49 protein-coding genes and 2 pseudogenes (1 of these 51 running past the window's edge) are annotated in these 57671 nt (G+C 55.3%); 16 read left to right on the forward strand and 35 right to left on the reverse strand.

Annotation, left to right across the window (positions count from 1 at the left end; all coding sequences use genetic code 11):
* The 9 genes and pseudogenes from BMX68_RS05270 to BMX68_RS05310 all read right to left on the reverse strand — a co-directional run.
* Positions 1-593, reverse strand: a pseudogene (locus BMX68_RS05270) (type IV secretion protein Rhs); the annotation flags it as partial.
* 212 nt (positions 594-805) lie between these two features.
* Positions 806-1249: a DUF6386 family protein gene (locus BMX68_RS05275; protein WP_017132262.1), complete on the reverse strand. Its 444-nt coding sequence runs from the start codon at positions 1247-1249 to the stop codon at positions 806-808.
* An 89-nt stretch (positions 1250-1338) separates the two neighbouring features.
* Positions 1339-1938 carry a hypothetical protein gene (locus BMX68_RS05280; RefSeq protein WP_074861923.1) on the reverse strand — a complete coding sequence of 200 codons (600 nt, stop codon included), beginning with the start codon at positions 1936-1938 and terminating at the stop codon, positions 1339-1341.
* A gap of 2 nt (positions 1939-1940) precedes the next feature.
* Positions 1941-6140, reverse strand: a complete 4200-nt coding sequence (locus BMX68_RS05285) for an RHS repeat-associated core domain-containing protein (RefSeq protein ID WP_074861926.1) — start codon at positions 6138-6140, stop codon at positions 1941-1943.
* A 5-nt stretch (positions 6141-6145) separates the two neighbouring features.
* A complete protein-coding gene (locus tag BMX68_RS05290; RefSeq protein ID WP_017132259.1) occupies positions 6146-6613 on the reverse strand; it encodes a DcrB-related protein in 468 nt (155 codons plus the stop codon).
* Positions 6614-6651: 38 nt separating this feature from the next.
* A complete protein-coding gene (locus BMX68_RS05295) occupies positions 6652-7230 on the reverse strand; it encodes a hypothetical protein (RefSeq protein WP_017132258.1) in 579 nt (192 codons plus the stop codon).
* Positions 7231-7242: 12 nt separating this feature from the next.
* Complete coding sequence (locus BMX68_RS05300) at positions 7243-9099, reverse strand: type VI secretion system Vgr family protein (protein ID WP_017132257.1); 1857 nt, start codon at positions 9097-9099, stop codon at positions 7243-7245.
* A 34-nt stretch (positions 9100-9133) separates the two neighbouring features.
* The gene (locus BMX68_RS05305) at positions 9134-9838 is read right to left on the reverse strand and encodes a hypothetical protein (protein ID WP_017132256.1); all 705 of its coding nucleotides are present in this window, start codon (positions 9836-9838) and stop codon (positions 9134-9136) included.
* 2 nt (positions 9839-9840) lie between these two features.
* On the reverse strand, positions 9841-10860 hold the full coding sequence (locus tag BMX68_RS05310; protein ID WP_248672835.1) for a hypothetical protein: 1020 nt from the start codon (positions 10858-10860) through the stop codon (positions 9841-9843).
* A gap of 553 nt (positions 10861-11413) precedes the next feature.
* Here BMX68_RS05310 and BMX68_RS05315 point away from each other — a divergent pair.
* On the forward strand, positions 11414-12910 hold the full coding sequence (locus BMX68_RS05315; protein ID WP_017132254.1) for a Fic family protein: 1497 nt from the start codon (positions 11414-11416) through the stop codon (positions 12908-12910).
* A 284-nt stretch (positions 12911-13194) separates the two neighbouring features.
* Here the strand turns inward: BMX68_RS05315 and glmS are convergent, their stop codons facing one another.
* The 22 genes from glmS to rpmH all read right to left on the reverse strand — a co-directional run bounded on the left by glmS (position 13195) and on the right by rpmH (position 33891).
* The gene (gene glmS, locus BMX68_RS05320) at positions 13195-15030 is read right to left on the reverse strand and encodes a glutamine--fructose-6-phosphate transaminase (isomerizing) (protein ID WP_017132253.1); all 1836 of its coding nucleotides are present in this window, start codon (positions 15028-15030) and stop codon (positions 13195-13197) included.
* A gap of 10 nt (positions 15031-15040) precedes the next feature.
* Positions 15041-15808, reverse strand: a complete 768-nt coding sequence (locus BMX68_RS05325; RefSeq protein WP_017132252.1) for a DeoR/GlpR family DNA-binding transcription regulator — start codon at positions 15806-15808, stop codon at positions 15041-15043.
* 97 nt (positions 15809-15905) lie between these two features.
* A complete protein-coding gene (gene glmU, locus BMX68_RS05330; RefSeq protein WP_026013206.1) occupies positions 15906-17273 on the reverse strand; it encodes a bifunctional UDP-N-acetylglucosamine diphosphorylase/glucosamine-1-phosphate N-acetyltransferase GlmU in 1368 nt (455 codons plus the stop codon).
* A 114-nt stretch (positions 17274-17387) separates the two neighbouring features.
* Positions 17388-17813 carry a F0F1 ATP synthase subunit epsilon gene (locus BMX68_RS05335; protein ID WP_017132250.1) on the reverse strand — a complete coding sequence of 142 codons (426 nt, stop codon included), beginning with the start codon at positions 17811-17813 and terminating at the stop codon, positions 17388-17390.
* Positions 17814-17858: 45 nt separating this feature from the next.
* Entirely contained in the window at positions 17859-19235 is a 1377-nt protein-coding gene (atpD, locus tag BMX68_RS05340; RefSeq protein WP_017132249.1) for a F0F1 ATP synthase subunit beta, read from the reverse strand.
* A gap of 27 nt (positions 19236-19262) precedes the next feature.
* Positions 19263-20123, reverse strand: coding sequence for a F0F1 ATP synthase subunit gamma (gene atpG, locus BMX68_RS05345; RefSeq protein ID WP_017132248.1), 861 nt, complete (start codon positions 20121-20123; stop codon positions 19263-19265).
* Positions 20124-20173: 50 nt separating this feature from the next.
* Complete coding sequence (gene atpA / locus BMX68_RS05350) at positions 20174-21718, reverse strand: F0F1 ATP synthase subunit alpha (protein WP_017132247.1); 1545 nt, start codon at positions 21716-21718, stop codon at positions 20174-20176.
* Between the two features lie 21 nt (positions 21719-21739).
* Entirely contained in the window at positions 21740-22276 is a 537-nt protein-coding gene (locus BMX68_RS05355; RefSeq protein ID WP_017132246.1) for a F0F1 ATP synthase subunit delta, read from the reverse strand.
* Positions 22277-22288: 12 nt separating this feature from the next.
* Complete coding sequence (locus tag BMX68_RS05360) at positions 22289-22759, reverse strand: F0F1 ATP synthase subunit B (protein WP_017132245.1); 471 nt, start codon at positions 22757-22759, stop codon at positions 22289-22291.
* Positions 22760-22816: 57 nt separating this feature from the next.
* A complete protein-coding gene (gene atpE / locus BMX68_RS05365; RefSeq protein WP_002555987.1) occupies positions 22817-23074 on the reverse strand; it encodes a F0F1 ATP synthase subunit C in 258 nt (85 codons plus the stop codon).
* A 133-nt stretch (positions 23075-23207) separates the two neighbouring features.
* The gene (gene atpB, locus BMX68_RS05370) at positions 23208-24077 is read right to left on the reverse strand and encodes a F0F1 ATP synthase subunit A (protein WP_017132244.1); all 870 of its coding nucleotides are present in this window, start codon (positions 24075-24077) and stop codon (positions 23208-23210) included.
* A 16-nt stretch (positions 24078-24093) separates the two neighbouring features.
* Positions 24094-24501: a F0F1 ATP synthase subunit I gene (locus tag BMX68_RS05375; RefSeq protein WP_017132243.1), complete on the reverse strand. Its 408-nt coding sequence runs from the start codon at positions 24499-24501 to the stop codon at positions 24094-24096.
* Positions 24502-24649: 148 nt separating this feature from the next.
* Positions 24650-25522 carry a ParB/RepB/Spo0J family partition protein gene (locus BMX68_RS05380; protein WP_017132242.1) on the reverse strand — a complete coding sequence of 291 codons (873 nt, stop codon included), beginning with the start codon at positions 25520-25522 and terminating at the stop codon, positions 24650-24652.
* Positions 25523-25531: 9 nt separating this feature from the next.
* Positions 25532-26326 carry a ParA family protein gene (locus tag BMX68_RS05385; RefSeq protein ID WP_017132241.1) on the reverse strand — a complete coding sequence of 265 codons (795 nt, stop codon included), beginning with the start codon at positions 26324-26326 and terminating at the stop codon, positions 25532-25534.
* Between the two features lie 18 nt (positions 26327-26344).
* On the reverse strand, positions 26345-26989 hold the full coding sequence (gene rsmG, locus BMX68_RS05390) for a 16S rRNA (guanine(527)-N(7))-methyltransferase RsmG (protein ID WP_017132240.1): 645 nt from the start codon (positions 26987-26989) through the stop codon (positions 26345-26347).
* On the reverse strand, positions 26986-28878 hold the full coding sequence (mnmG, locus tag BMX68_RS05395; RefSeq protein WP_017132239.1) for a tRNA uridine-5-carboxymethylaminomethyl(34) synthesis enzyme MnmG: 1893 nt from the start codon (positions 28876-28878) through the stop codon (positions 26986-26988). The genes rsmG and mnmG overlap by 4 nt, the downstream gene beginning before the upstream one ends.
* A 539-nt stretch (positions 28879-29417) precedes the next feature.
* Positions 29418-29864, reverse strand: coding sequence for an MEKHLA domain-containing protein (locus BMX68_RS05400; RefSeq protein WP_017132238.1), 447 nt, complete (start codon positions 29862-29864; stop codon positions 29418-29420).
* A gap of 107 nt (positions 29865-29971) precedes the next feature.
* Complete coding sequence (gene mnmE / locus BMX68_RS05405) at positions 29972-31342, reverse strand: tRNA uridine-5-carboxymethylaminomethyl(34) synthesis GTPase MnmE (protein ID WP_017132237.1); 1371 nt, start codon at positions 31340-31342, stop codon at positions 29972-29974.
* Positions 31343-31418: 76 nt separating this feature from the next.
* Entirely contained in the window at positions 31419-33098 is a 1680-nt protein-coding gene (gene yidC / locus BMX68_RS05410) for a membrane protein insertase YidC (RefSeq protein ID WP_017132236.1), read from the reverse strand.
* 2 nt (positions 33099-33100) lie between these two features.
* Positions 33101-33346, reverse strand: coding sequence for a membrane protein insertion efficiency factor YidD (gene yidD / locus BMX68_RS05415; RefSeq protein ID WP_039792602.1), 246 nt, complete (start codon positions 33344-33346; stop codon positions 33101-33103).
* Positions 33339-33740, reverse strand: a complete 402-nt coding sequence (gene rnpA / locus BMX68_RS05420; protein WP_017132235.1) for a ribonuclease P protein component — start codon at positions 33738-33740, stop codon at positions 33339-33341. The genes yidD and rnpA overlap by 8 nt, the downstream gene beginning before the upstream one ends.
* 16 nt (positions 33741-33756) lie before the next feature.
* On the reverse strand, positions 33757-33891 hold the full coding sequence (gene rpmH / locus BMX68_RS26120; RefSeq protein WP_003213577.1) for a 50S ribosomal protein L34: 135 nt from the start codon (positions 33889-33891) through the stop codon (positions 33757-33759).
* A gap of 564 nt (positions 33892-34455) precedes the next feature.
* Here rpmH and dnaA point away from each other — a divergent pair.
* From dnaA to BMX68_RS05460, 9 genes and pseudogenes are all read left to right on the forward strand, one after another.
* Positions 34456-35973, forward strand: coding sequence for a chromosomal replication initiator protein DnaA (gene dnaA, locus BMX68_RS05430; protein ID WP_026013205.1), 1518 nt, complete (start codon positions 34456-34458; stop codon positions 35971-35973).
* Between the two features lie 38 nt (positions 35974-36011).
* On the forward strand, positions 36012-37115 hold the full coding sequence (dnaN, locus tag BMX68_RS05435; protein ID WP_017132233.1) for a DNA polymerase III subunit beta: 1104 nt from the start codon (positions 36012-36014) through the stop codon (positions 37113-37115).
* Between the two features lie 38 nt (positions 37116-37153).
* Positions 37154-38257 (forward strand): DNA replication/repair protein RecF, encoded by a 1104-nt coding sequence (gene recF / locus BMX68_RS05440; protein WP_017132232.1) that lies wholly within the window; start codon positions 37154-37156, stop codon positions 38255-38257.
* Between the two features lie 4 nt (positions 38258-38261).
* A complete protein-coding gene (gene gyrB, locus BMX68_RS05445; RefSeq protein WP_017132231.1) occupies positions 38262-40679 on the forward strand; it encodes a DNA topoisomerase (ATP-hydrolyzing) subunit B in 2418 nt (805 codons plus the stop codon).
* Between the two features lie 206 nt (positions 40680-40885).
* Complete coding sequence (locus BMX68_RS26715) at positions 40886-42838, forward strand: restriction endonuclease (protein ID WP_428829772.1); 1953 nt, start codon at positions 40886-40888, stop codon at positions 42836-42838.
* The gene (locus BMX68_RS26720) at positions 42817-43752 is read left to right on the forward strand and encodes a hypothetical protein (RefSeq protein ID WP_428829771.1); all 936 of its coding nucleotides are present in this window, start codon (positions 42817-42819) and stop codon (positions 43750-43752) included. The genes BMX68_RS26715 and BMX68_RS26720 overlap by 22 nt, the downstream gene beginning before the upstream one ends.
* 6 nt (positions 43753-43758) lie before the next feature.
* On the forward strand, positions 43759-45822 hold the full coding sequence (locus tag BMX68_RS26725) for a type ISP restriction/modification enzyme (protein ID WP_428829770.1): 2064 nt from the start codon (positions 43759-43761) through the stop codon (positions 45820-45822).
* Between the two features lie 409 nt (positions 45823-46231).
* Positions 46232-46486 (forward strand): hypothetical protein, encoded by a 255-nt coding sequence (locus BMX68_RS05455; RefSeq protein WP_017132230.1) that lies wholly within the window; start codon positions 46232-46234, stop codon positions 46484-46486.
* Between the two features lie 75 nt (positions 46487-46561).
* Positions 46562-47614: pseudogene (locus tag BMX68_RS05460) on the forward strand (reverse transcriptase family protein).
* An 11-nt stretch (positions 47615-47625) separates the two neighbouring features.
* Here BMX68_RS05460 and BMX68_RS05465 read toward each other — a convergent pair.
* Positions 47626-47829 carry a hypothetical protein gene (locus BMX68_RS05465; RefSeq protein WP_086009306.1) on the reverse strand — a complete coding sequence of 68 codons (204 nt, stop codon included), beginning with the start codon at positions 47827-47829 and terminating at the stop codon, positions 47626-47628.
* A 255-nt stretch (positions 47830-48084) separates the two neighbouring features.
* On the opposite strand from BMX68_RS05465, the gene BMX68_RS05470 reads away from it, so the two are divergent.
* Positions 48085-48492, forward strand: a complete 408-nt coding sequence (locus BMX68_RS05470) for an antitoxin Xre-like helix-turn-helix domain-containing protein (RefSeq protein ID WP_017132226.1) — start codon at positions 48085-48087, stop codon at positions 48490-48492.
* Positions 48493-48652: 160 nt separating this feature from the next.
* On the opposite strand, the gene BMX68_RS05475 is transcribed toward BMX68_RS05470, so the two are convergent.
* Both BMX68_RS05475 and BMX68_RS05480 read right to left on the reverse strand, forming a co-directional pair.
* Positions 48653-51145, reverse strand: coding sequence for a S8 family peptidase (locus tag BMX68_RS05475; RefSeq protein ID WP_026013203.1), 2493 nt, complete (start codon positions 51143-51145; stop codon positions 48653-48655).
* A 19-nt stretch (positions 51146-51164) separates the two neighbouring features.
* The gene (locus BMX68_RS05480) at positions 51165-52160 is read right to left on the reverse strand and encodes an AAA family ATPase (RefSeq protein ID WP_017132224.1); all 996 of its coding nucleotides are present in this window, start codon (positions 52158-52160) and stop codon (positions 51165-51167) included.
* Between the two features lie 137 nt (positions 52161-52297).
* Here BMX68_RS05480 and BMX68_RS05485 point away from each other — a divergent pair, with 137 nt between their 5' ends.
* Positions 52298-52921 carry an HAD family hydrolase gene (locus BMX68_RS05485; RefSeq protein WP_026013202.1) on the forward strand — a complete coding sequence of 208 codons (624 nt, stop codon included), beginning with the start codon at positions 52298-52300 and terminating at the stop codon, positions 52919-52921.
* Positions 52922-52957: 36 nt separating this feature from the next.
* Here BMX68_RS05485 and BMX68_RS05490 read toward each other — a convergent pair whose 3' ends face one another.
* A complete protein-coding gene (locus BMX68_RS05490) occupies positions 52958-53866 on the reverse strand; it encodes a hypothetical protein (protein WP_017132222.1) in 909 nt (302 codons plus the stop codon).
* A 197-nt stretch (positions 53867-54063) separates the two neighbouring features.
* Here BMX68_RS05490 and BMX68_RS05495 point away from each other — a divergent pair, with 197 nt between their 5' ends.
* The 4 genes in view from BMX68_RS05495 to BMX68_RS05510 are tightly spaced (each overlapping or abutting the next) and all read left to right on the forward strand, a layout consistent with a single transcriptional unit that may run on beyond the window.
* On the forward strand, positions 54064-54690 hold the full coding sequence (locus tag BMX68_RS05495) for a hypothetical protein (protein WP_017132220.1): 627 nt from the start codon (positions 54064-54066) through the stop codon (positions 54688-54690).
* Positions 54683-56617: a TnsB C-terminal domain-containing protein gene (locus BMX68_RS05500; RefSeq protein ID WP_017132219.1), complete on the forward strand. Its 1935-nt coding sequence runs from the start codon at positions 54683-54685 to the stop codon at positions 56615-56617. The genes BMX68_RS05495 and BMX68_RS05500 overlap by 8 nt, the downstream gene beginning before the upstream one ends.
* Positions 56610-57521: a TniB family NTP-binding protein gene (locus BMX68_RS05505; RefSeq protein ID WP_017132218.1), complete on the forward strand. Its 912-nt coding sequence runs from the start codon at positions 56610-56612 to the stop codon at positions 57519-57521. The genes BMX68_RS05500 and BMX68_RS05505 overlap by 8 nt, the downstream gene beginning before the upstream one ends.
* Positions 57518-57671: the beginning of a TniQ family protein gene (locus BMX68_RS05510; protein ID WP_017132217.1), read on the forward strand. 1802 nt of this gene lie beyond the right edge of the window; only the first 154 of its 1956 coding nucleotides appear in the window; its start codon is at positions 57518-57520; its stop codon lies off the right edge, out of view. Before BMX68_RS05505 ends, BMX68_RS05510 begins: the two co-directional genes overlap by 4 nt.

Raw genomic sequence — 57671 nt, forward strand, 5'->3', positions numbered from 1 at the left:
TGATTCAGGGCATCGGTGACGGCCACCAGATGGTGGCGCTCGTCGTAGCGGTAATACGTGCTTTTGCCCGAGCAGTCCTGAAAGCGCTCGACCTGAGCCAGGGTGTTCCACCACAGGTACTTGGACTTGTAGTCGGCATCGATGATGGTGTGGGGCAGGCCGTCGTCGCTGTTGAGGTATTCGGTTTTTTGGCCGAGGGCATCGATTTCGGCGATGAGGTTGCCCTTGTCGTCGTACTGAACCTTCCAGACGCTGCCGTCGGGATAGGTCACCTGTGTCACCAGCGTGGTGAGGTGATGATGCTTGTAGCTGATCTTGCGCCCGAGTGGGTCAGTCTCTTCGATCAGGCGTGCGTATTCGTCGTATTTCAGCGTCAGCCTGTTGCCGTCCGGCAGCGTGATGCCGGTCATGTTGCCGTTGTCGTCGAGATCGATGACGTAATGCTCACCGCCAAAATCGCGGCTTGAGGTCACGCGATGATCTTCGTTGTAATGGACCTCCAGCTCGCGGCCCAGCACGTCCGTGGTCCAGGTGGTGCGGGCCTTCAGGTCGTAACGGAAATGGTAATGCTCGCCGTCGCTGGTCCAGTGCTCGTCGCCGAAGTAGAAGAAGATGTTGTCCAGTTCTATAGAAGGTAGTGCTAAGTCAGATTACCTTAACCTCCTGGAATGGCGACTAGGGAAACCTGCTCTAGATATAAAATGGCAGGTAGCTGAGACAAGGTTGGCAGCAACCTGCAAGCTTATTTTTAAAGAGCTACTTTTGTTAAACCTATTAGAGGGAAAAACTTGCTAGCACACCTAAATTATAACTTTATTGCCTCTGTTAGAGAATTCTTCCTAGTATCAGACCTCTCAAACGAGAACTCTACCGCATCGTTGGTTTTCTTGTACTTAACCTGATAAGTTCCTGGCTCAAAATCCAGCATTGCTCCTTGAATTGCATCTGAGCCATCAGGCTGTAAATCTCCTCCGGTCGTATCCTCACCGGCGCCGATAAAAACTTGGCCTGACGGAAAATAAATATTTAGCAGGCCATCTTCCCCATTCAAGCTGTCGGATATCCTGATATTAAACTTTCCATCCTCCCCCAACCCGAAGAAAGCAATATTCCCCTCATTCACTTCGTAAATTTCATCTTCTACAATACTCCACCAGTCTGAAGTGTCGGAAATCCTATGCTTGATTGCTTGCAGATCAAAAACTGCGATAGTCGCGGTATCAGTAACAACAGAAAACCCTGCAATCATCAGCACACCTCGACTTATAAAGCTACAATAAAACTCGCGCAGCTTAATTTGATACGACCATTAATATTAAAGTCAACCCGACAGCATCTTTAAGGGTATATATCGACGTCCTTCCCTTCCGCCGTAAAAAAAAGCCTATCTACTGCCCCATCGAAATCATACTCAGCCTTTATTATCACGCCTGCCAAGCTGTTACTTGCCAACGTAACAATTTCACGCACTTTATTGGTACTCCAACTGTATCTATACGCCCAATATTCCATATCAGCATCAACGCGACAACCCCGTAACACCTCACCCCCGACCAGCTCAATAGCTTTTAGCCAAGTTATTTCACCATATTTGTTTTTACGAAGCGAATAAACTCTGTCGTCAGAAAATCTAAACAGTTCAACCTCATGCAAAGTAGCATTCGCATTATAGACCTCAATTTTTAACACCCTACTATCTAACAGGTAATTCTTAGTGGCATTTTTTTTATTTTTCGGCTCATTACTTGAAGTCTTAGCGGGCTTAACCCCTGACATTTCAAGCTCAAGCGGCACAATAGTAAATGAAGGCCCGCTCGCCCATAATACTTGATCGGGCTGAAGTTCATCCATAAAACCAATTAGAAAATCTTCATCTTGAATTTTTTGTAGCAGTTCATTTTTCAGATCTTTTAGATCTTTTAGATCAGAACAAACCATAATCACAACACCTTAAAATTAATGCCTTCAGCCAAAGATTTCTTGATATCCCCCAAACTACTCAAGAAATCACTTCTTGTGTTTTGCTCCGACAACGTATCAAACACATGTTGCTTATACACATTACTATGAACGCCTGCTCCCTTATGGGGGGTGGCAGTCGTGCCAGGGACTCTCGCCGCTTCAGTATTAGGCAACCAGATCCCGTTACGCTTGTCATTAATATCGATGTCAAGCTCTTTCATCTTGTCACGAAGAGCTATCATTCTCGGATCTTTCGAGTTAGACATAATAATGTGATGAGCATCGTACTGCCCACCTCCGACAGGGCTTTGACCCAGATTCCCCCGCAGCACCTTAGCGTCAGAGCCACAAGAGAGTCCTAAGGGATCAATCCACCCAATGGAGCTTGGTGCATACCTATAAAGATTATCCCCACCCGCCAACCCAATCGGATCCTGCGTAATAAACCGCCCAACCTGCGGATCGTAATACCTGAACGTATTGTAGTGCAGCCCCGTTTCGTCGTCGAAATACTGCCCCTGGAACCGCAGGTTCTGCTCAACCTCGTTCACCGCCAGCGTTTCGATGGAACCCCACGCCTTGTACGTCGCTTGCCAGACGATCTGGCCCTCGACGTCGGTCATTTCCAACGGCGTACCAATCTGGTCAGTATGGAAGTAGTAAAGCTTCTGCTGTTCCCCTTCGCTTTGATCAACGCGGGCCAACGGTGCGTAGCTACCGGGCTCATAAATGTACAAGCTGCTCTGCCCCGGCGTCTGTTCGCGCAGCATCCGCAGGCCTTGCCAGAGGAAGTTTTTGTGCTGGGCCTGACCGTTAACGGTTGAGGTCTTACCAACCCGTCGGCCAAGGCTGTCGTAGCGATACGTGCCAGTGCTTTCTAGCCTGCTGTTAACCATCGTTTCAGCTTTGACGAGGCGGTTTTCGCAGTCGTAGCTGAAGGTCTGCAACGTGGTCAGGCCGATACGCTTTTCAACCAGATTGCCCCACGGGTCATAGCTGTATTCCTGATCGCGCCATTGCTTGATGCGATTGTCTTTGACGTGGTCGAACTGGCTGGTGCTGAAGTTCAGGCGGTTGGCCGCGGCGTCGTAGCGGAACTCTTCGCTGTCGACGAGTTGGCCGGTGTCGCGGCTGTGGAGCTGGCCGTTGGCTTCGTATTCGTATTTGATTTCGCCGCGCAGTTTGTCGAGGGTGCGGGTCAGTTCGCCGGCCGGGTCGTATTGATAACGGCGGTGGATCGGGTTGTAGGCGTGCTCGACCAACAGACTGGTGTTGATGCCGGTGTTGTGCACCTGTGAAAGCTTGTCGGCGGGCAGATTGGAGGCGAACTGCCACGCCTTACGGCCCATGGCGTCGTAGCCAAAACAACTGGTGAGCTTGCCCTGGGTGCGATAGACCTCGCGGTGCAGGTCGTCGCGTTCCATGTCACTGATCAACTGGCCGTCGAGGTTCAGTTGGTGCAGGTGGCCGCTCCCGTAATACAGGTGATTCAGGTGCTGGCCTGTAGGCAGCGTCAGTGTGGCCAGGTTGCTGAGCGGATCGTATTCGTAGGCCAGGGCGCCCTGGGCCGTCGTCTCTTTGATCAGGCGGCCCAGGAGGTCGTATTCGAAGTTGAGTGTTTCTTCGCTGATGCCAAGAGTCTTGCCGATTGAGCTCGGCAAACGCTCGATGCTGAGCAGCCGATCAGCCTCGTCATAAGCGTAATCCTGACGGGCGTCGCTGTTGACCTTGGCCAGCAGACGGCCGATGGTGTCGCGTTCAAATTCCGTCGTGCGCTGTGGCCGTTCGGCCCGTTCGCCGTAGCCGGTTTCCTCAACCTGAGTCAGATGCCCGCCGAGGTTGTAGGCGAAACGTCGGGTCAGGTTGTCGATGCGTTTTTCTTCGATCAATCGATCGGAAGCGTCGTAGCTGAATCGGTAGGCAGCGTTGTTTTCGTTGACCAGCGCGGTCAGGCGAATGGCCTTGTCGTATTCGTAGCTGATCCGCTGCCCTTTCGCATCCTGACGGCTGGCGGGCAAGCCTCTCGCGGTTCTCAACAGACGCGTGGTCTGGCCTTTGCCGTCGGTATGCGTCAGCACCTGGCCGAGAGCGTTGTAGGTAAAGCTCTCCGCCGTGCCGTCCGGATGGTCGATGCGCAGCACTTCGCCGTCGGGTTTGCGTTCAAGCCTCGTGGTTTGATTCAGGGCATCGGTGACGGCCACCAGATGGTGGCGCTCGTCGTAGCGGTAATACGTGCTTTTGCCCGAGCAGTCCTGAAAGCGCTCGACCTGGGCGAGGGTGTTCCACCATAGGTATTTCGACTTTTGCGTCGCGTCGATGATGGTGTGGGGCAGGCCGTCGTCGCTGTTGAGGTACTCGGTCTTGTGGCCGAGGGCATCGATTTCGGCGAGCAGATTGCCCTTGTCGTCGTACTGAACCTTCCAGACGCTGCCGTCGGGATAGGTTACCTGTGTCACCAGCGTGGTGAGGTGATGATGCTTGTAGCTGATCTTGCGGCCGAGCGGATCGGTCTCTTCGATCAGGCGTGCGTATTCATCGTATTTCAGCGTCAGCGTGTTGCCGTCCGGCAGCGTGATGCCGGTCATGTTGCCGTTGTCGTCGAGATCGATGACGTAATGCTCACTGCCGAAGTCTCGGCTTGAGGTCACGCGATGATCTTCGTTGTAGTGGATCTCCAGCTCGCGGCCCAGCACGTCCGTGGTCCAGGTGGTGCGGGCTTTCAGGTCATAGCGGAAATGGTAATGCTCGCCGTCGCTGGTCCAGTGTTCGACCACACGGGGCTGACCGTCGAGGGTTTCCCAGCGGTAATGACAGCTCAAGCCCAGCGCATTGCTGTGGCTGGCCATCATGCCTTCGGCGTAGCTGAAACGGCGCATAGAGTCGCCGTTGCGGTTAATCACTTCGATCAGTTGGCCGTTATCGTCGTAGCGGTACTGGACTAGGGTTTCAACGGCTTCGTTGTCCACTACCCGTCGGACGTCAGTCAGGCGACCCAGCGGATGCTCGTAATGCAGATGCACGCGCACGCCGCCCGTGGCACTGATATCGGTCAGGGTGCCTTCGACGGTGCGGGTGAAATGCAGATAGTGCCCGAGGGCGTTTTCAATGCGTTGCAGCGGGACATTGGCGTTATCGTCCGGCACTTCGCCGAAGTAGAAGAAGATGTTGTCCAGCGTTTGCAGGAGGTAGTGGCCGCCTTCCGTGCAAACCAGATACACCTGCTCATGGGGGTTATAAATACGCTCGCCCGGTTGCACGTCCACAAACGGGATGGTGCGACCCTGATTGTCAGTGAGGTAAACAAACTTGCCGCTGCGGCGCAGGCTTTGTTCCCAAGGCAGTACCCAACCCTGACCCAGCACACTATCGACGGTCAGGTCGCTGGCGTAAAAGCGCGACCAGTCAATCGGCATCAGGCCGGAGAGGCTGAAATCGGTTTCGTCCGGGATGACTTTACGCCCCGTGGTGGTGTCCACGGGATTGCCCGCAAGACCACCAACCGCTCGATCAATCGCAGGCCCAACGACGTAGCGGCTGGCCACTTCACCCGCGACGAACCCGGAAGTGAATTTCATGACGCAGGGCATGATGGCTTTCATGCCAGCCTGAGTCCCAGCCTTGATCAGTTGGGCAATACCACCGGCAGCACCGGCCACGGCCATGAGGATGTCGACGGTGGTGCGCAACCACCCCGGAATCTCGTCATCTACCGGAAGATAGCGATGCGTCCCGCCGGCAATGAAAACGTTGCCAGAGCCACTGGAAATGGTTGCGCCACAAGTGAGTTTGTCGCCCTTGCGCGCGGCGGCGGTGCCGTTGATGAAAACGTTGGTGGAACCTTCCGCAACCTTTACCGGGCCAGGGTGCTTGTCGCACGCACCGATGCTCTGCTCAACATGAGCGGCCTTTCGGCTGTTGACGAAAACATTTGGCGAGGCAGTGACGATGGTGCCGGAGGGAGAAGAGAAACTACTCCCTATCGCCTCTCCTGCCGCAACGAGCAGGCTACCCCCGACGCCTGCCGCAAGACCTGCCAATAAAGCTACGCCAAAGCCGCACGTGAACGTTGCGATGGCAACTGCTGCGACAAGGGCAATACCCAGCGCGGCGCCGATCAGGAACCCGCCCAGTGCACTCGTGTGCGCTATCTCGTCACCAAACCTTGCGGCTTCGAACATGAGTGTTACTCCTGTCCGCTGGAGTCAGTCTTGGTGCCACCGGATTGGCGAGGCTGGAAGCTGGCAAGCAGATCCATCCAATTCTGATTTTGTTCGCTGCTGAAGTCGGCTTGAGCAGTGGTCGAGAAAATGAGCGCCCGCCCTGACTCGATCAAAAACGCAGCCTGACGCTGATAGAAAGGACGGCCGTCGGTCATGTAGTAAGCATCAATCTGCACGCCATCTATAGGCGCAGCGGACGACAACGAGACTGCTTTCTTGCCAAGCAGCGTGTAGCCGCGCAGCTTTGAAGCGAGCATTTTGATCTGGCGTTCAACGTAGGTTTTGAGGACCTCGCCCGGCAACAGCGTGTCTCGGGAAATGGTGATGCTCAATGGCGCAGGAATGCTCGCACCTAGCACAAACATGTTTACGGTCCGGTCTTGAAACCCTTCCGGCAGCGCGATACTTCCTTCCTGCAACTCGTAGTCCATTGGAGATGAATTCCTTAAATCAATGAATAGATGATCGCTCAGCGGGCTGCGACGCCATCGAGCATGCTGTCGAAATCGATCAGCCAATGGCTCAGGCTGGGTTTGGTGGGATCAATCACGCACGAGATGCTCAGCCATTGCAGGTCTTCGCTCCCATCAACAGGGACTACGGCCCCTACCAAGCGTCCGTGCCGTTCGCCATGGCCGATTTTGAAATGGAAATCCAGCGACTTCGCTGCGCTGCCAGCCACAAGGTAGTCACGCTGGCGGATGACCCGCATGTCCGGATAAAGCTTGCGAAACGTTTGTACTGACTCTTCGAATAACTCCGGCAGCGCCAGCCCCTGTCGAACATCCCGACGCTTGATGGTCAGAATGATCGGTTCGCCTTCATGCTCGATGGTGGTCTGGATGTCGCGGAAGTCGAAGCCCGAAGGGAACGCCAGATTGAAGCCGCCGAAGGTAAAGCTGCTTGGCGTGTTTTGCAGCGCGATGACAGGTGCCGGTTCTGGCTCGGGTTCAGGCGCAACTGCGGCCTGCTCGAGTGCAAGGCGCTCAGCCTCTTCCCGCGCCAGGCGCTTCTCTGAAATACGATCGTAAATACTGGTTCTGGTCATCTGCCCGCTACCTCAGTCATTGACTCTGACCGGCGCACCGGTGATTTGAGTGGTGCCTGTGCTCACTGTGGTAATAGCGTTGCCCTTGATCTCAATGCCATCCGGCGTGAGGGTGATGCTGCTTTCCCCCACTTGGAGAATGATGTGTTGCTTGGCGTTGACCTGGATGAACTGGTTATCCACCTGAATCGTCAGAGAGCCTTCCTGAACATTCATCACGGTGTCTTTCCTGATGATCTCGGTTTGCGTGCCATCGACGGTCATCATGCGGTTGTTGCCGACTTTATGGGTCTCGTCGAGCTCGATCTCGGTGTCCATGTTGCGCTCGGCATGCATGATGAGTTGCTCAGCGCCGGCCTTATCTTCGAAGCGGAAGAAATTCGCCGTACCGCCGTCGCCCTTCATCGACCTGGTCAAGAAACCACTCTGAGTCTTGTTCGCCGGAAGCGACCATGGCGGGGTATTCTGGCTGTTGTAGAGGCTGCCCATGATCAGCGGACGGTCAGGGTTGCCGTCGAGGAATACCACTACGACTTCGTCGCCGACACGGGGTATCTGAATACTGCCGAAGCCGCCACTTGCACCGGACTGGGCGACGCGGACCCAGCAAGAGCTTTTGTCGTCGAACTGGCCGGTGCGATCCCAGTGAAACTGCACTTTCACGCGGCCCATTTCATCGGTATAGATTTCTTCTCCGGGGGGGCCAACGATGATGGCGGTTTGTGGGCCGTTGATTGAAGGTTTGCGAGTTGCTAACTGAGGTCGATAAGCAATTTTTTTGCGAACACATACAAATTTGTTGAAGTAACCAGCCTGATCACCAGTCAAGTAGTTGTTACTGCCTACATGATCAACCGATATAATTAAGAACTGCCGGTTTTCAGCTGTTCCAGCATCGTGTTCGTAGTGCTGGGTCAGCTCGAAAGTATAGCCAGGTTTCATTACGCGACAGTTGCTATCACCATAAAATGTTTTACCCAATAACTCCAAGGCCTCAATCCGGTTACGGACCATTGCCTCACCATCCTCATAGTTTCCGTGAGTATACTGCCCTGGAAAATCGTATATCTCAAAACTGTCGATGTTTCCCTGCTGATTCATACTCTGCATGGTGACTGGCAGTGCATTATTTGGCTGGCGGTAATCAAAGGTACGCACGGAAACTTTGCCAGACTGCAGTTGGCGGGTCGCACTCCACTGGGTAATCGAGTCAGCTGTCTCGGTCACTGAGGCAGTATGAAAACGAATTTGAGGCTGCTCCGCCAAAGGCACTAATGTGCTTGAGTCATCAACCACAATCATCACGTGCGAGTCGGCAGTGTGTTCGAAATAGTAAAACAAACCCTCGTTTTCAAGCAGTCTCTGCACAAAGTTAAAGTCACTTTCGCGGTACTGGGTGACATAACTATGATTTCTTAATGGCTTGCTCAAGCGAAATTCAAATTTCGGAAATGCTCCGTAGCTGCCAAATACCTCAGCTACTACATCTTGAACTGTTTTATCTTGAAATATTCGCGTGTCAAATCGACAGGTCAGCATCCATAACCACGGCCCAAGTACCGCACTGTAGCGAGAAAGCCCTCCATCGCTACCTTGGGTACTGAAGCGGTTCACGTAGCCGTTGATATAGCGTTTAGAACCATCGGCAAGTTCGATTTCCACGGTCGCGGGGCGGCCAATGAGTGACTTTAGCTTCACATCGGAACGCTGGCTGAGCATCGCCAAATCTAGCTCGAAAAGTCGGGAGAGGCCTTCTGAACCAGAAAAATGCTCCAGCAGCATGTCCTCCTCGCCGCCGGACGCAAATGTATTCAGCTTGAAAAGCCTTTTATTCTGCGGGCTCAGCATAGAAAGAAGGTCCGTCAACATTGTGCACTCCTTGAAAACTGGCTACTGGCAAAACTCATCGGTCTACCTTGGTAGCGAAAATGCGGCCAATCCAAGACGTCGCACGCCTTGAACGAAGCTCTTCCACATTCATGAATGTGTATTCTTGATGTTCCCGCGCCTCTTGATCCTTCAGAGTACGTAGGGAAGAAATACTGGTGCGATGGTAAAAAAACATAAAAAGAGCAATAACTATAAATAAAAAGACAAGCAGTAGCGCTGGCGATCTATAAGCGTGAAAAACTGGGTAAATCAGTATTCCCAAGCCGCCCCCAACAGCGCCAAGTGCCCAACGATTCTCCTGATTAGGCTCCACGACTTCGACGCGCTGCGAACGTACGACCAGAGAGCTTCTAGGGTTTCGCCATACACATAATAAAAAATAAACAATCATGCAGACAGCTAGCGGCATACAGCTGATCAGTATCGACATGCCAAGCCCCAACTTAAACTGCTTGTAAGTCGCGACCAACGCCATTAAAAACGCGAACCCAGGCGCAACACTCAAATTCGTAAACAGCCGAAGGCTGGCATATTTACTAAACCTTTCAGTCCGGTACGCGCAATCAACGCACCAGAAAGTTACCCAAATCACAAATGCCGCGGCGGGAATCGTTAACACACTCGGTACTACACCCGCCGAAAACACAGCCAGCATGGTGAACAAAAACCAAGCTCCCCATATGCTGGCTAAGTATCGATGCGGTTCGACATTGAACATTATTAGCCTTTTCCCGTCAGCAAATTACCGAAAGAGGTACCCCACCCGGTTACTTCGTCGCTCATAACAATCTGTATTGTGAGACCCACACCTAATCCAATCGCGATTATTACTACCGCAGGCGCACTTACGGTCGCACCAATCACTACTCCACTTGCAAAAACCAGAGCGTTGGTGGGCTGGCTATAAGCGGTTTTCTCTAAAAAATCCCTACCACTTGTGGAGCTGTGCATATCCATAGCCAGTTGTGGACCGAACGCCAGAAGCGGGCCGGCGGCGTTACCGACAAGTACCTTCCCAACCCCCCGCTGACCATACAATCCGCCGTCGACATGCGCAGTCGACCTTAACGTTTTGGCTGCGTTGTATGCTGGGATATGAATCGCATTGCCTGCGACTTTACCGCCCACCCGATAGATACTGGCTTTGGCCGTCGCGGGTATTTCAAAGTATAAGTTACCGCCTACTCGAATAAGCTTGATCCTGCCACGAAAAGCGCGATGAGCAGAGACACTTCCTGACTTTCCACGGGAGGCCGCCCATTTTTTAAGCTGCGTATTTGTCGACTTACTAAGATCAAGTAGGTTTTCAACCTTGGTTGCTTTCGAACCTGCATGGAGAATACCTCCCACACTCGCGAGCGTGCCTGGCAGGTTAGCCGTAGAAAATAGCAGAGGGCCCACGACCGGAATTTTTTCCGCCTTCTCCTTGAGTTCCAAAAACTGTTTTGCTGCGACGTTGGGGGCTTTTTTTAGCTTACCAAGCAGGGAAATCAGCGTCGTACAGTAGTCTTCGGTTTCTTCAGGAGTCAGCTCAGCTTCTGGAGAGCTGAGCTCTTTGATGAGAAATTCCGCAGCACTCAGATCGTCAGTGGCATAAGTGCCTGCGATGTCCAAGGATGAGGGGAAGGCCCTAGCGGCAACAACACTTGGCCATGGTAATGACCCTTCGCCCAACAATCCTTGCTGGGAACCTGTACCCATGGGATCTGCAGCTGTACATGGATAGAGTCCATTACTCACGACCAACCTCCCTTTATAAGCTGGCTCGATTGCCAAGTGACGCCCAGCGATGGCGGTAACACAATGCCATCCAATATCACGAAAGCGTCGAGAAACCAGGATGCCTTGGCGACTGAGCAGAAACGCAGCATGGAGCTGCTTAGAACTTACGCCGAGCAATACTATTTTCCGACGCAGCGTCAATCCTGCGTTTCGCGCTCCGAGAGCACTGCTAAAAGCCCTGAAATTTCGTAGCACCAAAACTACAGCAATCGCCTTTGCTAAAGTCCGGCTTAAAGCCAATCGGGATTGCTGCACCTGTCAGAACCGGGTCAGACATGCATAAAGCGTGAAAGTGCCATCAGTGTTTCAAAAAAGAGAAACTGGCCGTAATACAGCCAACAGAACAACACACGATGACCACTACACACAGATTCCCAGCGCGCCGAAAATCAGAAAGCCCAAAAATAGCGGTTACGCGCCCATTTTCGGTTAATATTTTCTGAGTGTTCGGCGCGTATTTTAAGAAAATCTTGGCTCGGTTAAAAAAATCTAGCCAATGATAGGGGAAAAAATGGGAAATCTAGTGGGTTACGCCCATTTGATCAATGCGATGGGGCTGAAGGCTATCGGGGTAAAGAAGCCCGCACTCGTTCAACCCGTCACCCGCATTGAGCGGATCAACGGCGCGCTTGCAGTGCCGCAAGCGGTTGCACCGGAGGCTGGGGATTTTCTCGCCCACATCATCTTTGCGCTCAAACATGAGGGCGTCAATCTCTCTATTTTGGCGCAGGCTCTGCCTCGCATTGAAGGTCAACTCCTTGTCGAGGCCATAACCCAATCCCCCAGCAGTGGCTATCTGCGCAAAGTCTGCTTCCTCTGGGAAGTCTACTCCGGCGCTTTACTGGACTACACGGACAAGCCTCGGGGCCCCGGCGTCCTCCTTTTTGATCCAGAGCGGTACATCACTGGCCCATCGGTGCGAAACAACCGATGGCGCGTGGACTTCAATGGGCTGGGGACACTCCAATATTGCGCGACGGTAGAGCGCACGCCCGAGATCCAAGCCCTGCTTGAATACGACATTCTAGGGCGTTCGAAAGAGTTCATTGCTTCCTTGCCTAAGGAAATGATGGATCGCGCCATCAACTGGGCGTACCTGAGCGAGACAGATTCCTCATTTGCGATTGAAAAGGAAGCACCAAGCCAGCAGAAGTCAGAGCGTTTCGTTCAGTTGCTGCGCCAGGCACATGACCGCCAGCTGCTTACTGAAGACTACTTGGTCTCTCTGCAAAACAATGTAATTTCCCAACCGCTTGAATGGGCGGTGGCCTTCCGGCATAAACAAAACCACCTGACCAACTCCTTTCGAGGAGCGGCAGGGGTCACCTATATCCCACCACCACCAGACCTTTGCCGGGATCTGATGTTCGAACTCATGGCCTTCGCAAACCGTGCACCGTTGGAGCTTGACCCGCTGGTGGCCGCCGGCATTGCCTCATTCGGATTCGTGTTCTTGCATCCCGTCATGGATGGGAATGGCCGACTGTCGCGCTTCTTAATACACCAGGCATTGTGCTGCAGCGGTGCGCTGGAGAACGGTTTGTTACTCCCTGTCTCCGTTGCCATGAAGCGAGAGGAGCAACGCTACCTTGAAGCTTTGCAGAGCTTCTCGAAACCCGCCCGGCAATTCTGGGACGTTCGTTGGATCGATGCCGACAACATGTCGCTTAACTTCACCGGCGACCCTAGCCTCTATCGCTACTGGGATGCGACTGAATGTGTGGCCTTCACGCTGGAAATGGCCAAGCGGGCATTGGAAATCGAACTGAGGGAAGAAACCGAGTATCTGCAACGATACGACACGTTGCTCAAGGTGGTTAATGACAACTACGACGTGCGCGGCAGCCTCTTGAGCAAGCTGATAATGCAGTGCTTAGACCAGAATGGGGTCGTATCAAAGGGCCGGCGCAAGCAATACAACGGGTATATCCAAGAGGAGGTTTTCGACTTCCTGGAAGGTCACGCCCAGGCCCTTCTGGCTGAAGCCTACGCAGAGCCCGACGACTAATAGTCTAGCGACTGGGGCGGTTGAATGACCGGTGGCAGATCCCTTGGGTGAAGCCATGTCCATCTCAGTCCCGCCATCTCCACTAGCTATTAGGCGGCCCAACCTTTCAAGCTCCTCAGCTTTGAAAAGGCCCAAAGCGTGCGGTCGTTCACCCACGTGGCCATCACTGGAATACCTCAAGTCTGTAACAGGCGCGGATCAAAGCAATCAGCAGCCTGCGACAGACTCCATTTATTCCCGACAGACTTTATTTCATAGCTCAACACCATCAACTTAAACCACCATCACTCCACCGTCACCGATTTCGCCAGGTTGCGCGGCTGGTCGACATCGGTGCCCTTGAGTACTGCCACGTAATACGACAGCAATTGCAGCGGAAGGGTGTAGAGGATTGGTGCCAGGGTGTCATGGATATGCGGCAAGGTGATGACGTGTGTCCCCTCGCCATTGCTCATCCCGGCCTTCTCGTCGGCGAAGACGATCAACTCGCCACCGCGGGCGCGAACTTCCTGTAAGTTGGATTTGAGTTTTTCCAACAACTCGTTGTTCGGCGCCACGGTGACGATCGGCATGTCGTTGTCGACCAGCGCCAGTGGACCGTGCTTGAGTTCACCCGCCGGGTAGGCTTCGGCATGGATATAGGAAATCTCCTTGAGCTTGAGCGAGCCCTCCATCGCCACCGGGTATTGCGCGCCACGACCGAGGAACAGGGTGTGGTGCTTGTCGGCGAACAGTTCGGCGATTTTCTCGATCTTGGCATCCATCGCCAGGGTTTCGCCCAGGCGGGTCGGCAGGCGCCGCAGTTCTTCCACCAATTCCGCTTCGACACCCGGTGCCAGGGTGCCGCGTACCTGGCCTAGCGCCAGGGTCAGCAGCAGCAAGCCGACCAGTTGGGTGGTGAAGGCCTTGGTCGAGGCCACGCCAATCTCGCGGCCAGCCTGGGTGAGCAGGGTCAGGTCCGACTCGCGTACCAGCGAGCTGATGCTGACATTACAGATCGCCAAGCTGGCGAGGAAACCCAGCTCTTTCGCATTGCGCAAGGCCGCCAAGGTATCGGCGGTCTCGCCGGACTGGGAAACGGAGACAAACAGCGTATCCGGCTGCACCACCACCTTGCGATAGCGGAATTCGCTGGCAACTTCGACCTGGCACGGAATACCCGCCAGGCCTTCCAACCAGTAACGGGCAACCATGCCGGCGTGGTAGCTGGTGCCACAGGCGACGATCTGCACGTTGCGTACCTTGGCGAACAGTTCGGCGGCCTGGGGGCCGAAGGCCTGGACCAGCACCTGGTTCTGGCTCAGGCGCCCTTCCAGAGTACGTTGCACCACAGCCGGCTGTTCGTGGATTTCCTTGAGCATGAAGTGGCGGAACGCGCCCTTGTCTGCAGCTTCGGCGCCGTCGCGATACTGCACTGCCTCGCGCTCGACGGCCTGTCCATCGATATCCCAGATCTGCACGCTGTCGCGGCGGATCTCGGCGATATCGCCTTCTTCCAAATACATGAAGCGGTCGGTTACCTGGCGCAGGGCGAGTTGGTCGGAGGCGAGAAAGTTTTCCCCCAGGCCGAGGCCGATCACCAATGGGCTGCCGCTACGCGCAGCCAGCAGGCGATCAGGCTGCTGCGCATTGATCACCGCCAAGCCATAGGCTCCGTGCAGTTCCTTGACCGTGGCCTTCAGTGCCGTGGTCAGGTCGCCGAGGTCTTTGAGTTTGTGGCTGAGCAGGTGGGCGATCACTTCGGTGTCGGTGTCCGAGGTGAAGACGTAGCCCAGGCCTTTGAGTTGTTCACGCAGGGCTTCGTGGTTTTCGATGATGCCGTTGTGTACCACGGCAAGATCCGAGCCGGAGAAATGCGGGTGGGCGTTACGCTCGCACGGGGCGCCATGGGTGGCCCAGCGAGTGTGAGCGATCCCTAGGCGACCGGCCAGCGGTTGACCGGCCAAGGCCTGGTCCAGCTCACTGACCTTGCCGGTACGCCGGGCACGCTCCAGTTTGCCGTTATGGGTGAAGACGGCGACACCGGCGCTGTCATAGCCACGGTATTCCAGACGCTTCAGGCCTTCGACCAGGATGGCCGTGATATTACGTTCAGCAACCGCACCGACAATTCCACACATGCTCTCTCTCCTAGCTGACAGCCGCGCAAATCAAATGTATCCCGCGGGCCTGAATCTGTTCGCGTGCCTCCAGCGGCAAGCGTTCATCAGTAATAAGGGTATGGACGCTGCTCCAGGGCAGTTCCAGGTTGGGTATGCGCCGGCCGATCTTGTCAGCCTCGACCATCACCACCACTTCTCGAGCAACCTGAGCCATGACCCGGCTCAAGCCGAGCAACTCGTTGAAGGTGGTGGTACCGCGTTGCAGATCGATGCCGTCAGCACCGATAAATAGCTGGTCAAAGTCGTAGGAACGCAGCACCTGTTCGGCGACCTGGCCCTGGAACGACTCGGAATGCGGGTCCCAGGTGCCGCCGGTCATCAACAACACGGGCTCGTGTTCCAGCTCGCTCAAGGCGCGGGCAACATGCAGGGAATTGGTCATCACCACCAGGCCGGGCTGCCGGCCCAGTTCAGGAATCATCGCGGCGGTGGTGCTGCCGCTGTCGATGATGATCCGTGCGTGTTCGCGTAGGCACCCGACTGCGGCCCGAGCAATCGCTTGCTTGTGCTTCGAAACCGACTGGCCGGGATCGCCGACCAGTTCATGGGGCATACTGATCGCACCGCCATAGCGGCGCAGTAGCAAACCATTGCTTTCGAGGGCAGCCAGATCCTTGCGCACCGTAACCTCGGAAGTTTCGAAGCGCCTGGCCAGTTCGTCCACGCTCACTTCGCCTTGCTCATTGAGCAAGGCGAGGATGCCGTGGCGACGTTGAGGGGTGTTGCGTTTCGACATGACGGCTTAAGTTTCGATTCGAAAGATAATAAATGCAATCAAAACCTGAAATCGAAACTTCGTCAAGCGAAGCTTTGCCAAAAAAGCTGTGGATAACTCAGCTTTTGTTGATCTTCACTGGCCGTTGCCAGCCGTCGATATTGCGCTGACGCGCACGGGCCACGGCCAGTTGCCCTTCACCAACGCTCTGATTGATGGTCGAGCCCGCCGCCGTGCTGGCGCCGTTGGAGATATCCACAGGCGCTACCAGGGAGTTGTTGGAGCCGATAAAGACGTCTTCACCCAACACCGTCTGGTGCTTGTTGGCCCCGTCATAGTTGCAGGTGATGGTGCCAGCGCCGATATTGGTCCGTGCGCCAATCCGCGCATCGCCCAGGTAGGTGAGGTGACCCGCCTTGGCATCGTCGGCCAGGTGCGCGTTCTTCAACTCGACGAAGTTACCCACATGGGCTCGGGCTCCGAGCACACTGCCAGGGCGCAGGCGGGCAAACGGACCGGCATCGCTGCCTTCGCCCAAAATCGCACCGTCGAGGTGGCTGTTGGCTTTGACCGTCACGCCTCTGCGCAGCGTGGTGTCCTTGATCACACAGTTGGGACCGATCACCACATCGTCCTCGATTACCACGCGACCTTCGAGGATCACGTTGATGTCGATCAGGATATCGCGACCCACGCTGACTTCGCCGCGCACATCGAAGCGCGCCGGGTCACGCAGGGTCACGCCCTGAGCCATCAGACGCAACGCCGCGCGTTTCTGGTAGTGACGCTCGAGCTCGGCCAGTTGTTTACGGTCGTTGGCGCCCTGCACTTCCATGGCGTCGTAAGGTTGCTCGGTTTCCACTACCAGACCATCGCCGACCGCCATCGCGATCACGTCGGTCAGGTAGTACTCACCCTGAGCGTTGTGGTTCGACAGGCGGCTCATCCAGCCGCCGAGACGTTGGGACGGTAACGCGAGGATGCCGGTATTGCCTTCGGTGATCGCCCGCTGCGCCTCATTGGTATCCTTCTGCTCGACGATCGCACAGGCCTTGCCCTGGGCGTTGCGCACGATACGGCCATAACCGGTGGGGTCCGCCAGTTCGACAGTCAACAGCGCCACTTGGTCAGGCGTGGCGTGCTGCAGCAGGCGTTGCAGGGTGTCCACTTCGATCAACGGGACGTCGCCGTAGAGCACCAACACCGTGTCTCCGGTGATAAAGGGCACAGCCTGGGCCACCGCGTGGCCGGTTCCCAGTTGCTTGTCCTGCAACACGAAGTTCAGGTCATCGGCCGCCAGCCGTTCGCGCACCTGGTCAGCGCCATGGCCGATGACCACGTGAATGCGTTGTGGATTCAGTTGCCGGGCGCTGTGGATAACATGCCCCAGCATCGAATGGCCAGCTACGGGGTGAAGAACCTTCGGTAATGCCGAACGCATGCGGGTGCCTTGACCTGCGGCGAGGATAACGATTTCGAGAGACATGACTGGCTACCAATCCTAGGTGGTCAGCGGCTGCGACCAGGTGATGAACATCGGAAAAGAAAAAAGGGTAGCCGAGGCTACCCTTTTTAATCAATCACACAAACAAGCGGCGGCTTAACCACCAAACTTCTTGCGGATCTGCTGGACGGTGCGCAGCTGGGCTGCGGCCTCGGCCAGACGTGCAGCGGCGGAACCGTAGTCGAAGTCCGCGCCTTTTTCATTCAGGGCCTTCTCGGCAGCCTTGACGGCTTCCTGAGCGGAGGCTTCGTCCAGGTCGGCAGCACGTTGCACGGTGTCGGCAAGAACCTTGACCATGTTCGGCTGAACCTCGAGGAACCCACCGGAGATGTAGAACACCTCAGCTTCCCCGCCCTGCTTGATCAAGCGGATCGGGCCCGGCTTGAGATGGGTGATCAGCGGCGCGTGGCCCAGGGCAATACCCAGGTCACCGAGCGCACCGTGTGCAATCACCATCTCGACCAGGCCAGAGAAGATTTCTCCTTCCGCACTGACGATATCGCAATGGACTGTCATAGCCATCTGATTGCCTCAACCTAAATTAGCGCCCGTTGCCGGGCGCCGGGATTACAGTTTCTTGGCTTTCTCGATCGCTTCTTCGATGCCGCCAACCATGTAGAACGCTTGTTCTGGCAGGTGGTCGTAGTCACCGTTGAGGATGCCTTTGAAGCCAGCAATGGTGTCCTTCAGGGAAACGTATTTACCCGAGGCACCGGTGAAGACTTCAGCCACGAAGAACGGCTGCGACAGGAAACGCTGGATCTTACGAGCGCGGGATACCAACTGCTTGTCGGTTTCCGACAGCTCGTCCATACCCAGGATCGCGATGATGTCCTTCAGTTCCTTGTAACGCTGCAGTACGTACTGGACGCCGCGAGCAGTGTCGTAGTGGTCCTGGCCGATCACGTTCGGGTCCAGCTGGCGCGAAGTCGAGTCCAGTGGATCGACCGCCGGGTAGATACCCAGGGAGGCGATGTCACGGGACAATACGACGGTGGCGTCCAAGTGGGCGAAGGTGGTCGCTGGCGACGGGTCGGTCAAGTCATCCGCCGGTACGTATACCGCCTGGATCGAGGTGATCGAACCTTCCTTGGTCGAAGTGATGCGCTCTTGCAGCACGCCCATCTCTTCAGCCAGGGTCGGCTGGTAACCTACCGCCGACGGCATACGGCCCAGCAGTGCGGATACTTCGGTACCGGCCAGGGTGTAACGGTAGATGTTGTCGACGAACAGCAGAACGTCGTTACCTTCGTCACGGAACTTCTCGGCCATGGTCAGGCCGGTCAGGGCGACGCGCAGACGGTTTCCCGGCGGCTCGTTCATCTGGCCGTAGACCAGTGCCACTTTGTCCAGAACGTTGGAGTCCTTCATCTCGTGGTAGAAGTCGTTACCCTCACGAGTACGCTCACCCACACCGGCGAACACCGAATAACCGCTGTGCTCGATGGCGATGTTACGGATCAGTTCCATCATGTTAACGGTCTTGCCGACACCGGCACCACCGAACAGACCGACTTTACCGCCCTTGGCGAACGGGCAGACCAGATCGATAACCTTGATGCCGGTTTCCAGCAGGTCGTTGCCGCCCGCCTGCTCGGCGAACGACGGCGCCGCACGGTGGATACCCCAACGCTCGTCGGTGTCGATCGGACCGGCTTCGTCGATCGGGTTGCCGAGGACGTCCATGATCCGGCCCAGGGTCGCTTTACCGACCGGTACGGAGATGGCGGCCTTGGTGTCGACAACGCCCAGACCGCGCTTCAAGCCTTCGGTGGAACCCATCGCAATGGTACGCACCACGCCGTCGCCCAACTGCTGTTGGACTTCCAGGGTAGTTTCCGCGCCTTGTACTTTCAGCGCGTTGTAGATGCTCGGTACGCTGTCGCGTGGGAATTCCACGTCGATAACGGCGCCGATGATTTGAACGATACGTCCGCTACTCATAGCTGGATCCTCTGAATATTTGAACCGTTAAACCGCGGCAGCGCCGCCGACGATTTCCGAGATCTCTTGGGTGATCGCAGCCTGACGCGCCTTGTTGTAGATCAGTTGCAAATCGCTGATCAAATCACCGGCGTTGTCGGTAGCGTTCTTCATCGCGATCATCCGCGCAGCTTGTTCGGCCGCGTTGTTCTCGACCACCGCCTGGTACACCTGCGACTCCACGTAGCGCACCATCAGGCTGTCAAGCAGCTCTTTGGCGTCCGGTTCGTAGAGATAGTCCCAGTGGTGCTTGAGTTCTTGATCCGGGGTTGCCACCAGTGGAATCAACTGCTCCACGGTAGGCTGCTGGGTCATGGTGTTGATGAACTTGTTGGACACCACGGACAGACGATCAATACGGCCATCCAAGTAGGCATCCAGCATCACCTTGACGCTGCCGATCAGGTCATTGATCGACGGCTCTTCACCCAGGTGGCTGATAGCGGCAACGACGTTACCGCCGAAGTTGCGGAAAAACGCCGCCCCCTTGCTACCCACCACACACAGATCAATCTCGACGCCGTTTTCGCGGTTTACCGCCATGTCCTTGACCAGGGCCTTGAACAGGTTGGTGTTCAAGCCACCGCACAAACCACGGTCACTGCTTACCACGACGTAACCGACACGCTTGATTTCGCGGTCGATCATGAACGGGTGGCGGTATTCCGGGTTGGCGTTGGCCAGATGCCCAATTACCTGGCGGATACGCTCCGCATAAGGACGGCTAGCCGCCATGCGCATTTGTGCCTTGCGCATTTTGCTGACCGCCACTTTTTCCATGGCGCTGGTAATTTTTTGCGTGCTTTTGATGCTCGCAATCTTACTGCGAATCTCTTTTGCGCCTGCCATGTAACACCTATCAGGTTAGCAAGCGGGAGCCTTGCGGCTCCCGCTGCGGCTTACCAGGTTTGGGTGGCCTTGAACTTCTCGATACCGGCTTTCATGCCAGCGTCGATTTCGTCATTGAAGTCACCCTTCACGTTGATCTTGGCCATCAAATCGGCGTGATCGCGGTTGAAGTAAGCAATCAGCGCTTGTTCAAAGCTGCCGACCTTGGCGATTTCGATGTCAGTCAGGAACCCACGCTCAGCGGCATACAGCGACAGCGCCATGTCAGCGATCGACATTGGTGCGTATTGCTTCTGCTTCATCAGCTCGGTAACGCGCTGACCATGCTCAAGTTGCTTGCGGGTCGCTTCGTCCAGGTCAGAAGCGAACTGGGCGAATGCCGCCAGTTCACGGTACTGGGCCAGGGCGGTACGGATACCACCGGACAGCTTCTTGATGATCTTGGTCTGGGCGGCGCCCCCTACACGGGATACCGAAACACCGGCGTTCACAGCAGGACGGATCCCGGAGTTGAACATGGCCGATTCCAGGAAGATCTGACCGTCGGTGATGGAAATCACGTTGGTCGGAACGAACGCGGAAACGTCGCCAGCCTGGGTTTCGATGATCGGCAGAGCGGTCAGGGAACCGGTTTTGCCAGTCACCGCGCCATTGGTGAACTTCTCGACGTACTCTTCCGAGACGCGGGATGCACGCTCCAGCAGACGGGAGTGGAGATAGAACACGTCGCCTGGGTAGGCTTCACGGCCTGGTGGACGGCGCAGCAGCAGGGAAATCTGGCGGTAGGCCACTGCTTGCTTGGACAGATCGTCATAAACGATCAGCGCGTCTTCACCGCGGTCGCGGAAGAACTCGCCCATGGTGCAACCGGAGTACGGTGCCAGGAACTGCAGCGCGGGAGATTCGGAAGCACTGGCGGCCACGATGATGGTGTTGGCCAGGGCGCCGTTTTCTTCCAGCTTGCGAACCACGTTGGCGATGGTCGATTGCTTCTGACCGATCGCTACGTAAACGCAGAAGATGCCGCTGTCTTTCTGGTTGATGATCGCGTCGATCGCCAAAGCGGTCTTACCGATCTGACGGTCACCGATGATCAGCTCACGCTGGCCACGGCCCACCGGGATCATCGCATCGACAGCCTTGTAGCCGGTCTGTACAGGCTGGTCTACCGACTTACGCCAGATCACGCCTGGAGCCACTTTCTCGACCGCGTCGGTCTCGGTGTTGTTCAGCGGACCTTTGCCGTCAACCGGGTTACCCAGTGCGTCGACAACGCGACCCAGCAGTTCCTTACCCACCGGAACTTCGAGAATGCGGCCGGTACACTTGGCACTCATGCCTTCAGCCAGACTGGTGTACGCGCCTAATACCACGGCACCTACGGAGTCTTGCTCAAGGTTGAGGGCCATACCGTAGACGCCGCCCGGAAACTCGATCATCTCGCCGTACATGACGTCGGCTAGACCGTGAATCCGCACGATACCGTCAGATACGCTGACGACAGTGCCTTCGTTACGGGCTTGGGAGGTCACATCGAGTTTGTCGATGCGGCCCTTGATAATTTCACTTATTTCGGAAGGATTGAGTTGCTGCATTGCTCTGCTGCCCCTTCAAACTCAAGATTTCAATGCTTCGGCCAATTTCGCGAGTTTGCCGCGAACTGAGCCATCGATAACCAGGTCGCCGGCGCGAATGACAACACCCCCGATAAGGGATGAGTCTTCCGCAACTTGCAGGCGCACTTCCCGGTCGAGTCGTGCACTGAGAACCTTGGCGAGTTTGTCTTGCTGTTCTTGGTTCAATGCAAAAGCACTGGTGACTTCCACGTCTACCGATTTCTCTTGCTCGGCCTTGTACAGGTCGAACAGAGCGGCAATCTCCGGCAACAGCGGGAGACGGTCGTTTTCGGCAACGACATGGATGAAATTCTGTGCCTTGGCATCGAACTTGTCGCCACACACGTCAATAAACGTGGTGGCCTTGTCTGCGCTCGTCAGTCGCGGGGCCTTGAGCACGCGCCGCATGGTGTCGTCTTGCGACACCTTAGCGGCCAGGCCGAGCATGGCTGACCAATGGGCCAGTTGCTGGTGGGCCTGAGCGTGCTCGAAGGCCGCCTTAGCGTAAGGTCGGGCCAACGTGGTCAGTTCTGCCATGATCGCCCTCGCTTAAATTTCAGCAGCCAGTTTGTTAACCAGCTCCGCGTGCGCGTTTTGATCGATTGTGGCACCCAGGATCTTCTCGGCACCGCCAACGGCCAGGCTACCCAGTTGGGCGCGCAGCACGTCTTTGACGCTGTTCAGTTCCTGCTCGATCTCGGCATGAGCCGAAGCCTTCACGCGTTCAGCTTCGACGCGGGCTTTATCAACAGCCTCTTCGACGATCTGGTTACCGCGTTTCTTCGCTTGCTCAATGATCTCGGCTGCCTGTGCTTTTGCTTCGCGCAGTTGATGACCCGCTTTCTCTTGGGCCAACTCCAGGTCGCGAGCTGCACGGCTGGCAGCGTCCAATCCATCCGCGATCTTCTTCTGACGTTCGTGCAAAGCCGCGATGACCGGAGGCCACACGAACTTCATGCAAAACAGTACAAAAATGAAGAACGCAACGGACTGGCCAATCAGGGTTGCATTAATGTTCACGCCAACACCTCGCTCGTTCGTTGTCCATCACACCAATCAACTCGAAAACTCGAGTGATCAGCCAGCGAGTTGACCAACGAAGGGGTTCGCGAAGGTGAAGAACAGAGCGATACCAACGCCGATCATGGTGACGGCGTCGAGCAGGCCGGCCACGATGAACATCTTGACTTGCAGCATTGGTACCATTTCTGGCTGACGCGCCGCGCCTTCCAGGAATTTGCCGCCCAGCAGGCCAAAGCCAATGGCGGTACCCAGTGCGCCCAGGCCGATCAACAGTGCAACAGCGATAGCGGTTAGACCAACTACAGTTTCCATCTTTCCTCCCGACTTTTACGTCGTATGGTTTAGGTTTTTTAGATTTTAAAGCGGTAAAACAAATCGTTTCAGAGCCTTGGAAGGCCACCTTCCCGTTTTATCGGGAAGGACACCAGACCAGTCGAGACTGGTCTTAATGGTTTTCTTCGTGCGCCATCGACAGGTAGACGATAGTCAGCATCATGAAGATGAACGCCTGCAGGGTGATGATCAGAATGTGGAAAACGGCCCACGCCCACTGCAGTACGACACCCAGGCCGCTCAGCCAGAGCAGACCACTGCCGAACATCACTGCAATCAGGATGAATACCAGCTCACCGGCGTACATGTTGCCGAACAGTCGCAGGGCCAGGGAGATCGGCTTGGCGACCAGGGTCACGAACTCCAGCAGGAAGTTCACCGGGATCAACAACGCTTGAACGAAGATGTTCTTGCTGCCGAACGGATGCAGGGTCAGTTCGCCGATGAAGCCGCCGATGCCCTTGACCTTGATGCTGTAGAAAATGATCAACGCGAACACCGACAGGGCCATGCCCAGGGTAGCGTTAGGGTCCGTGGTGGAAACCGCACGGAATGGAATGTGATGATCGCCGGAAATCAGGATCGCCAACTGAGGAATCCAGTCGACCGGTACCAGGTCAACGGCGTTCATCAGGAACACCCAGACGAAGATGGTCAGTGCCAGCGGCGCAATCACCGGGCTGCGACCGTGGAAACTGTCTTTCACGCTGCCGTCGACGAATTCGACCAATACCTCAACGAAGTTCTGCAAAGCGCCTGGCTGACCGGAAGTTGCCTTCTTTGCCGCCATGCGGAAAATCAGGACGAAGATCAGACCCAATGCGACAGACCAACCCAAGGTGTCCAGGTGGAATGCCCAGAAGCCCATTGCCTTGGCTTCTGCTGCGGAATGGGCAAAGCCCCAGCCGCCGTTAGGTAGCTGACCGAAGGTCAGGTTCTGCAAGTGGTGCTGGATATAGCCCGAAGCGGATTCTGCTGCCATGGTTGCCTCAAACGCCCTAAGGTCTCGAAAGTCTTGTTTTCATTAGCAGGGGAGCCAACCAACTGACCGACTGGGTCAGCACGAAGACACCGAAGACTGCTATCGGCGCCAGTGGCTTCACTCCTGCGAACGTCAGTGCAAACAGCACTGCCGTCAAAATCAACTTGCCCGCCTCGCCGGCATAAAAAGACCGGACGATGGACTGGGCTGCTCGGGCGCCGGAAAACCGAAAGGCCCTGTGAGCAAAATACATGTTGGGTAGCGAGGCTATCAGGCCTCCACAGAGTCCCGAGTATCCGGCAACGCCACCGTACCATTGCCAAAGCACCAACGCGGCCACCAGCAATATGACCCATTGAGCCAATAAAACCGGGAATACCGCCAAGCGATGGAACGGCAACCTGTTTGGCCTGCGGATTTCCACCACTCACGCTCCTCAAAGGTCGGCTGCCGGAAATCAATAACTTGGCATAAATTGTGCCGACAAAATGCGCGCAGAGTATAGGGGCGGTTCGGCCCCTATTCAACTGCCGGGTAGTGATTTCCGCCTGCGCGCTACATGAGGAAATGTTTCAACGAATATGGGCAAGTACCCCTTGTAGTTCATCCAAGGAGTTATAGCGAATCACCAACTGGCCTTTTCCTTTCTGCCCGTGACGAATCTGCACCGCAGACCCCAGCCGCTCGGCGAGGCGCTGTTCGAGACGACTGATGTCCGGGTCCGCCTTAGGCGGTTCGACCGGGGCTGGTTTGCCACTCAGCCACTGACGAACCAGTGCTTCGGTCTGGCGCACGGTAAGGCCACGTGCGACAACATGTCGCGCCCCTTCGACCTGCCGCTCATCCGGCAAACCAAGCAAGGCACGAGCATGACCCATTTCCAGATCGCCGTGGGACAACATGGTCTTGATGACTTCCGGCAATGCGATCAAGCGCAGCAGGTTGGCTACGGTCACGCGGGACTTGCCCACCGCCTCGGCGACCTGTTGCTGGGTCAGTTGGAATTCCTGCTGCAGTCGCTGCAGGGCCACGGCTTCCTCGATCGGGTTGAGGTCTTCACGCTGGATGTTCTCGATCAGCGCCATGGCAATGGCGGTTTCATCCGTTACATCGCGAACCATGGCCGGAATGGTTTCCTGCCCGGCCTGCTGGCTGGCGCGCCAGCGACGTTCGCCGGCGATGATTTCGAAACGCCCGTTGCCGATCGGACGGACCACGATCGGTTGCATCACGCCCTGGGCCTTGATCGAGTTCGCCAGCTCTTCCAGCGCCTGCGGGTCCATGTCGCGGCGCGGCTGGTATTTGCCGCGCTGAATCAAGTCCAGCGGCAGGTGTTGCAGTTCGCGTTCGTCGGCCTGGACAGCTTGCTCTTCCAGCGAGCTGACAGTCGGACCGCTGAGCAATGCATCCAGCCCACGTCCTAGACCTCGTTTCTTGACGGCCATGGGATTTCCTTAAGTTGCCGGAGCGGCGGCGCGTGAATTTTTACGTTGCCGACGAATCATCTCGCTCGCCAGAGCCAGGTAAGCCACGGCACCACGGGATTGTTTGTCGTATGCCAGAGCCGGCATACCGTAGCTCGGGGCTTCGGCCAGACGGATGTTGCGCGGAATCACGGTGTCGTACAGTTGATCACCGAAATGTTCCTGGAGCTGTGCGGAAACATCGTTCATCAAACTCAGACGAGGGTCGTACATGGTCCGCAGCAGCCCCTCAACCTTCAGCTCCGGGTTGAGCAGTTCAGCGATGCGCTTGATGTTATCCACAAGGTCGCTGAGCCCTTCGAGGGCAAAATATTCACACTGCATGGGAATAATCACCCCATCAGCGGCCACCAAAGCGTTGAGGGTCAGCATCGACAGCGACGGCGGGCAGTCAATCAGGATGAAGTCGTAGTTCTCGCGGATCGGCGCCAGGGCGCTGCGCAGCCGGCTTTCCTTCATCTGCATTTCCAGCAGCACCACCTCGGCCGCTGTCAGGTCACGGTTGGCTGGCAGCAGTTGATAACCGCCGTGTTCGGAGAAATGCATGGCCTGCGCCAGATCGCATTCACCGATCAGCACATCGTAGATGGAGTTTTCCAGACCGTGTTTATCCACACCGCTACCCATGGTGGCGTTGCCCTGTGGATCGAGATCGATCAACAGCACCCGACGCTTGGTGGCGACCAGGGATGCAGCGAGGTTGATGCAGGTGGTGGTCTTGCCCACACCACCTTTCTGGTTCGCTATCGCGAATACCTTAGCCATTCTTGCTTGTGTTCCCAATCATGCCCTGCGGCGCAGTATCAGCAGATGACGTTGACCTTGGCAACCGGGTACGGCCAAAGCGTGTTCGCTATCGAGCTGGAAGTCTGCCGGTAATGCTACCAGCTCGTCCGCCGGATGGACGCCCTTCATTGCCAGCCAGCGTGTATCAGTGTCGCCGAGATGGCGAGTCCAGTTGCTGAAGTTCTCCATGCTGCTGAACGCCCGGGAAATAATCCCGTTGAATGGCTGCTGCGGCTGGAAGGCTTCGACGCGACTGTGGATAACTTGCAGGTTATCCAGTTTGAGTTCGAGTTTGACCTGGGTCAGGAAGCGGGTCTTCTTGCCGTTGCTGTCCAGGCAGCTCACTTGCGACTCCGGAAACAGGATCGCCAGCGGCACACCCGGCATCCCGCCGCCGCTGCCGACATCGAGCCAGCGCCCCGAGTCGACGAAGGACATCACGCTCAGGCTGTCGAGCAGGTGCCGTGAAACCATTTCGTCCGGGTCGCGCACAGCGGTCAGATTGTAGGCCTTGTTCCATTTGATCAACAGAGCCAGATAACCGAGCAACTGCTCATGCTGAGCGGCGGTCAGGTGGACGCCAAGCTGACCAGCACCTGTGGATAACTCTTCGGCGTGTTGCGAGGTGACCTGTGAGTTCAAGCGCTTTGCTCCAACTGACGGCCCGCACCGCGTTTTTTTAAGTGAATCATCAGCAGGGAAATCGCCGCTGGCGTGACGCCAGGAATCCTCGAAGCCTGGCCCAAGGTCTCGGGCCGGATTGCGCCGAGCTTGCCCTGGATCTCTTTCGACAGGCCAGAGATGTTCGAATAATCGATATCCACAGGCAGCTGGGTGTCTTCGCTGGCCCGTAGCCGGGCGATTTCATCCTGCTGGCGGTCGATGTAGCCGGCGTACTTGGTCTTGATCTCAACCTGCTCGGCGACCTGTGGATCTTCCGCGCCCTGCCCGGTCACTTCGACCAGGCCCGCGTAGTCGATTTCCGGACGGCTCAGCAGATTGAGCAAATTGTATTCGTGGGTCAGCGGCGTACCGAATTTCTCGGCGATTGCATCGCCCTGCTCAGTGCCCGGGCGCACCCAAGTGCTTTTCAGGCGCTGTTCTTCCAGCTCGATGCTTTCGCGTTTTGTGCAAAAAGCCGCCCAGCGCGCATCATCCACCAGACCCAGCTCGCGACCTTTTTCGGTCAGCCGCAGGTCGGCGTTGTCTTCACGCAGGATCAGCCGGTATTCGGCGCGGGAGGTGAACATCCGGTACGGTTCCTGGGTACCGAGGGTGATCAGATCATCGACCAGTACCCCGATGTAGGCCTCGTCCCGACGCGGGCACCAGCTGTCCTTGCCCTGGGCCCGCAGCGCAGCGTTGGCGCCAGCCAGCAAACCCTGGGCGCCGGCCTCTTCGTAACCGGTGGTGCCGTTGATCTGTCCGGCAAAGAACAGACCGCCGATCACCTTGGTTTCCAAGCTGTACTTCAGGTCACGCGGGTCGAAGTAGTCGTACTCGATGGCGTAGCCCGGACGAACGATGTGGGCGTTTTCCATGCCGCGGATCGACTGGACGATCTGCAACTGCACGTCGAATGGCAGGGAGGTGGATATCCCGTTCGGGTACAACTCGTGGGTGGTCAGGCCCTCCGGTTCGATAAAGACCTGATGGCTTTGCTTGTCGGCAAAGCGGTGGATCTTGTCTTCGATCGACGGGCAGTAGCGCGGACCGATGCCTTCGATCACCCCGGAATACATCGGCGAACGATCGAGGTTGGCGGCAATGATCTCGTGGGTGCGGGCGTTGGTGTGGGTAATCCAGCAACTGACCTGACGTGGATGCTGCTCTTTCGAGCCCATGAACGACATCACTGGAATCGGCATGTCACCGGGTTGTTCGCTCATCACCGAGAAATCCACGGAACGACCATCGATCCGTGGCGGGGTGCCGGTTTTCAGGCGACCGACCCGCAACGGCAGTTCCCGCAAGCGATGGGCCAGGGCAATCGACGGCGGATCGCCGGCGCGGCCACCCGAATAGTTCTGCATCCCGATGTGGATAAGTCCACCGAGGAAGGTGCCGGTGGTCAACACCACGGATTCGGCGAAGAAACGCAGACCCATCTGGGTCACAACCCCCCTGACCTGATCCTGCTCGACAATCAGATCGTCGGCGGCCTGCTGAAATATCCACAGGTTCGGCTGGTGTTCCAGGATTTCACGAACAGCGGCCTTGTACAGCAGGCGGTCGGCCTGTGCCCGAGTTGCGCGCACAGCCGGGCCTTTACGGCTGTTGAGGACACGAAACTGGATGCCACCTTTATCGGTGGCGATGGCCATCGCGCCACCAAGGGCATCGATTTCCTTGACCAAATGGCTTTTACCAATACCACCAATGGCAGGGTTGCAACTCATTGCACCGAGGGTTTCCACGTTATGCGTCAGCAACAGGGTTCTTGCGCCCATGCGTGCTGATGCTAGTGCTGCCTCGGTACCGGCATGACCGCCGCCGATGACGATCACCTCAAAACGGGAAGGGAAATCCACCACGCACCTCGTGCCTGCTGCCAGGTAGGTAAATAAAAATTCGGGCTGAATGAACAAGTATAGGGAATTTGCCTTTCCTAAAGAACCCTTTGCACAAAATTTAACCAGCTGTGGATAATCATGGGTAATAGAAATTAAAATAAAGAAATTTATTAAAGCTTTGTTTTTATGTTTATTCTTAGTGCGCGGCTATTCTGTGGATAAAGCTCTACAAGCCTTGTTTTATGGTGTGTACAGAGATTCATAAGTCTGTGGTCATGTGCCATGGAGGGCTTGGGATAACCAGTATAAGCCTGTGGATTAAAGTGCTGTTTATCCACAAGCGGGTTCATCCTCAGTTTTCAGGCCCGGTTATCAACTGAGCTGAAGGTCGGTTATTCACAGGGCTTAATCCACAGAAAAACGCTTTCCTGGCGAATCACAGGCACGCAGAAACCTTCCGCGAGCCGGAATTCGTCAGGGAAATGGAAGGATCTGTGCGGCAGAAGAAGAGGAAATGCCGGATCAGGCCCGGCATCCCTGTGAGATAGCAAGTGAAATCAGATGTCGTCCCAACTGTGAAATACGGCGGCCTGGCCGTGAATCACGCCTTCGCCATCCTGTAATTGCCAGACAAGGCCGTTGCGGATCCAGAAACGCCTGCCCGTCCTGGAAATACGAATCCCGGTGTAGCCGCTGGCATAACCCTGATGGTGGACACGATCCAGCAACGACTGGCGTTCCGCACGGTTCGGCGCCTCGGCCGATAGCCGCGACGGCAACAACGTGAATTGAGCCCAGTCATAGTCGAAGCATTGCTGTGCAGCTCGATTGGCATAGATGAAACGTGGATCGGCATCGGTGTTGTGGGAGAGCACGCAAAAGGGCGCCTGCTCATACAGCCAGGCCGCATCACTGCCCTGAGGCACCAGTGACTGACCGACAAGCCGTTGATAACTGCCAGTCAGAAGCTCGAAGAAGGTTGAATCAATAGCTAACGAACTCATCATTTTCCCGTGACGTCAGTAGGTAAGGTTGAACAATACCCTCTCTGACCTGCCATGTTCCTGATGCGTTCACGGGAACTGTGGATAACCAGACCGAATCCGCCCAGTCATTTGCCGATACAAAAACTCGAAAAAATTCTCCCCAACAGGTCATCGGAACTGAATGCGCCGGTGATTTCCCCGAGAAATTGCTGTGCCTGACGCAAATCTTCGGCCAACAGCTCCCCGGCACCGGCCAAGGTCAACTGCGCATGACCGTGTTCAAGGGCTGAACTGGCGTAACGCAGCGCCTCCAGATGCCGGCGGCGAGCGCTGAAGCTGCTTTCCGCTGTCTGTTCATAACCCATGCAGGCCTTGAGGTGGTCGCGCAGCAGCTCCAGGCCGTCGCCACCGGTCTTGGCGCTCAGGCTAAGGGTGACATGACCGTCTGCGCTGGTTTCCAGGGCAATATTTTCCCCCGTAAGGTCAGCCTTATTGCGGATCAGCGTCACTTTCGCCGGATCCGGCCGTTGTTCGAGAAACTCCGGCCACAATGCAAAAGGATCCACAGCCTCAGGCGCGCTGGCGTCCACCACCAACAGCACCCGGTCGGCCTCGCTGATGGCCTTGAGGGCTCGCTCCACGCCGATCTTTTCTACCTGGTCGTCGGTATCGCGCAACCCGGCCGTGTCGACCACGTGCAGCGGCATGCCATCGATGTGGATATGTTCACGAAGGACATCCCGGGTCGTCCCGGCGATCTCAGTGACAATCGCCGCCTCGCGGCCGGCCAGGGCATTGAGCAAGCTCGATTTGCCGGCATTCGGCCGACCGGCGATCACTACGGTCATGCCATCGCGCAACAGCGCACCTTGCCCGGCCTCGCGTATTACTGTGGATAACTCGTCACGCACCGCATCAAGCATCGCCAACACATGGCCGTCAGCGAGGAAGTCGATCTCCTCCTCGGGAAAATCGATGGCCGCTTCCACATAGATCCGCAGGTTGATCAATTGTTCGGTGAGGTTATGCACACGCTGAGAGAACGCGCCCTGCAGTGAACGTAGGGCATTGCGCGCAGCCTGAGCCGAACTGGCTTCGATCAGGTCGGCAATCGCTTCGGCCTGGGCCAGGTCGAGTTTGTCATTGAGGAAGGCTCGTTCGCTGAATTCTCCGGGGCGCGCCAGCCGGCAGCCCAGTTGCAGACAGCGCTGTAACAGCATGTCGAGGACAATCGGACCGCCGTGACCCTGTAATTCCAGGACATCTTCGCCGGTGAACGAATTCGGTCCCGGAAAATACAACGCGAGGCCTTCATCGAGCGCCTCGCCGGCGTCCCCGCGCAATGGACCGTAGTGAGCAAAACGCGGTTTCAGTTCGCGACCGCTGATGGCCAGCGCCGCACTCCGCGCCAAAGGCCCGGAAATACGGACGATGCCGACACCACCGCGCCCCTGGGCGGTGGCAACGGCGACGATGGTTTCCCGAGGGACGTTCATGGAGTGGGCCTCAAAAAGTGGCAGATAGCAAAACGCCCCACTAGGGGGCGTCTTGAGTGGTTATCCACAGAGTAAGTTACGCGGCGGCTTTCTGGGTAGCGGCTTCGATCTTACGTGTGATGTACCACTGTTGAGCGATCGACAGGCAGTTGTTCACCACCCAATACAGCACCAGACCGGCAGGGAACCACAGGAAGAAGAAGGTGAAGATGATCGGCATCAGCTTCATCACCTTGGCCTGCATCGGATCCGGCGGAGTCGGGTTCAAACGCTGCTGGATGAACATGGTTGCACCCATGATGATCGGCAGGATGAAGAACGGATCCTTGATCGACAGGTCAGTAATCCACAGGATGAACGGCGCCTGGCGCATCTCCACGCTTTCCAGAAGCACCCAATACAACGAGAGGAAAACTGGCATCTGCACGAGGATCGGCAAGCAACCGCCCAGTGGATTGATCTTCTCTTTTTTGTACAGCTCCATCATGGCCTGCGACATTTTCTGCCGATCGTCGCCATGTTGTTCTTTCAGCGCCGCCAGTTTTGGGGCAACGGCGCGCATACGAGCCATCGACTTGTAGCTGGCAGCCGACAAGGGGAAGAAAAGCCCTTTGATCAGCATGGTCAGGACGATGATCGAGAAGCCCCAATTGCCAAGCAGGCTGTGGATATGTTGCAGCAACCAGAAGATCGGCTGGGCAATGAACCACAGGATGCCGTAGTCGACCGTCAGTTCCAGACCTGGGGACAACTCCTTCAATACGGCCTGGCTCTTGGGACCTGCATAGAGGATCGCGCTGGTTTCGACTTTCTGACCTGGAGCGACAGTCAGCGAAGGACCGGTGTAGCCAATAATATAGTTACCCAGGCTGTCCTTGCGGGTGGTCACGACATTGCTGTCGCCCTTGGCGGGAACCCAGGCGGTCACAAAATAGTGTTGCAACCAGGCAACCCAGCCACCTTGAACGGTTTCTTTCAGTGAACCCTTGTCGATATCTTTCATCGACACTTTCTTGTACGGCTCGGAACTTGTCCACAGGGCGGCGCCCAGGTAAGTCGCAGTACCGGTAGCGGTGCTGGAAGAAGGATCCGCACTGGCGTCACGTTTCAACTGGGCGAACATCGCACCTGACCAAGGCTGTGCGCTTTCGTTGTCGATCAGGTAGGAAACGGTCACGTCATACAGGCCGCGCTTCAGACTGAAACGCTTGATGTAGTTGACCCCGTTTTCGCTGAACTTAAGGTCGACGACCAATTTGTCCTGACCGTCAGCCAGTTGATAACTCTTCTGTTCGGAAGAGTACAACGGGCGGCCACTGGAGCTGGAGTCCGGACCGTTGGTACCGATCAGGCCACTTTGTGCCAGATAAGTGCGCTCTCCACCGTTATCGAAGAGCTGGAACGGGATTTCCGGATGATCCTGGCGACGTGGATAAAGCGGCAACTTCAGTTGCGCAACATCCCCACCTTTTGGATCGATAGCCAGGTCGAGCACATCCGTCTTGATATGGATGAGGTCTTTGCTGGCGGCCACCGGTGCTTCAACAGCAACACTGGTGTCATTGGCAGCTCGTGGAATGTCATCACTGGCGGCGGCATTGCCGACGGTTGCCGTATCCGGCAAGCCAGAAACGGTGGTGCTGGCAACATTCTGAGTCGGCAGGGCAGCCTGACCGTAGTCCTGGTTCCATTTGAGAACCATGACATAGGACACGATTGCCAGGGCGACGATCAGGATCGTGCGTTTGATATCCATGATTACTCGGCCATCGAAGAAGAACGGGAGGTAGGAATAGGTGGAACCGGGTCATAACCACCGGCATTCCACGGATGACAGCGACCTAAACGACGAAAGGTCAGCCAGCCACCGCGCAGGAGTCCATGAGTTTCGATGGCTTCGTACGCGTAGCAGGAACAACTGGGGTAGAAACGACAGTGGCTGGCCATCAGTGGACTGATGGCATAGCGGTAAAACTGGATAGGAACGAGCGCCAGTTTACGCATTTGGGCTGTCTACCCCTGCAGGCTCGGTTTTTACCGCGGTCGCCGACGCGTTACGAGCCAGGCGCTTCCACAGTTTGCCGACATGCTGAATCAATTCGAGGTTTTCTACGTCTCCCAAACCTTTGCGCGCGACGATAACAATGTCCCAGCCAATCAGTGAATCCTGGTGCAGACGGAACGATTCGCGCAGCAGACGTTTGAGGCGATTACGCTCAACGGAGAGCTTCACGCTCTTTTTACCAATAACCAGCCCCAAACGGGGATGATCAAGGTCATTGTTGCGCGCAAGGAGCAGGAGGTTTTTCCCCGGAACCTTGCCGGTAGGGGAGTCAAAGACTGACTTGAAATGTCGTGGCGTAAGCAGACGCTTTTCCCGACTGAAGTCCTGACTCACCACCCGTGCCGGATTATCAAACTGCCAGACGAGCGCGGCCTTTGGCGCGACGACGCGACAGGACGGCGCGACCGTTCTTGGTTGCCATGCGAGCACGGAAACCGTGGGTGCGAGCGCGTTTGATAGTGCTGGGTTGGAAAGTACGTTTCATGGCGTTGCTACCTGGTTCGTCACAACGGGCCGGAATGGCCCCCGTTTTAAGAGACCGGGGATTCTAGAGAAAGCAAGCCTCTAGGTCAATTTCCAACCAGCTTTTACTTCTTCATAGGTATTGGCCTCTGCGCTTGATCAGCTCCGGAGCTAGCTATAGAAATAAAGAAGGGAATTATTTAAAGCTTTTCTGTAAAGCTTATAGAAGCTTAAGAGGTCAGTATCTGTGGATAAGTACCTGGAGGGCTCTAGATACCTGCTGTACAGAGAATGACAACACGGTGGGGAAACGGTGTCGAGCCTGTGCTGTGCTGTCGGAAAAGCTGTGTGTGGAACGCCATGTTATCCACAAGCGAGTTACCCACAGACTTTCGATCCTACTTGTGCAACGACCTCAAGGGTAGTTATCCACAGAGCTTATGCACATACCATTTGTCGCTTTGTTCACAGATAAGACCTTGATTCTTTGGGGTCTCCCTGCAATCGACATGTGGATAAGTGCTGTGCCTGCCGGTACAATGGCTGCTTGTTTTTGCCTCACCGGCTTTCAACTTAGGGGATATCCGTGTCAGTGGAACTTTGGCAGCAGTGCGTGGAACTTCTGCGTGATGAGCTGCCTGCCCAGCAATTCAACACCTGGATCCGCCCACTACAGGTCGAAGCCGAGGGCGACGAGTTGCGTGTCTATGCACCGAACCGTTTTGTGCTCGATTGGGTAAATGAAAAGTACCTGGGACGTTTGCTTGAACTGTTGGGCGAGCACGGCAATGGCCTGGCGCCTGCCCTTTCCTTATTGATAGGCAGCAGGCGCAGCTCCGCTCCGCGTGCCGCCCCGAATGCGCCGCTGGCCGCCGCGGCCTCTCAGGCCATGGCGGCCAGTGCCGTTGCGGCACCGACACCCGTAGCCGCGCCAACACAAGTTGCTTCGACCCAGAAGCAGGTGGTCGAGGTCAACGAAGAGCCCTCCCGCGATAGTTTTGATCCGATGGCCGGTGCCAGCTCGCAGCAGGCTCCTGTGCGTTCGGAGCAACGGACCGTCCAGGTCGAGGGGGCACTCAAGCACACCAGCTACTTGAACCGCACCTTCACCTTCGAGAATTTTGTCGAGGGTAAGTCTAACCAGTTGGCCCGTGCAGCAGCCTGGCAGGTAGCGGACAATCCCAAACACGGTTACAACCCGCTGTTCCTGTATGGCGGCGTCGGCCTGGGTAAGACCCACTTGATGCACGCCGTGGGTAACCATCTATTAAAGAAGAATCCGAACGCCAAGGTGGTTTACCTGCACTCGGAGCGCTTCGTCGCAGACATGGTCAAGGCGCTGCAGCTCAATGCCATCAACGAATTCAAGCGCTTCTACCGGTCGGTGGATGCTCTGCTGATCGATGACATTCAATTTTTCGCTCGCAAGGAACGCTCCCAGGAGGAGTTTTTCCACACCTTCAATGCCTTGCTCGAGGGCGGTCAACAGGTGATTCTCACCAGTGACCGTTATCCCAAGGAAATCGAAGGTCTGGAAGAACGCCTGAAATCGCGCTTCGGCTGGGGCCTGACAGTAGCGGTCGAACCGCCGGAGCTGGAAACCCGGGTGGCGATCCTGATGAAGAAGGCCGACCAGGCTAAGGTCGAGTTACCTCACGATGCGGCGTTCTTCATCGCTCAGCGTATTCGTTCCAACGTCCGTGAGCTTGAGGGTGCCCTGAAACGGGTGATCGCTCACTCGCACTTCATGGGCCGTGACATCACCATCGAGCTGATTCGCGAATCGCTGAAGGACCTGTTGGCGTTGCAGGACAAGCTGGTGTCTGTGGATAACATCCAACGCACCGTGGCCGAGTACTACAAGATCAAGATCTCCGACCTGCTGTCCAAGCGCCGTTCGCGTTCGGTGGCACGTCCGCGTCAAGTCGCGATGGCCCTCTCCAAGGAACTGACCAACCACAGCTTGCCTGAAATTGGTGATGTCTTTGGCGGACGCGACCATACTACGGTCTTGCACGCATGCCGCAAGATCAACGAGCTTAAGGAATCCGACGCGGACATTCGCGAGGACTACAAGAACCTGCTGCGCACACTGACCACTTGAGAACCGCAGCGCAGCTTACTAAGGCAAGGGACTAGACCATGCATTTCACCATTCAACGCGAAGCCCTGTTGAAACCCCTGCAACTGGTCGCAGGCGTCGTTGAGCGCCGCCAGACCTTGCCGGTGCTCTCCAATGTGCTGCTGGTTGTCGAAGGCCAGCAACTGTCGCTGACCGGTACCGACTTGGAAGTCGAGCTGGTCGGTCGCGTCCAGCTCGAGGAGCCCGCCGAGTCGGGAGAAATCACCGTGCCGGCGCGTAAGCTGATGGATATTTGTAAAAGCCTGCCGAACGATGCCCTGATCGATATCAAGCTCGACGAGCAGAAGCTGGTGGTGAAGGCCGGCCGCAGTCGCTTCACGCTGTCAACCTTGCCGGCCAATGACTTCCCGACTGTGGAGGAAGGCCCCGGTTCGTTGACCTGCAGCCTGGATCAAAGCAAGTTGCGGCGTCTGATCGAGCGCACCAGTTTTGCGATGGCCCAGCAGGACGTTCGCTACTACCTCAACGGCATGCTGCTCGAAGTCTCCGCTGGGGTGATCCGTGCCGTGGCCACCGACGGCCATCGCCTGGCGATGTGCTCGATGCAAGCCGACATCGGTCAACCCGACCGTCATCAGGTGATCGTGCCGCGCAAAGGCATTCTCGAACTGGCCCGCTTGCTGACCGAACCGGAAGGCAACGTCAGCATCGTGCTGGGGCAACACCACATCCGTGCCACTACGGGTGAGTTCACTTTCACCTCGAAGCTGGTCGATGGCAAGTTTCCGGACTACGAGCGTGTCCTGCCCAAAGGCGGTGATAAGCTGGTACTGGGCGATCGTCAGGCGTTGCGCGAAGCCTTCAGCCGTACTGCGATCCTGTCTAACGAGAAGTACCGCGGTATCCGTCTGCAACTGGCCAGCGGTCAGTTGAAGATCCAGGCTAACAACCCTGAGCAGGAGGAAGCGGAAGAGGAAGTAGCAGTCGACTACGACGGTGGCTCCCTGGAGATCGGCTTCAATGTGAGCTACCTGCTTGACGTGCTGGGTGTGATGACCACCGAGCAGGTTCGCCTGATCCTGTCCGACTCCAACAGCAGTGCGCTGGTACAAGAGTCAGACAACGACGACTCGGCCTACGTCGTCATGCCGATGCGTCTGTAACAGTGCCTCGCCTGTCCATGTTCAGCGCCTCACGCTAGATGTCCCTCAGCCGTGTTTCGGTCACCGCGGTGCGCAACCTGCACCCGGTGACGTTCTCTCCCTCTGCACGTATCAATATCCTGTACGGTGCCAATGGCAGCGGAAAAACCAGTGTGCTGGAAGCTATCCATTTGTTGGGGCTGGCCCGCTCATTCCGCAGTACTCGCCTGTTGCCGGTGATCCAATACGAGCAACTCGCCTGCACAGTATTTGGCCAGGTCGAATTGGCCGAGGGTGGCCATAGCGCATTGGGAATATCCCGCGATCGCCAGGGTGAATTCCAGATTCGCATCGATGGCCAGAATGCCAAGAGCGCTGCACAACTGGCGGAGATCCTGCCGCTGCAGTTGATCAACCCGGATAGTTTTCGCCTGCTGGAAGGCGCGCCTAAAATTCGTCGGCAGTTTCTCGACTGGGGAGTGTTCCACGTGGAACCACGTTTCATGTCGACCTGGCAGCGCCTGCAGAAGGCCCTGCGGCAGCGGAACTCGTGGCTGCGGCATGGTACACTTGACGCCGCTTCGCAAGCAGCCTGGGACCGAGAGTTGTGCCTGGCCAGCGCCGAAATCGATGAATACCGCCGCGCTTATATCAAAGCCTTGAAACCAGTCTTTGAGCAGACCTTAAGTGAACTAGTCGAACTCGAAGGCTTAACGCTTAGCTATTACCGTGGGTGGGACAAGGACAAAGAGCTGAGTGCCGTGCTCGCCTCTTCCCTACATCGAGACCAGCAAATGGGGCATACCCAGGCTGGACCACAACGAGCTGATTTGCGCCTCCGATTGGGCGCACATAATGCCGCGGATATCTTGTCGCGGGGTCAGCAGAAATTAGTGGTCTGTGCATTGCGTATCGCTCAGGGGCATCTGGTCAGTCAGGCCCGGCGCGGCCAATGTATTTATCTGGTGGATGACTTGCCGTCCGAACTGGACGAGCAGCACCGCCGTGCGCTGTGTCGCTTGCTTGAAGACTTACGCTGCCAGGTATTTATCACCTGTGTAGATCATGAATTATTGAGGGAGGGCTGGCAGACGGAAACGCCAGTCGCTTTGTTCCACGTGGAACAAGGCTGTATCACCCAGACCCACGACCATCGGGAGTGAAGGCATGAGCGAAGAAAATACGTACGACTCGACCAGCATCAAAGTGCTGAAAGGTTTGGATGCCGTGCGCAAACGTCCCGGTATGTACATTGGCGACACCGATGATGGCAGCGGTCTGCACCACATGGTGTTCGAGGTGGTCGATAACTCCATCGACGAGGCTCTGGCCGGTCATTGCGACGACATCAGCATTATCATCCACCCGGATGAGTCCATCACCGTGCGCGACAATGGTCGCGGCATTCCGGTCGATGTACACAAGGAAGAAGGCGTATCCGCAGCGGAGGTCATCATGACCGTACTGCACGCTGGCGGTAAGTTCGACGATAACTCCTATAAAGTATCCGGTGGCCTACATGGCGTAGGTGTGTCGGTGGTAAACGCACTGTCCGAACTGTTGGTACTGACCGTGCGTCGCAGCGGAAAAATCTGGGAACAGACTTACGTTCATGGCGTACCTCAGGAACCGATGAGAATCGTCGGCGAGAGCGAAACTACCGGCACCCAGATTCACTTCAAGGCTTCCGGAGAAACCTTCAAGAATATCCATTTTAGTTGGGACATCCTGGCCAAGCGGATTCGCGAACTGTCTTTCCTCAACTCCGGCGTCGGCATCGTCCTCAAGGACGAACGCAGTGGCAAGGAAGAGTTGTTCAAGTATGAAGGCGGTCTACGTGCGTTCGTTGAATACCTGAACACCAACAAGACGGCGGTCAACCAGGTGTTCCATTTCAACATCCAACGTGAAGACGGCATCGGCGTAGAGATTGCCTTGCAGTGGAACGACAGTTTCAACGAAAACCTGTTGTGCTTCACCAACAACATCCCGCAGCGCGACGGCGGTACTCACCTGGTGGGTTTCCGTTCTGCGCTGACCCGTAACCTGAACAACTACATCGAACAGGAAGGCTTGGCGAAGAAGCACAAGGTCGCCACCACCGGTGATGATGCCCGTGAAGGCCTGACTGCAATCATTTCGGTGAAAGTACCGGACCCGAAATTCAGTTCCCAGACCAAGGACAAGTTGGTTTCTTCCGAAGTGAAGACCGCAGTCGAGCAGGAAATGGGCAAGTATTTCTCCGATTTTCTACTGGAGAACCCGAACGAAGCCAAGCTGGTGGTCGGCAAGATGATCGATGCCGCGCGTGCCCGTGAAGCGGCGCGTAAAGCGCGTGAGATGACTCGGCGCAAAGGTGCGCTGGATATCGCCGGCTTGCCGGGCAAACTGGCGGATTGCCAGGAAAAAGACCCTGCCCTGTCCGAACTGTACCTGGTGGAAGGTGACTCTGCTGGCGGTTCCGCCAAGCAGGGTCGCAACCGTCGCACCCAGGCGATCCTGCCGTTGAAGGGTAAGATCCTCAACGTTGAGAAAGCCCGTTTCGACAAGATGATCTCTTCCCAGGAAGTCGGCACACTGATCACCGCACTGGGCTGCGGCATCGGTCGCGATGAGTACAATATCGACAAGCTGCGTTATCACAACATCATCATCATGACCGATGCTGACGTCGACGGTTCGCACATCCGTACCCTGCTGCTGACCTTCTTCTTCCGCCAATTGCCGGAGTTGATTGAGCGCGGCTACATCTACATCGCCCAGCCACCGCTGTACAAGGTGAAGAAAGGCAAGCAGGAGCAGTACATCAAGGACGATGACGCCATGGAAGAGTACATGACGCAGTCGGCCCTGGAAGATGCGAGCCTGCACCTGAACGAAGACGCACCGGGGATTTCCGGTGAGGCGCTGGAGCGTCTGGTGAACGACTTCCGCATGGTGATGAAGACCCTCAAGCGCCTGTCACGCCTGTATCCACAGGAGCTGACCGAGCACTTCATCTATCTGCCGGCTGTGAGCCTGGAGCAATTGGGTGATCATGCGGCGATGCAGGAATGGCTGACCAAATATGAGGTCCGCCTGCGCCTGAACGAGAAGTCCGGCCTGGTCTACAAGGCCAGCCTGCGGGAAGATCGTGAGCGTAACGTCTGGCTGCCGGAAGTCGAACTGATCTCCCACGGCCTGTCGAACTACATCACCTTCAACCGCGACTTCTTTGGCAGCAACGACTACAAGACCGTAGTGACCCTGGGCGCGCAATTGAGCAGCTTGCTCGACGAAGGTGCCTACATTCAACGTGGTGAACGCAAGAAAGCCGTGACCGAGTTCAAGGAAGCCCTGGACTGGTTGATGGCCGAAAGCACCAAGCGCCACACGATCCAGCGCTATAAGGGACTGGGTGAAATGAACCCTGACCAGCTCTGGGAAACCACCATGGACCCGGCGGTCCGTCGCATGTTGAAAGTGACAATCGAAGACGCCATCGGCGCCGACCAGATCTTCAACACCTTGATGGGCGACGCGGTTGAGCCACGCCGAGACTTTATCGAGAGCAATGCGTTGGCGGTGTCGAACCTGGATTTTTGATTGGGTGTAGGTGGGAAAAGTTATTTTCCACTTCGGTCAAAGTTACACGGTTCAGCCAAAATTATTGGCTCGACCTGATATAGGAAAAAACCCCGGTAGATCCAAGATCTTCCGGGGTTTTCTTTTGGCTGCTCACAGGTGCTCCTATTGATAGACTGCTGCGATTTGGCGCTCGTAACGCGCCTGCCGTATTAAAGGAATTTCCAATGTCCGCACTTGCAGCTCTGCTCAATACCTACCGTACCGCCTCCGCCAGTGAGCGTGAGAAAGGGACTTATTTTGAGGAGTTGATCTGCACCTACCTGCGTAATGAGGCCACCTACCGTGACCTCTACGAGCAGGTGTGGACTTACTCATATTGGGCCAAAGAACAAGGGCAAGACGGACGCGATACCGGCATCGACCTAGTTGCCAAAACCCAAGGCACCGGTGAATACCACGCTATCCAATGCAAGCTGTACGCTGAGGACTACCGCGTACAGAAGAAAGACATCGATAGCTTTTTTACAGCTTCCGGAAAAAAACCTTTTTCCCATCGCATCATTGTGACCACAACCAACAACTGGACTGAACACGCCAATGATGCTTTGCAGGATCAGCATCCACCTGTCAGTAAAATCGACTTGCAAGCCTTGGAAGAAAGCCAGATCGACTGGGCCAAGTACCATCCGAAACAGGCAGCCGTTTTCAAAGCCAAGAAGCTGCTGATGGATCACCAACAGACAGCACTCAATGCCACTGAGGCAGGTCTGAAAACAGTGGATCGCGGCAAGCTGATCATGGCCTGTGGGACGGGGAAAACATTCACCAGTCTGAAAATTGCTGAAAAGCTGACAGGCAAAGGCAAGCGCGTTCTGTTCCTGGTGCCCAGCCTGTCACTGTTGTCGCAGACCCTGACCGAATGGACACAAGAGAGCGAAATTCCACTGCATAGCTTCGCAGTGTGTTCAGACAGCGACGTAGGCAAGAAACGTAAGCAAGAAGATGACGTGGTGCAGACCTTCACCCACGAGCTTCGTTACCCCGCCACAACCGAACCTCAGCGGCTGGCTTCGGAAATGGCCAAGCGTCATGATGATCAGCATATGAGCGTAGTGTTCTCCACCTACCACTCGATTGATGTGATCAGCCGTGCCCAGCTTGAGCACAGCCTGGCCGATTTCGATCTGGTCATCTGCGACGAAGCGCACCGCACCACTGGGGCAACTTTCGGAGAGGACGATGAAAGCAGCTTCGTCAGAATCCACGACGCTGACTACATTCGCGCAGCCAAGCGCCTGTACATGACTGCCACCCCGCGCATCTATGGCGATAGCGCCAAGGTGAAAGCCGAATCCGGGGATGTAACGTTGTGCTCGATGGATGATGAATTGCTCTATGGCAAAGAGCTGTTCGTCATCAACTTCTCCGAGGCGGTGAAGCGTGGGCTGCTGGTCGATTACAAAGTGCTGGTGCTCACCGTTGAAGAGAGCGCCATCAGCCGACGACTCCAGGAGCTGCTAAAAGATGAAGATAACCAGCTCAAGGTCGATGATGCCGCAAAAATCGTCGGCTGTTGGAAAGCTCTGGCCAAGCAAGGCCTAACTGACGATCTGGTCGGTGACAATCAGCCGATGAAGCGAGCCGTAGCCTTCTGCCAAGTGATTTCGCCTGACTACAAGGGAGGCAAACATAAGGTCAGCTCCAAGAATATCGCGGGCATGTTCCAGTCCGTGGTGGAGGCTTACCAGGAGTCCGAAGAAATTGAGGCAGCGGAGCGTATCACCTGCGTAGCCGATCACGTCGATGGCGGCATGAATGCCAGCCAGAAAGAAGAAAAGCTGGCCTGGCTGAAGGAAGACGCCCCAGAAAACACCTGCCGCATCCTCAGCAACGTGCGCTGCCTGTCCGAGGGTGTGGACGTGCCAGCCTTGGACGCCGTGCTATTTCTGACCCCTCGCAACTCTCAAGTCGACGTGGTGCAGTCTGTGGGCCGAGTGATGCGCAATTCCCCTGGCAAGAAGCGTGGCTACGTGGTGTTGCCGTGGTCATCCCTGCCGGAATGGAGCCGCACGAAGCCCTTAACGACAATCAGACCTACAAGGTGGTCTGGCAGGTTCTGCAAGCTCTGCGTTCCCATGATGATACCTTCGATGCCATGGTCAACAAGCTCGACCTGATCGGCCACGACCCACGCAAGATGGAAGTCATCGCCATCACCGATAAGGTGGAGAAAAAGCAGAAAAGCAGCTCAGGCACTAAAAACAAGGAGGCAGGGAAAGGTCAGTACGGCATTGGCGAAAACCGTGGCAAGTACGATGCCGAAGGCCAGATGACCCAGCAAGCAGACCTGACCTACGAAGTAGGCGAGATTGAGCGCGCCATCTACGCCAAGATCGTGCAGAAATGTGGTAACCGCCACCACTGGGAAGACTGGGCAAATGACATCGCCAAAATCGCCCGCACCCATATCGACCGTATCCAAGGCATCCTGGAAAACCCCGAATACACTTCAGAGAAGACTGCCTTCGAAGCCTTCGCTGCAGAGCTTCGTGACGACCTGAACGACAGCATCACCGATGGCGAAATTATCGAAATGCTGGCCCAGCACCTGATCACCAAACCAGTGTTTGACGCCTTGTTCGAAAGCTACAGCTTCGCGCAGCACAACCCCATGTCACAGGCTATGCAAGGCGTGCTTGACGCACTGGATGAGCATCGCCTGGACAAGGAAGCCGATACGCTGGAGAGGTTTTATGAAAGCGTCCGTCAGCGCGCCGAAGGCATTGACAACGCGGTAGGCAAACAGAAAATCGTGGTCGAGCTGTACGACAAGTTCTTTAGCAATGCTTTCCCTCGTATGACTGATCGCTTGGGGATTGTTTACACACCGGTCGAGGTAGTGGACTTCATTATCCACAGCGTTAATAACATCCTGCAACGCGAGTTTGGCCAAACACTCGGTAGTGAAGGGGTTCACATCGTTGATCCCTTCACCGGTACAGGTACGTTTATAACTCGTCTCTTACAAAGCGGCCTGATTACTCCCGAGCAATTGCCGTACAAGTATAAAAATGAGATCCATGCAAATTAACTCGTATTGCTGGCCTACTATATTGCTGCGATTAATATCGAGGCTGTATATCACAGCTTAGTGGGGGGTGATTACGTGCCCTTTGAGGGCATCTGCCTAACCGATACTTTTCAGATGTACGAGAAGGAAGATTTAATAAATGAGCTACTGGTGGATAACAGTGCCCGGCGCACTCGCCAGAAAAATCTAGATATTCGCGTCATTGTTGGCAACCCTCCTTACTCTGCCGGGCAGGCAAGCGCTAACGATAACAACCAGAATGTTGAATACCCATTTCTCGATGGTCGTATACGCTCCACGTATGCTGAACGCTCAACGGCCACCAACAAGAACGGGCTTTACGACAGCTATATTCGAGCCATCCGTTGGGCATCCGACCGTATTGGTAGCAGCGGGGTGATTGGATTCGTCACAAATGCTAACTTCTTGGAAGGGGGAACCTTCGACGGATTACGTCAATGCCTAGCTGATGAGTTTTCCAGTATCTATGTTTTTCATTTGCGCGGAAATGGCAGGACATCTGGTGAAAGATGCCGCAGAGAAGGGCATCCGTTGTTTGCTGCACATGGAGGCAGGGGGGGAAGTCTTACTCCAATTGCGATCACTCTGCTCGTCAAAAACCCGGAGGCCACAGATGTGGGGAAAATTTATTTCCACAACGTAGGTGATTACCTCAAGCGCGGGGAAAAATTGGCTAAAATTGCTGAGTTTACCAGTATCGCAGGTATCGCTGCTGCGGACGGCTGGCAGACCATTAGACCAGATGAACATGGTGATTGGCTCAATCAACGAGATGATCGTTTTAGTGATTATATTGTTCTGGGTAGTAAAGATGTTGCCATAACAAACAAGCTATTTTCTACCTATTCAAGAGGGTTGGAAACCAATCGTGATGCTTGGTGTTACAACTCTGCCGAGAATGGCGTAATCGAAAATATGAGTCGTATGATTGGCTTCTACAATAATGAAGTAGATCGATTTAATCAAACCCACCATGGGTTGGACAAAAAATTACGAGAAACCAAGGTTGATGGGTTTATTAGCACCGATCCGACGAAAATCAGCTGGAATCGCAGCTTAAAGCAGGATTTGTCGAAATCTCGGCGCTTTAAGTTTGATGTTCAAAATCTTGTTCCTAGCATGTACCGTCCTTATACAAAGCAGTGGGTATACTACCATCGGAATTTGAATGCATATGTAAATCACATGCCACGTATTTTTCCGAATGCTACGACAGAGAATCGGGCAATATGCATAAATGCTGTCGGTGCCCAGAAGGACTTTTCCGCTCTGATTACAAACCATTTACCAGATCTACACTTGATGCAGACTGGTCAATGCTTCCCGCTATACCTTTATGAAGACGCGGCTGATGAATATGATGCCGATGTGCCGAAGAATGCTGATCTATTTGAGGCACTACCTCCCGCAACTACTGATAGAAAGCGCCGCGATGCCCTGACAGATGAGGGATTCGCTCACTTCCAAGCAGCATACCCTAGCGAGCAGATTACTAAAGAAGACGTGTTCTACTACGTATATGGTCTCCTGCACTCACCGGACTACCTTGAACGATACGCGGATAACCTGACTAAGGAGTTACCACGCATCCCATGCGTAAAAACTACCACGGGCTTTTGGTCTTTCTCCAAAGCAGGCCGCGCTCTGGCTGAGCTGCACATCAACTATGAAACTGTCGAGCCATACCAGGCTAAGATCGAAGGCAATCCGGCTCAGTCAAGCGACTACCGTGTCGAGAAGATGAAGTATGGCAAGAAGGGCAAAGATAAAGACCTGACGACTCTGCATTACAACGCCAAGATCACCGTCACCGGTATCCCGTTAGAAGCCTACGAATATGTGGTCAACGGCAAGCCCGCGTTGGATTGGGTCGTCGAGCGCCAGTGCGTCAAAACCGACAAGGCCAGCGGCATTGTCAACGACGCCAACGCTTGGGCCATCGAAACCATGAACAACCCAAAATATCCGTTGGAGTTGTTCCTTCGCATGATCACCGTTAGTTTGGAAACGATGAAAATCGTGAAGTCCCTACCTTCCATCGATATCTGATCGAGAACATGTCACCGGATAGCTGAAATGGCCGGTGACATTTCCCAGTTGAATTCTACTCCTTACCTCAGGTAAAACTATTGGTGCTGGGTGTTACCGCCCAGGTGCTCTTTAAACATGGTTATCAATCGGGCTTGCAGTTGGTGGTCGGGAAACTGACCGGCTTTGGTGTTCTCCAGAGCTACCTTCGCCCCACACCTGTCGTCACCCCGATGTGCTCAGCGCTGAGGGTTTCGTGGCAAACGTCACGAGGCTGTCAGCGACGTCCCATCGGTTAATCGACAGAAACGCGGCGGACGGCTTATCAAGGATTTGATAAGCAGAACTGTAGTTTGTAGCGGCATCTTCAAAGTTCCATTCGGCCCGGAATACCTGGCGGCGGAGTAATCCACCGTAAGGAACTGTAACCATGAAGAAAGTAAAGAAAGCTGTCGGTATTCGTATCGATCAGCACATGCACAACACTGAAGATGCCCGCGTTAAAGTAGAAGCAGCCCTTCAGCAGAAAGATCGCAAGTGGGGAAATCGTTTAAAGACTTTGTCTGTCGAGGCAGCCAAAGTGGCCAAACGTATTCCATACTACATCTGGATTTTGGAAAAGGCTGTGATTGCTTGGGATTGGATCTGCGAAAATGCAGAGACAATTTTTGAGGTAATCTCATGACGCAACAAACCACATCATTCGAATTCTAATGAGGCCGATCCAGTGATCGGCCTCATTTCATTTTGGGGACAGGAAATGGATGCTCCGCTTTATCCCTTCAAACCGATCTACAGCCTGAAGGCGCTGTCATTGACCCTTGGCGAATCCGTCGAACTCCTCGAAAGCTTAGCCATGTGCAGCTCCAATCTGTACCGCTATGTACCGCAAGAGAAGAAAGACGGCACCCCCCGTGACACCTACGATGCTTTCCAGCCGCTGAAAAGTATCCAACGGAAAATAGTAGATCGTTTACTAGCGCGTGTTCGCTTCCCGGCATATCTCCATGGCGGGATCAAAGACCCTGTGAACCGCCGAAGTATTTATTCCAATGCCAAAGTCCATGGCAACGCTAAATTTGTGCTGCTACAGGACATCAAGGACTTTTTTCCTTCGATCAAGGTGCAGCATGTTCAGCAGATATTTGAGAGGCTCTTTGGTTTTTCTGAGGAGGTTTCGAAGCTATTGGCCCTGCTGACCACCCGTAATGGTGTTGTGCCACAGGGGGCCAGTAGCAGTGGATATTTAGCCAACTTAGTGTTCTGGGATGTGGAACCCATGCTGGTAGCCAGACTGGAAGCGCAGGGGCTGAATTACTCGCGATTTGCCGATGACATTACGATCTCGTCCCTGACGCCGCTGAATTCAGTAATGCTAACGAAGCTGGTCTCAGCGGTGACTGGCATGCTTGCTGAGAAAGGTTGCTATCAGAAACGCTCCAAGTTGCATGTCCGCAGGCGCGGTCAAACCTTAAAGATGAAGGTCATAGATGAGTTCGTGCCTTTGACCGTGACGGGACTAACCATCTTTAACCAGATTCCGGGCATACCCAAGGCCGAACGTAAAGCGATACGGGCAGCGGTAAAACAGTTGGAGGATCAGGCGACGCAGGGTAGGACGTGGACATAGCTGGAGCCTTTGGTTCGCCGTGCAATGGGCCGTGTGGGGCGCTTGATTGCCTGTGCGCATCCCGATGGTGAACGCTTGAAACAACGACTGCATGCCCTCAAAGCCCGCAACCAGGTGGCGCTATTGGATCGCTATGCGGCGGCACTGCAAGACGCGACGGTTACAGGTCAGATACCTGGTTAATGCGCCTTTCATTAGAGTTCGACCGTTATCACCTTGATGCCTACTCCTTCGCAGAACCGTCCCACGGCGGTCAGTGAGCGCCACACCCGCACCGGCTCGCGCCGCGAGCGGATCGGCAGCCACTTGCTGCCGAGGCGCAACTCCAGGCGCCAGACCTCGCCGTCGCGCAGCACGCGAAACTCCCGCACGGCGCCAAGCTCGACCAGCGTGGCCAGCGTTTCCTGCGCAATGGCTTTTTTTTCATTCAGCGGCCCTCCCGGCTTGGCAGCGAGTCGCCCCCAGCCACGCCCTACCCTGCTGGTATAGCGCAACCATGGACTTGCCCCTTTAGTGTCATTAGGCTGTGGATAACTGTGGGGGGCGATTGACCATAATCACCATTACGCGCAAGCCGACGCGGCGGATCGAGTCCCGCGAGGCGAGCACGGGTATTGGCCTATACTTGCTCGTGGTTGCGTCCGGAGAGCGTCATGAACCCGCAATTGCAAGCACAAGTCTTGGAGATAATGGGAGCGCCGCAGGGTGAACCGTTGGATACGTTTATTCGAGAAGGGGTGCCGCTCGTAGCCCTTGAGCATCTGGCGCAACACGGTGTCAGCGCCGTCGCGGTCGGCGTGCTCACGTCTCGGACGTTGTACCGCCGACGCGTCAAACGGGAACAGCTTTCCCGCGCGGAAGGGGATCGGCTATACCGAGTGAGCATGATCCTCCTCCGGTCGGAGCAAGTGTTTGGCCACCCCGACAAGGCGTGTCTCTGGCTCAGCACCGTTCACAGCTTCTTGGATGGCATGACGGCGTGGGAGGCGGTGGCGACGACGCCCGGCTATGCCGCTGTGCTCGACAGTTTAGAGCGCATCCACGAGGGATTTTTTGCTTGAGTAAACGAGGTTGGCCGCTGTTTGAGCGCAAGGGCACCTATGGCACCCACGCTGTCGTAATTTACCATGACTCAAATTTCGGCCCACAGAGCTGGGGCAAGCACAAAGTTCGTCCAACGAGGCAAAAGGCTCATTTCAAGAGCTTTCGCGGATCATATCGTCACACCAGAATGACATTTTCGGGAGCGATCTTCTCGGCGATTACACTATAAATATCAGTATCAACCTCCGGTACTTTAATAGAAATAATCAGCGCATACCGTGCCGGGCTGTCATACCGCTCCAAGGCTCCTCTGGTCTTCCACCATCCCAATGATGGGTACACGGCAAGATAGCCACGGCTTGCCAGCTCAGCTGCAGTGCCATTCCAAGTGTCCTGATGAAGTGAACCACGATGGCGTTTCTGTTTGCCTAGAGTCCATGCTGGATCATTGTCTTGGTTGGGTACTCCGTTTTCATCATCGAGCGCAGCGGCATTTACCCTGGCTCTGAACCGGGGCACATCTTCCGTTGGACGTTTTACGTCAAAGCGAAGACCGTGGGATTCATATCGATAGCGAGATCTTCCACGGGCGGATGGATTAGGTTCGATGAAGTAGGACAAGGTAACGGTCATTTCAACGTCGGTTGCCCCCAATGCTTCAAGTTCGTCCTTGGGCCAGGGTAGCTCGTGCAGGTGCATTTCCCGTGGAGAGGGGTCTTTCCCTCTCAACTTTTTAAAGGGTTGGAGGGTGTCCTCGACAATCAGCGTCAGCGAGTTAGACGCGCTCCATTTAGCTCGATCCAGGCTGGGTACGCCAAAGCCACAATGCCTAACCAGACGTTCGTAGTCCTGTTTTGTTGGATTACGATTTTGCGGAAGAAACATCTGCTTCATCGCATCAGTCCATCCAGCAGAATGAACGATCAATGCCCGGATGGTTTCAGGCCAGCGCGCTGGGTATGCGGCCATTAGCTGAGCTGCCATCCGGGAGCAAAGCGAGGTCGCGGCGCTGGTGGCAGTGGCCAATGTCAGATGGCGGTCGACTGGGCGATTATGAGTGGTCAGCAGTGATAGCTCCCCTGCAGTGGCAGGGCCCAGCAGCTCATCATGGATAAGATTACCTCCCTCGAAGAGCACATCTGGTTTCAGGGGATAATGGCTGATCCAGTTCTGCGACGTTGTACTGAATGGGCTCAGGCCTCCCTGTGCGGCCACAGCTCTCAAGCCAGGTGCGAGCTCGACTAGATCGGTAAATGCTCCGACAGTTAATGAATTCCAAGCCTGTGCAGGGTCGCAAATACCCATCAATGTATTGCTACTTGGATAGTCCACCCATTCACTGCTCTCTCGAATGTTACCTGCAGAAATAACAAATAGCCGTGGGCTTGCTCCCTGGCCATCTGCATCAAAGGCAAGACGGTCAAGGGCGGATGACCAGGATGAGGGGCGGCCCCGATCTCGGCCATCTACGGTAGTGACTGCCATGCTGAACAGTCGTGCTCTTAGAGGTGCCGTTATCTCGGGGCGAGCTACTGCTTCGACTGTATTGAAGCCAAAATTCTTCTCATCTCCAGCATTTGCTCCGTCGCTTGGTAGCAGCTTCACAGACTCAAGACGATGCTCAATGATCAGAGGTTCCGCTGATCTTAATGTATGGGTTAAATCGCCATAAAGGGCTAATCCAGCCATGCTGGTGCCATGGCCATGACGATCATCTACACCCCAATCCGGCTCGATAGTGTGAAGGTCTGGTTCCACAAGTGCTGGAGTTAAAAGTGGGTGGCCGTGGTTCACGCCCGTATCAAGAATGCAGATGTGCGGAGTATGCTCTGAAGAGGTGAAGGTTGTTCTACCCAGAAGTTCAGCAGCCCATTCGTGCTGCTCTGCAGGTGTAAACGAATCAAAAAAATCTGCCGTTTCCTTTGCCCTGCGTAATTCAGCGATGCTGTTAAGAGTCAGAACTGACTGTTGTAGCTGTGCTTTGCTGCATTGGATTGTCAGCACCGTTCGTTCTGGGAAAATAAGCCTTCCCTCCAGTACTCGAATACCGAGTAGCTGAGCGGCCTGCATGAAGCTTGCAACCACCAGGTTGCGATTATCCCTGACGGGTAACCAAGCCTCCCACCATATAATCTCGTTTTCGTCTGTAGGAAAAAATGCCGGAGCATCCGTCCATAGCGCCTCTAGTTGAGCCACATGGATGGATTGAATCGTGTTGATTAGGGCTTTGTGGTCAAGGCTTCGCCCTGTAGAACCTTTACGATCATCAAGGTACTCGACGATGACCCGTTCAAAATAATCGAGCTTGCCATCCGGGACGAAAACAGTCGCAAAGCCTCTTTCTCCCTCTTCCTTATAATTGAGAAGCTCGATCCCCTTAGGTTTATTTGCCAAACTTTCAAAGGCCAGTTTGACATCATCAAAGCTTTCAAACTGAACGCGAAGGCCTACACCGTCTAGGATGCCAAGTGCCGCTTGTTCTTCTTTCGCCTGTTCCGCAATAGGGCGGATCTGCTGGAGTTGTTCGCGCAAAGCATTGCCGTGCAGGGCACGGTCACGAACAGGGAGCGGTGGGGGCCTTACTGGAACCCGATGGGAAGTGAACGGCTCTGGGGATGAAGTATTCTGGGGAAACAAGTGCGGGAGGTTTTCTCTGCGTTGATCCGTCATCGCGATACTGCTCTTTGAATTATTTGTCGATTAGTATTTTCTTACTGATCAGCTTCCGCTCTTCCAACATCTTAAAAATATCAGCATCCGTAATTGATACCCGGTCATGAATAATTGCATCTTTGAGGGTGTCGTCTGCCGCCCGTGCGACGTCTGCATAGCTCAGACCTATTGCCTTATCGGCGAGCTTCGACCAAGCCAAGCGTTTCGGTTTAAAGGTGGATAAACGATTCTTTAGCACCGCGATGATCTGAGCGGCTTCAGGAAGTCCGTACTGGATCATATCGTCAAACCGTCGGAACAGGGCGTAGTCCAAAATTTCGGGGTGGTTTGTAGCCGCGATTATCAGGCTGTGGGACTGATCCTGCTCCAGCATTTGCAAAAAGCTATTCAACACGCGGCGTATCTCTCCGACGTCATTAGCTTGGCCACGTTGCGAACCTATGGCATCGAACTCGTCGAAAAAATAGACACCGCGTACTTCCGTTATGGCATCAAAGACCTGGCGCAGTTTGGCGGCGGTCTCCCCCATGAATTTGGTGATCAAGGCATCAAGTCGCACAACAAACAGCGGGACACCCAACTCACCTGCCAATGCAGAGGCGGTCAGTGTCTTGCCAGTGCCTGGTGGCCCGACCAATAACAGTTTCCGGCGAGGTGAAAGCCCGTGGGCACGGATCTTCGTATGGTTCTGCTGTTCTTTGATGATCCGATGCAAACGCATAGCAACCTGGTCATCCAGGATCATGTCGGAAAGTCGAGCTTGTGGATAAGAGGCTTGGAGAAGTCCGACCAACTCACCACGTGGTTGGCTGATAGGGATCGTCTTGTTTGGTACTTTTGAAGAGGGCCGAGCCTTCGCTGCATCGATCAGAGCTTTGAGCTCCTCTGCCAGTTTTCCGTGGCCAAGCTTTGCCTCGTGCGCTGCCACCTGCATCGCAACGGAGAAGAAGTGGCTGTCATCACCAGTGATGTGGGATTTGAGCAGGGCTTTGAGCTGATCGGCGCTTGCCATAGGTTGACCTCATACTAGCCCTGCATTATAGGCCTGATTAGCTTTGCCTTGGAGAAAAGTAGCTTCTGCACAGCAAAAGGCTGGCTTTCACTAGGGATAAATTCTGTGACGTTCGATGGTCTGGAGGGAGTATGCGTGTGAGCCATGTCCAAGCTGTCATCTTTGATGCGTTCGGTACCGTCATACGGATCGAGAACGCGCGCCATCCATTTCGTCAGCTTCTCAAGCTCGGTATCGCGCAAGGTCGGCGTCCGAGGCCGGATGATGCATCGGCGCTCATGAGCCATCCTTGGAGCCTTGCGCAAGCTGCCGATCACTTCGGCATTGATGTGCCACCGACTGAGCTTGCGCGTATCCAATCCGAGCTTGATGCTGAGCTGGCTGACATCCAACCCTTCGCAGACGCCCTCTCCTGCATTGGGGCTTTGCGGGCACAGGGAATGAAGGTGGCGATTTGTTCAAATCTGGCCCAACCTTATGGAACGGCTGTTGAGCGCATCTTTCCTGACTTGGAGGGCTACGGCTTCAGCTATGAGATAGGGACGCTTAAGCCAGATCGACGTATCTACGATGCAGTGCTGACTGATTTAGCTGTAGACGCCTGCAAGGTCTGGATGATCGGGGATTCCCAGCGCTGTGATCGAGACGGGCCAATAGCCCTCGGAATCAAAGGGCATTATCTAAACCGGACTAGGGAAGGATCGCCATCTGACTTTCACGATTTGATGGCCTTCAAGGATGCCGTGCTAAGCAGAGAGTAAATCATAGCCATGCATTTAGATGATAATGGACACCTGCTAATCAATACCTGTTCCTCTAAGTAGCGGCAGATCGCCGTATATCATCCGGCCATCCACTAATGAGTGTCCGGCCCAATCGCCTCCCCCGGCTCCCCTCAAGTCCAGCCCTAGAAGCGTGGCTGAATCGTTGTAACGCTGCAGGTCAGTGCCGTCTTTACTGATTGTGGCAATGAAGAGCCAGGAATTTATGGCTCGCTCTCTGTATGCGTACGCAAATAGATACGCTGCAATGGGGGAGTCATAGGGCAGGATGATCCAGACCCGGGAAAGCCTGTTCTTAACCGCCATCGCAGTTTTCAGAATCTCTTCAGCAGCATGCCATTCCTTGATGGAAGAATCCCCCACGCGGGGAATGATGGCGACCGGTGAGGTTTTGTCGTTGATCAGAATGAATTGACGAAGTGACAGGAAGCTTTTGACCAATACGAATTCGCCACTTGGGCTACCGAAGAAGGCTGTACCCATGCGTGGCACGAGTTCGACAGTGGCTCGTTGGTGCTGAGCTACATAGGAACGTGCTTTTGATTTTGCGGCGAGCTGCGCCTGACCACCCTTGGCTGCATTTTCCTCAACCACCAGGCGAAGGTTTTTGAGCGTGATGCTGTTAGACAGAACGTCAGTGAGGAGGTGCTGAGCTTCCGCAGGAGAAAACTGGTGTAGACGTTCCAGCAACTCCACGTGCGCATAGCCACACTTGACGTCGTCAAGGGCTAACCCGGCGCCAGCCAAGCGATCCAAAAACGTCCCCGCCTTCAGCATGCGCTTCAGTACTTTTTCGTCGTAACCCGAGTCTTCGGCCTCATGCCGCAGGAACCGATAGACGCCGCCCTCACCTTCAAAGCTATCGATTTTGGGGTGCAAGGCTTGGTATAGGCCGTACCAATGATGGAGCGCTTTTCGAGCCATTCGATAGCCTGGAAGTTAAGAATGTTTAAGGCTAACGCTTTTGGTGTGCTTCAACAAATGGTTGACGTCGAGATGGGTCAGGATTATACGTACAGAACCAATTTGATGAACCGTACCAAATGAAACGAGACTCAAACAGCCCTCCCGCAACACGTGACGTTTCCCGGCGAACGAATCGAGGGCGGAAGGCTTACGTCATGCAGTCCGTCAAAACAGGCATGGAAATTCGACTCGAATCTGCCGGCGAGCTGGCGATTGCAAAGCTGCTGGATCTCGATCCACGAAGTCACGATCTCACTGCCCAGGGGCAAACATTCGATTTAGGCAGTGGCGAGATTTACGCGGCCCTACCGGACTCGAAAGCTGCCAATAGTCGTTACTACACCTACGACCTCAGTAACCGGGTGGGTGGTATTCGGTATATCTACGAGGTAAAGCCCCAGCGTTTTTGTCAGCGCCATGAGGCGCTATTCAATGCGATTGATACCTTCTGCCGATCCCAGGGTATGCGCTTCGTGGTGCTCACACGAGAGGAGTTCGGTGATCTGTTGTTAAAGAACATTGAGGTGCTTCACCAGTTTCATCGTCAGGCGAGTACCTACTTAGCCAACCTGGCCGAAGCCGTGGACGCGTTGTCGATCAAGCAGGGACATGTCCGCCAAGTGCTCAAGTCTTTAGAGCCTATGAATCACTACCTGATTGCCGCCCTCCTCAATGGTGTTCTCAAAGTCGACCTGTCCTCCAGCTCGATCCTCTCGATGGACTTTCACGTCATGCCGGCTCATGGCGAGCTGTCGATGCTCCAGGTGCTGAGCTATGCGTAATCCTATCCATGAGGGCGCAGTGGTTCAGGTCTCGGGCGATCCTTTCCTGATCAAATCAATGCGGGTTGATCTGCGTGACATCGTATTGCAGGGAAAGGGCGGCGTTGAACGAACGCTCGATTTCCAGGATTTCTATAATCAGATGTCTTCAGGTTCTATCAGAATCTCGGGACATTCCGTGGAGCGGGCTAAGAAGAATTGGACTCCTTCGGAGTATGCCGAAGCGCTGTATCGCAAGGCCTTAGTCAGTTTGGTGGAGTCCGACCAGTACCTAAGGTCTGATGAGGATCAGAAACAGCAGTCGGTGACCCGCCTTGGTGAGCAGCACGGCAAGTCCGTGCCGTCCGCGAAATCGATCAAGGCCTATCAACGTCAATATGCCAAGTCCGGCCTTGAAGGGTTGATCCCTCACTTCAGCGGGCGGGGCGGTCGTGGTTGGTCGGACAAAAGCCGGCCCAAGGCTCTGGCTGAAAAGATCCTCCTTGAAACCTTTGCCAAGGACGACAAGCTCAACGTCGCCGCCATGACGGTGATCATTAACGATGCGCTGAAAGACGAACACGACGCCCAAGGGCGCCCCCTTACGCTCAGCGCCAAGACCATCTCCCGCATGATCCAGGACATGCCACGTGACGTGGTACTCAGTGGTCGGATGGATCCGCGTACCTATCGCCTTTTGTCACGCCAGGCGGTGAATTCCTTCCATGTCGAATACGCTTTCGAGCTGATGCAAGTCGATGCCAAAACGATCGATCTATACGCCTCGGATCAGTTCGGGCGGCACTACACCCAGATCACGCTGTACGCGATGGTATGTACTCGCACCGGATTTCCGGTAGCCATCTACGTGACTGGCGGTGCCCCCAGCGAGTACACGTTGCTCAAGCTCTTCGAGTTTTTCTTCTCGCCCAAAGATGCAGCCTTCAAAGAGCGATTCGATCTGACCACAGATTGGCCTGCACCCTGTGGACTCGGCAAAGTATTACTCGATAACGCGTCGGAAAACGCAGCCGGAGTTTCGCTCGAAATCGTCCGTGACCTAGGGATCGACATTCACTATGCGCGTGCCTATCGCGGTGACGACAAGCCCCATGTTGAATCGCTCTTCAAGGCTTTGGATGAATATGTCTTCAAACGTCTACCGGGTGCCAAATACAGCTCCCAGGCCGGTGTGAGTGACCGCCACGAGCGCGCCAGTCGTGAAGCCTGCTACTCCGTTGAGGACATCTATCGCGCACTGATGAAATTCATTGGGGACGTGTACATCCACCAACCTAGGGAAAAGCTGGGCTTCCGATACCAGCGGCCTATGAGCATCAAGCAGGCAATGGATGAAGAGCTAAGGCGATTCATGCCACCGCCGCCGCCTTCGCTGGAGCGGGTTGAACGTTTGATCCTGCAGAAGAACCGGGATGTACGTAGAGTGCAGCACTACGGTATCGACTTCGAAAACTTCCAATACCACAGCTATGCCTTCGCTGCCTTGGCCAAGCAGTACGCGCTGACTGAAGTCACCATCCTCTTCAACCCTGGCGATTGCACGGCCATCTATGCGGTAAATCCGCGTACTGATGAGTTGATCAAGCTCGACTGCAAAATGCTCGGCGTCCCGGCAGTTTCCTTTGAGGTAATCAAGATCCTCCGCAAGACCTATGGACGTCCTATTGATGGCATGCAAGCACATGACTATCAGCGTGTGTATGCGCAACTCCTTCAGAAATGGTCTGCGGACAGTCGCAAGAAGGGCAAGGCTAGAGTCAAGGACAACAACAAGGCAGCTCGCGATCATGAGCGCGAAAAACACTATGCTCAGGTCGAAGAGCAGCTGCAGAAGGCGCTCCCAGTGGTGCCCGTGCCCACGGTGCTCACGTCGACCGACGACGATTATTTTGAGCCCGCCCCGCGCGAGGATTTGAGCCATGAGTAGCATCGCGGGCCAGTTGATCAATCATGAGCGATTCGTGTCCGTTCGCACGGCTCTTCAGCATGCGCTGGAGCGTGCCCGTCAGGGAGATCCGCAAATCCTGCCAATCATTGGCCCGACCCGAGTTGGTAAGTCCAAATTGATCTCGCGCTTTGCTGACGGACTGCAGCTTTCGGGTACTGATACGAAGTCGAGAAAGGTCGTTTTCGTCATGACGCCGAAGCATCTCACAGGCCGCGCAGTGGTCGATGCCTGCTTGGCGGGGATCGGGATGCGCGCTGAGCTCTACAGCAATCATGTCATGGCGATGCAGGCCTTCATCCGGGCGGCAAACAAGCATCAGACTGAGCTGATCATTTTCGATGAGACTCAACACATGCTGGAACGCGGTACATCGACACGGCAGCGCGATGCCGCCGATCTTCTCAAAGGAATTTTCGATCAGACCACCGCGAGCATGGTGTTGGCAGGCTTGCCAACATTGATGGGCCTTTTCCAACACAATGAACAACTCGCAGATCGGTCACGTGGTGCCGTGGAGTTTTATCCATACTTCTGGGAAGGCGAGGACTACCGGCATTTCCGTAGCGCATTGGCGGGGGCCTTAGGCTTCTTTGCCGACATTGGCTGGCACATCCCATCTGCCAGTGATGGAGACTTCGCCCGTCGCATGTACGTTGCCACTGCTGGCCGTTATGGGTTGATAAACAAGATCCTGATAGAGGTACAGGCCCTAGGGGCCCACAAGTGCGTGGCGCATTACCCCGAATTTGCTGCCGCTTACCGATTGGCTACCCAGCGTCGACTCATCACGTTTAACCCCTTCGATCAAACCCAAATGATTCAGACTGAGCATATGGCGTTGGTCTACACCCAGGTCATGCAGGAAGCGGGGGTCACACTATGAACGACGACCTACTGTCTTTTAGGCCCAGCCCTCATGCCGACGAGAGCTTCAATGGCTACCTGATGCGGCTGGCCGAGGAAAACTTTCTAGGTTCGTCGACACGACTACTTCAGCAGGTGGGCATTCGCTTCAAAGCTCGCTACAGCGAGG

The organism is Pseudomonas agarici, assembly GCF_900109755.1.
In the GTDB taxonomy this organism is placed as follows: Bacteria; Pseudomonadota; Gammaproteobacteria; order Pseudomonadales; family Pseudomonadaceae; genus Aquipseudomonas; species Aquipseudomonas agarici.

Coding starts and splice junctions, on each gene's coding strand:
- mnmE (WP_017132237.1), bottom strand. CDS start 31,342: ATGAACGTCCCTCGGGAAACCATCGTCGCCGTTGCCACCGCCCAGGGG.
- BMX68_RS05355 (WP_017132246.1), bottom strand. CDS start 22,276: ATGGCAGAACTGACCACGTTGGCCCGACCTTACGCTAAGGCGGCCTTC.
- BMX68_RS05480 (WP_017132224.1), bottom strand. CDS start 52,160: ATGGCAAGCGCCGATCAGCTCAAAGCCCTGCTCAAATCCCACATCACT.
- BMX68_RS05300 (WP_017132257.1), bottom strand. CDS start 9,099: ATGTTGACGGACCTTCTTTCTATGCTGAGCCCGCAGAATAAAAGGCTT.
- atpD (WP_017132249.1), bottom strand. CDS start 19,235: ATGAGTAGCGGACGTATCGTTCAAATCATCGGCGCCGTTATCGACGTG.
- BMX68_RS05505 (WP_017132218.1), top strand. CDS start 56,610: ATGAGTAGCATCGCGGGCCAGTTGATCAATCATGAGCGATTCGTGTCC.
- yidC (WP_017132236.1), bottom strand. CDS start 33,098: ATGGATATCAAACGCACGATCCTGATCGTCGCCCTGGCAATCGTGTCC.
- BMX68_RS05295 (WP_017132258.1), bottom strand. CDS start 7,230: ATGACCAGAACCAGTATTTACGATCGTATTTCAGAGAAGCGCCTGGCG.
- yidD (WP_039792602.1), bottom strand. CDS start 33,346: ATGCGTAAACTGGCGCTCGTTCCTATCCAGTTTTACCGCTATGCCATC.
- atpE (WP_002555987.1), bottom strand. CDS start 23,074: ATGGAAACTGTAGTTGGTCTAACCGCTATCGCTGTTGCACTGTTGATC.
- BMX68_RS05290 (WP_017132259.1), bottom strand. CDS start 6,613: ATGGACTACGAGTTGCAGGAAGGAAGTATCGCGCTGCCGGAAGGGTTT.
- BMX68_RS05335 (WP_017132250.1), bottom strand. CDS start 17,813: ATGGCTATGACAGTCCATTGCGATATCGTCAGTGCGGAAGGAGAAATC.
- BMX68_RS05400 (WP_017132238.1), bottom strand. CDS start 29,864: ATGAGTTCGTTAGCTATTGATTCAACCTTCTTCGAGCTTCTGACTGGC.
- BMX68_RS05500 (WP_017132219.1), top strand. CDS start 54,683: ATGCGTAATCCTATCCATGAGGGCGCAGTGGTTCAGGTCTCGGGCGAT.
- BMX68_RS05305 (WP_017132256.1), bottom strand. CDS start 9,838: ATGTTCAATGTCGAACCGCATCGATACTTAGCCAGCATATGGGGAGCT.
- BMX68_RS05490 (WP_017132222.1), bottom strand. CDS start 53,866: ATGGCTCGAAAAGCGCTCCATCATTGGTACGGCCTATACCAAGCCTTG.
- atpA (WP_017132247.1), bottom strand. CDS start 21,718: ATGCAGCAACTCAATCCTTCCGAAATAAGTGAAATTATCAAGGGCCGC.
- BMX68_RS05285 (WP_074861926.1), bottom strand. CDS start 6,140: ATGTTCGAAGCCGCAAGGTTTGGTGACGAGATAGCGCACACGAGTGCA.
- BMX68_RS05455 (WP_017132230.1), top strand. CDS start 46,232: ATGAAGAAAGTAAAGAAAGCTGTCGGTATTCGTATCGATCAGCACATG.
- BMX68_RS26715 (WP_428829772.1), top strand. CDS start 40,886: ATGTCCGCACTTGCAGCTCTGCTCAATACCTACCGTACCGCCTCCGCC.
- recF (WP_017132232.1), top strand. CDS start 37,154: ATGTCCCTCAGCCGTGTTTCGGTCACCGCGGTGCGCAACCTGCACCCG.
- BMX68_RS26720 (WP_428829771.1), top strand. CDS start 42,817: ATGGTCAACAAGCTCGACCTGATCGGCCACGACCCACGCAAGATGGAA.
- glmU (WP_026013206.1), bottom strand. CDS start 17,273: ATGTCTCTCGAAATCGTTATCCTCGCCGCAGGTCAAGGCACCCGCATG.
- gyrB (WP_017132231.1), top strand. CDS start 38,262: ATGAGCGAAGAAAATACGTACGACTCGACCAGCATCAAAGTGCTGAAA.
- atpG (WP_017132248.1), bottom strand. CDS start 20,123: ATGGCAGGCGCAAAAGAGATTCGCAGTAAGATTGCGAGCATCAAAAGC.
- BMX68_RS05315 (WP_017132254.1), top strand. CDS start 11,414: ATGGGAAATCTAGTGGGTTACGCCCATTTGATCAATGCGATGGGGCTG.
- BMX68_RS05470 (WP_017132226.1), top strand. CDS start 48,085: ATGAACCCGCAATTGCAAGCACAAGTCTTGGAGATAATGGGAGCGCCG.
- dnaN (WP_017132233.1), top strand. CDS start 36,012: ATGCATTTCACCATTCAACGCGAAGCCCTGTTGAAACCCCTGCAACTG.
- BMX68_RS05325 (WP_017132252.1), bottom strand. CDS start 15,808: ATGTCGAAACGCAACACCCCTCAACGTCGCCACGGCATCCTCGCCTTG.
- BMX68_RS05385 (WP_017132241.1), bottom strand. CDS start 26,326: ATGGCTAAGGTATTCGCGATAGCGAACCAGAAAGGTGGTGTGGGCAAG.
- BMX68_RS05495 (WP_017132220.1), top strand. CDS start 54,064: ATGCAGTCCGTCAAAACAGGCATGGAAATTCGACTCGAATCTGCCGGC.
- glmS (WP_017132253.1), bottom strand. CDS start 15,030: ATGTGTGGAATTGTCGGTGCGGTTGCTGAACGTAATATCACGGCCATC.
- BMX68_RS05275 (WP_017132262.1), bottom strand. CDS start 1,249: ATGATTGCAGGGTTTTCTGTTGTTACTGATACCGCGACTATCGCAGTT.
- BMX68_RS05475 (WP_026013203.1), bottom strand. CDS start 51,145: ATGACGGATCAACGCAGAGAAAACCTCCCGCACTTGTTTCCCCAGAAT.
- BMX68_RS05380 (WP_017132242.1), bottom strand. CDS start 25,522: ATGGCCGTCAAGAAACGAGGTCTAGGACGTGGGCTGGATGCATTGCTC.
- BMX68_RS05280 (WP_074861923.1), bottom strand. CDS start 1,938: ATGGTTTGTTCTGATCTAAAAGATCTAAAAGATCTGAAAAATGAACTG.
- rpmH (WP_003213577.1), bottom strand. CDS start 33,891: ATGAAACGTACTTTCCAACCCAGCACTATCAAACGCGCTCGCACCCAC.
- atpB (WP_017132244.1), bottom strand. CDS start 24,077: ATGGCAGCAGAATCCGCTTCGGGCTATATCCAGCACCACTTGCAGAAC.